Origin of the sequence: Pedobacter miscanthi, from assembly GCF_003315595.1 — a bacterium.
In the GTDB taxonomy this organism is placed as follows: Bacteria; Bacteroidota; Bacteroidia; order Sphingobacteriales; family Sphingobacteriaceae; genus Pedobacter; species Pedobacter miscanthi.
In genome coordinates, this window is record NZ_QNQU01000005.1 from 1 (window position 1) to 55,901 (window position 55,901).

General features: G+C 43.8%; 61 protein-coding genes (1 of these 61 running past the window's edge). 39 read left to right on the forward strand and 22 right to left on the reverse strand.

Going from position 1 to position 55,901, the window contains the following annotated elements; translation table 11 throughout:
- A partial coding sequence (locus DRW42_RS06795; RefSeq protein WP_113948086.1) for a RagB/SusD family nutrient uptake outer membrane protein occupies positions 1-345 on the forward strand: 345 nt, incomplete at its 5' end.
- Between the two features lie 70 nt (positions 346-415).
- Here the strand turns inward: DRW42_RS06795 and DRW42_RS06800 are convergent.
- The 3 genes from DRW42_RS06800 to DRW42_RS06810 all read right to left on the reverse strand — a co-directional run bounded on the left by DRW42_RS06800 (position 416) and on the right by DRW42_RS06810 (position 2,010).
- Positions 416-736: a hypothetical protein gene (locus tag DRW42_RS06800; protein WP_113948087.1), complete on the reverse strand. Its 321-nt coding sequence runs from the start codon at positions 734-736 to the stop codon at positions 416-418.
- 100 nt (positions 737-836) lie between these two features.
- Positions 837-1,292, reverse strand: a complete 456-nt coding sequence (locus tag DRW42_RS06805; RefSeq protein WP_113948088.1) for a MauE/DoxX family redox-associated membrane protein — start codon at positions 1,290-1,292, stop codon at positions 837-839.
- Between the two features lie 142 nt (positions 1,293-1,434).
- Positions 1,435-2,010, reverse strand: coding sequence for a Crp/Fnr family transcriptional regulator (locus tag DRW42_RS06810; protein WP_113948089.1), 576 nt, complete (start codon positions 2,008-2,010; stop codon positions 1,435-1,437).
- Between the two features lie 322 nt (positions 2,011-2,332).
- Here DRW42_RS06810 and DRW42_RS06815 point away from each other — a divergent pair, with 322 nt between their 5' ends.
- Positions 2,333-2,563, forward strand: coding sequence for a hypothetical protein (locus DRW42_RS06815; protein WP_113948090.1), 231 nt, complete (start codon positions 2,333-2,335; stop codon positions 2,561-2,563).
- Here the strand turns inward: DRW42_RS06815 and DRW42_RS06820 are convergent.
- Complete coding sequence (locus DRW42_RS06820; RefSeq protein ID WP_113948091.1) at positions 2,560-3,705, reverse strand: hypothetical protein; 1,146 nt, start codon at positions 3,703-3,705, stop codon at positions 2,560-2,562. The two genes, DRW42_RS06815 and DRW42_RS06820, sit on opposite strands and share 4 nt — an antisense overlap.
- Positions 3,706-4,214: 509 nt before the next feature.
- On the opposite strand from DRW42_RS06820, the gene DRW42_RS06825 reads away from it, so the two are divergent.
- Positions 4,215-4,493, forward strand: coding sequence for a MerR family transcriptional regulator (locus tag DRW42_RS06825; protein ID WP_113948092.1), 279 nt, complete (start codon positions 4,215-4,217; stop codon positions 4,491-4,493).
- Between the two features lie 31 nt (positions 4,494-4,524).
- On the opposite strand, the gene DRW42_RS06830 is transcribed toward DRW42_RS06825, so the two are convergent.
- The 3 genes from DRW42_RS06830 to DRW42_RS29215 all read right to left on the reverse strand — a co-directional run bounded on the left by DRW42_RS06830 (position 4,525) and on the right by DRW42_RS29215 (position 8,306).
- Complete coding sequence (locus DRW42_RS06830; protein ID WP_113948093.1) at positions 4,525-6,258, reverse strand: UvrD-helicase domain-containing protein; 1,734 nt, start codon at positions 6,256-6,258, stop codon at positions 4,525-4,527.
- A gap of 199 nt (positions 6,259-6,457) precedes the next feature.
- Entirely contained in the window at positions 6,458-7,198 is a 741-nt protein-coding gene (locus tag DRW42_RS06835; RefSeq protein WP_113948094.1) for a LytR/AlgR family response regulator transcription factor, read from the reverse strand.
- Complete coding sequence (locus tag DRW42_RS29215) at positions 7,173-8,306, reverse strand: sensor histidine kinase (protein ID WP_244215218.1); 1,134 nt, start codon at positions 8,304-8,306, stop codon at positions 7,173-7,175. Before DRW42_RS29215 ends, DRW42_RS06835 begins: the two co-directional genes overlap by 26 nt.
- A gap of 222 nt (positions 8,307-8,528) precedes the next feature.
- Between DRW42_RS29215 and DRW42_RS06845 the strand changes: the two genes are divergently transcribed.
- The gene (locus DRW42_RS06845; RefSeq protein WP_147243685.1) at positions 8,529-8,996 is read left to right on the forward strand and encodes a nuclear transport factor 2 family protein; all 468 of its coding nucleotides are present in this window, start codon (positions 8,529-8,531) and stop codon (positions 8,994-8,996) included.
- Between the two features lie 171 nt (positions 8,997-9,167).
- On the opposite strand, the gene DRW42_RS06850 is transcribed toward DRW42_RS06845, so the two are convergent.
- Together DRW42_RS06850 and DRW42_RS06855 are read right to left on the reverse strand one after the other, a co-directional pair.
- A complete protein-coding gene (locus tag DRW42_RS06850; protein ID WP_113948096.1) occupies positions 9,168-9,515 on the reverse strand; it encodes a hypothetical protein in 348 nt (115 codons plus the stop codon).
- Between the two features lie 56 nt (positions 9,516-9,571).
- Positions 9,572-9,871 carry a hypothetical protein gene (locus DRW42_RS06855; RefSeq protein ID WP_113948097.1) on the reverse strand — a complete coding sequence of 100 codons (300 nt, stop codon included), beginning with the start codon at positions 9,869-9,871 and terminating at the stop codon, positions 9,572-9,574.
- 242 nt (positions 9,872-10,113) lie between these two features.
- Here DRW42_RS06855 and DRW42_RS06860 point away from each other — a divergent pair, with 242 nt between their 5' ends.
- The 4 genes from DRW42_RS06860 (at position 10,114) to DRW42_RS06875 (ending at position 12,782) form a co-directional block, all read left to right on the forward strand.
- Positions 10,114-10,485, forward strand: coding sequence for a response regulator (locus DRW42_RS06860; protein WP_113948098.1), 372 nt, complete (start codon positions 10,114-10,116; stop codon positions 10,483-10,485).
- Positions 10,486-10,981: 496 nt separating this feature from the next.
- Entirely contained in the window at positions 10,982-11,815 is an 834-nt protein-coding gene (locus DRW42_RS06865) for a PAS domain S-box protein (RefSeq protein WP_113948099.1), read from the forward strand.
- A gap of 59 nt (positions 11,816-11,874) precedes the next feature.
- The gene (locus tag DRW42_RS06870) at positions 11,875-12,237 is read left to right on the forward strand and encodes a response regulator (RefSeq protein WP_113948100.1); all 363 of its coding nucleotides are present in this window, start codon (positions 11,875-11,877) and stop codon (positions 12,235-12,237) included.
- Between the two features lie 17 nt (positions 12,238-12,254).
- The gene (locus DRW42_RS06875; RefSeq protein ID WP_113948101.1) at positions 12,255-12,782 is read left to right on the forward strand and encodes a DUF892 family protein; all 528 of its coding nucleotides are present in this window, start codon (positions 12,255-12,257) and stop codon (positions 12,780-12,782) included.
- A 134-nt stretch (positions 12,783-12,916) separates the two neighbouring features.
- On the opposite strand, the gene DRW42_RS06880 is transcribed toward DRW42_RS06875, so the two are convergent.
- Together DRW42_RS06880 and DRW42_RS06885 are read right to left on the reverse strand one after the other, a co-directional pair.
- A complete protein-coding gene (locus tag DRW42_RS06880) occupies positions 12,917-13,180 on the reverse strand; it encodes a hypothetical protein (RefSeq protein WP_113948102.1) in 264 nt (87 codons plus the stop codon).
- Between the two features lie 163 nt (positions 13,181-13,343).
- Complete coding sequence (locus DRW42_RS06885; RefSeq protein WP_113948103.1) at positions 13,344-13,562, reverse strand: hypothetical protein; 219 nt, start codon at positions 13,560-13,562, stop codon at positions 13,344-13,346.
- A gap of 394 nt (positions 13,563-13,956) precedes the next feature.
- Here DRW42_RS06885 and nhaA point away from each other — a divergent pair, with 394 nt between their 5' ends.
- The gene (gene nhaA / locus DRW42_RS06890; RefSeq protein WP_113948104.1) at positions 13,957-15,291 is read left to right on the forward strand and encodes a Na+/H+ antiporter NhaA; all 1,335 of its coding nucleotides are present in this window, start codon (positions 13,957-13,959) and stop codon (positions 15,289-15,291) included.
- Between the two features lie 4 nt (positions 15,292-15,295).
- Complete coding sequence (locus DRW42_RS06895; RefSeq protein WP_113948105.1) at positions 15,296-16,627, forward strand: TIGR00341 family protein; 1,332 nt, start codon at positions 15,296-15,298, stop codon at positions 16,625-16,627.
- 158 nt (positions 16,628-16,785) lie between these two features.
- On the opposite strand, the gene DRW42_RS06900 is transcribed toward DRW42_RS06895, so the two are convergent.
- Complete coding sequence (locus DRW42_RS06900; protein ID WP_113948106.1) at positions 16,786-17,382, reverse strand: RNA polymerase sigma factor; 597 nt, start codon at positions 17,380-17,382, stop codon at positions 16,786-16,788.
- Positions 17,383-17,650: 268 nt separating this feature from the next.
- Between DRW42_RS06900 and DRW42_RS06905 the strand changes: the two genes are divergently transcribed.
- Positions 17,651-19,858 carry a TonB-dependent receptor gene (locus tag DRW42_RS06905; protein WP_113948107.1) on the forward strand — a complete coding sequence of 736 codons (2,208 nt, stop codon included), beginning with the start codon at positions 17,651-17,653 and terminating at the stop codon, positions 19,856-19,858.
- 142 nt (positions 19,859-20,000) lie between these two features.
- Here the strand turns inward: DRW42_RS06905 and DRW42_RS06910 are convergent, their stop codons facing one another.
- From DRW42_RS06910 to DRW42_RS06920, 3 genes are all read right to left on the reverse strand, one after another.
- Positions 20,001-20,201: a LytTR family transcriptional regulator DNA-binding domain-containing protein gene (locus DRW42_RS06910; RefSeq protein WP_279634103.1), complete on the reverse strand. Its 201-nt coding sequence runs from the start codon at positions 20,199-20,201 to the stop codon at positions 20,001-20,003.
- Between the two features lie 207 nt (positions 20,202-20,408).
- Positions 20,409-20,987 (reverse strand): Crp/Fnr family transcriptional regulator, encoded by a 579-nt coding sequence (locus tag DRW42_RS06915; RefSeq protein WP_113948109.1) that lies wholly within the window; start codon positions 20,985-20,987, stop codon positions 20,409-20,411.
- Between the two features lies 1 nt (position 20,988).
- Entirely contained in the window at positions 20,989-21,336 is a 348-nt protein-coding gene (locus DRW42_RS06920) for a hypothetical protein (RefSeq protein ID WP_147243686.1), read from the reverse strand.
- A 285-nt stretch (positions 21,337-21,621) separates the two neighbouring features.
- On the opposite strand from DRW42_RS06920, the gene DRW42_RS06925 reads away from it, so the two are divergent.
- Positions 21,622-22,485: a helix-turn-helix domain-containing protein gene (locus DRW42_RS06925; protein WP_113948111.1), complete on the forward strand. Its 864-nt coding sequence runs from the start codon at positions 21,622-21,624 to the stop codon at positions 22,483-22,485.
- 388 nt (positions 22,486-22,873) lie between these two features.
- Positions 22,874-23,410, forward strand: coding sequence for a carboxymuconolactone decarboxylase family protein (locus DRW42_RS06930; protein ID WP_113948112.1), 537 nt, complete (start codon positions 22,874-22,876; stop codon positions 23,408-23,410).
- A 154-nt stretch (positions 23,411-23,564) separates the two neighbouring features.
- Here the strand turns inward: DRW42_RS06930 and infC are convergent, their stop codons facing one another.
- Positions 23,565-24,134, reverse strand: a complete 570-nt coding sequence (gene infC, locus DRW42_RS06935; RefSeq protein ID WP_113948113.1) for a translation initiation factor IF-3 — start codon at positions 24,132-24,134, stop codon at positions 23,565-23,567.
- Between the two features lie 183 nt (positions 24,135-24,317).
- Complete coding sequence (locus tag DRW42_RS06940; protein WP_113948114.1) at positions 24,318-24,611, reverse strand: hypothetical protein; 294 nt, start codon at positions 24,609-24,611, stop codon at positions 24,318-24,320.
- Between the two features lie 309 nt (positions 24,612-24,920).
- On the opposite strand from DRW42_RS06940, the gene DRW42_RS28570 reads away from it, so the two are divergent.
- From DRW42_RS28570 to DRW42_RS06965, 5 genes are all read left to right on the forward strand, one after another.
- Positions 24,921-25,298, forward strand: coding sequence for a hypothetical protein (locus tag DRW42_RS28570; RefSeq protein WP_147243687.1), 378 nt, complete (start codon positions 24,921-24,923; stop codon positions 25,296-25,298).
- A gap of 123 nt (positions 25,299-25,421) precedes the next feature.
- Positions 25,422-26,813 (forward strand): TolC family protein, encoded by a 1,392-nt coding sequence (locus tag DRW42_RS06950; RefSeq protein ID WP_113948116.1) that lies wholly within the window; start codon positions 25,422-25,424, stop codon positions 26,811-26,813.
- Between the two features lie 7 nt (positions 26,814-26,820).
- On the forward strand, positions 26,821-30,042 hold the full coding sequence (locus tag DRW42_RS06955; protein WP_113948117.1) for an efflux RND transporter permease subunit: 3,222 nt from the start codon (positions 26,821-26,823) through the stop codon (positions 30,040-30,042).
- 12 nt (positions 30,043-30,054) lie between these two features.
- Positions 30,055-31,134: an efflux RND transporter periplasmic adaptor subunit gene (locus tag DRW42_RS06960; RefSeq protein WP_113948118.1), complete on the forward strand. Its 1,080-nt coding sequence runs from the start codon at positions 30,055-30,057 to the stop codon at positions 31,132-31,134.
- Between the two features lie 299 nt (positions 31,135-31,433).
- Entirely contained in the window at positions 31,434-33,302 is a 1,869-nt protein-coding gene (locus tag DRW42_RS06965) for a glycoside hydrolase family 97 protein (RefSeq protein ID WP_113948119.1), read from the forward strand.
- An 800-nt stretch (positions 33,303-34,102) separates the two neighbouring features.
- On the opposite strand, the gene DRW42_RS06975 is transcribed toward DRW42_RS06965, so the two are convergent.
- The gene (locus DRW42_RS06975; protein ID WP_113948121.1) at positions 34,103-34,594 is read right to left on the reverse strand and encodes a DUF6985 domain-containing protein; all 492 of its coding nucleotides are present in this window, start codon (positions 34,592-34,594) and stop codon (positions 34,103-34,105) included.
- Positions 34,595-35,202: 608 nt separating this feature from the next.
- Here DRW42_RS06975 and DRW42_RS06985 point away from each other — a divergent pair.
- A complete protein-coding gene (locus tag DRW42_RS06985; RefSeq protein ID WP_147243688.1) occupies positions 35,203-35,712 on the forward strand; it encodes a hypothetical protein in 510 nt (169 codons plus the stop codon).
- A 555-nt stretch (positions 35,713-36,267) separates the two neighbouring features.
- On the opposite strand, the gene DRW42_RS06995 is transcribed toward DRW42_RS06985, so the two are convergent.
- The 3 genes from DRW42_RS06995 to DRW42_RS28710 form a co-directional block, all read right to left on the reverse strand.
- Positions 36,268-36,423 (reverse strand): DUF2256 domain-containing protein, encoded by a 156-nt coding sequence (locus DRW42_RS06995; RefSeq protein WP_113948125.1) that lies wholly within the window; start codon positions 36,421-36,423, stop codon positions 36,268-36,270.
- 88 nt (positions 36,424-36,511) lie between these two features.
- Positions 36,512-36,646, reverse strand: a complete 135-nt coding sequence (locus DRW42_RS29370; protein WP_279634094.1) for a hypothetical protein — start codon at positions 36,644-36,646, stop codon at positions 36,512-36,514.
- A 246-nt stretch (positions 36,647-36,892) separates the two neighbouring features.
- Entirely contained in the window at positions 36,893-37,099 is a 207-nt protein-coding gene (locus tag DRW42_RS28710; protein WP_158544291.1) for a hypothetical protein, read from the reverse strand.
- A 304-nt stretch (positions 37,100-37,403) separates the two neighbouring features.
- Here DRW42_RS28710 and DRW42_RS07010 point away from each other — a divergent pair, with 304 nt between their 5' ends.
- Positions 37,404-38,390 carry an SDR family NAD(P)-dependent oxidoreductase gene (locus tag DRW42_RS07010; RefSeq protein WP_113948127.1) on the forward strand — a complete coding sequence of 329 codons (987 nt, stop codon included), beginning with the start codon at positions 37,404-37,406 and terminating at the stop codon, positions 38,388-38,390.
- A 78-nt stretch (positions 38,391-38,468) separates the two neighbouring features.
- Here DRW42_RS07010 and DRW42_RS07015 read toward each other — a convergent pair whose 3' ends face one another.
- Positions 38,469-38,861: an immunity 22 family protein gene (locus DRW42_RS07015; protein ID WP_113948128.1), complete on the reverse strand. Its 393-nt coding sequence runs from the start codon at positions 38,859-38,861 to the stop codon at positions 38,469-38,471.
- Positions 38,862-40,461: 1,600 nt separating this feature from the next.
- Here DRW42_RS07015 and DRW42_RS07025 point away from each other — a divergent pair.
- The 19 genes from DRW42_RS07025 to DRW42_RS07115 all read left to right on the forward strand — a co-directional run.
- On the forward strand, positions 40,462-40,866 hold the full coding sequence (locus tag DRW42_RS07025; RefSeq protein ID WP_113948313.1) for a plasmid mobilization protein: 405 nt from the start codon (positions 40,462-40,464) through the stop codon (positions 40,864-40,866).
- A 305-nt stretch (positions 40,867-41,171) separates the two neighbouring features.
- Positions 41,172-42,314 (forward strand): relaxase/mobilization nuclease domain-containing protein, encoded by a 1,143-nt coding sequence (locus tag DRW42_RS07030; protein WP_113948129.1) that lies wholly within the window; start codon positions 41,172-41,174, stop codon positions 42,312-42,314.
- Positions 42,315-42,330: 16 nt separating this feature from the next.
- The gene (locus tag DRW42_RS07035) at positions 42,331-42,963 is read left to right on the forward strand and encodes a ParA family protein (RefSeq protein WP_113948130.1); all 633 of its coding nucleotides are present in this window, start codon (positions 42,331-42,333) and stop codon (positions 42,961-42,963) included.
- A 23-nt stretch (positions 42,964-42,986) separates the two neighbouring features.
- Positions 42,987-43,358: a hypothetical protein gene (locus DRW42_RS07040; RefSeq protein WP_113948131.1), complete on the forward strand. Its 372-nt coding sequence runs from the start codon at positions 42,987-42,989 to the stop codon at positions 43,356-43,358.
- Positions 43,355-43,687 (forward strand): hypothetical protein, encoded by a 333-nt coding sequence (locus DRW42_RS07045; protein WP_113948132.1) that lies wholly within the window; start codon positions 43,355-43,357, stop codon positions 43,685-43,687. Before DRW42_RS07040 ends, DRW42_RS07045 begins: the two co-directional genes overlap by 4 nt.
- Positions 43,688-43,689: 2 nt before the next feature.
- The gene (locus DRW42_RS07050; protein WP_113948133.1) at positions 43,690-43,998 is read left to right on the forward strand and encodes a DUF4134 family protein; all 309 of its coding nucleotides are present in this window, start codon (positions 43,690-43,692) and stop codon (positions 43,996-43,998) included.
- 80 nt (positions 43,999-44,078) lie between these two features.
- Positions 44,079-44,387: a DUF4134 domain-containing protein gene (locus DRW42_RS07055; protein WP_113948134.1), complete on the forward strand. Its 309-nt coding sequence runs from the start codon at positions 44,079-44,081 to the stop codon at positions 44,385-44,387.
- A gap of 3 nt (positions 44,388-44,390) precedes the next feature.
- Complete coding sequence (locus tag DRW42_RS07060) at positions 44,391-44,702, forward strand: plasmid transfer protein (protein WP_113948135.1); 312 nt, start codon at positions 44,391-44,393, stop codon at positions 44,700-44,702.
- Positions 44,680-47,142, forward strand: coding sequence for a TraG family conjugative transposon ATPase (locus DRW42_RS07065; protein WP_113948136.1), 2,463 nt, complete (start codon positions 44,680-44,682; stop codon positions 47,140-47,142). The genes DRW42_RS07060 and DRW42_RS07065 overlap by 23 nt, the downstream gene beginning before the upstream one ends.
- Before the next feature lie 23 nt (positions 47,143-47,165).
- Positions 47,166-47,828, forward strand: coding sequence for a hypothetical protein (locus DRW42_RS07070; RefSeq protein WP_113948137.1), 663 nt, complete (start codon positions 47,166-47,168; stop codon positions 47,826-47,828).
- A complete protein-coding gene (locus DRW42_RS07075) occupies positions 47,825-48,493 on the forward strand; it encodes a hypothetical protein (protein WP_113948138.1) in 669 nt (222 codons plus the stop codon). Before DRW42_RS07070 ends, DRW42_RS07075 begins: the two co-directional genes overlap by 4 nt.
- Complete coding sequence (locus DRW42_RS07080; protein WP_113948139.1) at positions 48,490-49,179, forward strand: hypothetical protein; 690 nt, start codon at positions 48,490-48,492, stop codon at positions 49,177-49,179. The genes DRW42_RS07075 and DRW42_RS07080 overlap by 4 nt, the downstream gene beginning before the upstream one ends.
- Positions 49,176-49,979 (forward strand): hypothetical protein, encoded by an 804-nt coding sequence (locus DRW42_RS07085; protein WP_113948140.1) that lies wholly within the window; start codon positions 49,176-49,178, stop codon positions 49,977-49,979. Before DRW42_RS07080 ends, DRW42_RS07085 begins: the two co-directional genes overlap by 4 nt.
- A gap of 21 nt (positions 49,980-50,000) precedes the next feature.
- Positions 50,001-51,152: a TraJ family protein gene (locus tag DRW42_RS07090; RefSeq protein WP_113948141.1), complete on the forward strand. Its 1,152-nt coding sequence runs from the start codon at positions 50,001-50,003 to the stop codon at positions 51,150-51,152.
- A 25-nt stretch (positions 51,153-51,177) separates the two neighbouring features.
- The gene (traK, locus tag DRW42_RS07095; protein WP_113948142.1) at positions 51,178-51,792 is read left to right on the forward strand and encodes a conjugative transposon protein TraK; all 615 of its coding nucleotides are present in this window, start codon (positions 51,178-51,180) and stop codon (positions 51,790-51,792) included.
- 121 nt (positions 51,793-51,913) lie between these two features.
- Positions 51,914-52,198: a hypothetical protein gene (locus DRW42_RS07100; RefSeq protein WP_147243689.1), complete on the forward strand. Its 285-nt coding sequence runs from the start codon at positions 51,914-51,916 to the stop codon at positions 52,196-52,198.
- On the forward strand, positions 52,195-53,394 hold the full coding sequence (gene traM, locus DRW42_RS07105; RefSeq protein ID WP_113948144.1) for a conjugative transposon protein TraM: 1,200 nt from the start codon (positions 52,195-52,197) through the stop codon (positions 53,392-53,394). Before DRW42_RS07100 ends, traM begins: the two co-directional genes overlap by 4 nt.
- A gap of 5 nt (positions 53,395-53,399) precedes the next feature.
- The gene (gene traN / locus DRW42_RS07110; RefSeq protein WP_113948145.1) at positions 53,400-54,224 is read left to right on the forward strand and encodes a conjugative transposon protein TraN; all 825 of its coding nucleotides are present in this window, start codon (positions 53,400-53,402) and stop codon (positions 54,222-54,224) included.
- Between the two features lie 12 nt (positions 54,225-54,236).
- On the forward strand, positions 54,237-55,901 hold the 5' portion of the coding sequence (locus DRW42_RS07115) for a type IV secretion system DNA-binding domain-containing protein (protein ID WP_113948146.1). The gene runs 294 nt beyond the window's last position; the window shows 1,665 of its 1,959 coding nt (coding positions 1-1,665); the start codon lies at positions 54,237-54,239; its stop codon lies beyond the right edge, outside the window.

Genomic DNA, 55,901 nt, shown 5'->3' on the forward strand with positions numbered 1-55,901 from the left:
CTGATCAGGGCGGAATCGCTGATCAGGCTGGGAAGGGTGAGCGAAGGGCTTTCGGACCTGAACACTTTGCTCGTGAACCGGTTTAAGACGGGGCTGTTTGTGCCTTATTCGGTTGGGACGGCCATTGATCCTTTGCGGCTTGTACTGGAAGAACGGAGAAAGGAAATGCCTTTCAGGGGGCAGCGGCTTGCTGATCTCCGGCGTTTGAACCAGGAGGAGGGCTTCAGGGTTACCTTAAGCAGATCGGTTGGTGGAACGGCTTATGCGCTGCCGCCGGGTGATGCCCGTTATGTCTTTCCCATCCCGCAGGAAGAAGTGCTCAGGTCAGGGATGGAGCAGAATTAGTTTTGGTAAATACAAACGAAGCGTTGGATGCCAACGCTTCGTCTGTTAACTGGTGATGATCCGGCTTTTTTTATTGGACCGGATTGGCGTAGAATATTCCATAGTCAATTGGTTCGGTGGTCAACGGGGTATCCGATGGGGAAGGGCTCGGGTTTACCGTTGTATCGAAATATCCTTTACAGATCGGCGGGTTTGCCACTGCGTTACAGCCAGTCTCGTACTGTTCCGGATCTAAGCTGGACAGCTTTACCCAGGCTCCTGACAGCCTGCCGAACTGTTCATGGGCACGGTTTGTTTTTGCGGGTTTGAACGCGCTTTGCGTCATCACTAAAGTTGCTCCCAACAGTACTGCTACAGCACCGAAGTGGATACGGTTAAAAAATTTTTTCATTTTTGATATTAGTTTATGTTTTCGGCCTTAACCCGGCCCGGTGGCTTGATGCTTTTCCTGTAACCTGCATGCTGCCCTGGTTATTTTGCTGCGGGAAGGGTTACGCTTTCCCATTGATCATATCATTGTCCGGGTATCCCTTTTTTGACTTGTAAACGCCAAATAAAGAGATCGCCAGAAAGACTGTATTGAATATCAGGTGGGAATTCCATCCCATATTTTTAAGTACCCCGCCACAGGAGCAGGGGACCCTGTTGAAAATGTTCATGCTCACCAGGACGATATAGCCTGTAAAAAGGGCCATCAGGATTGCCGAAAGGATCAGGCCGGCCCTCAGTGTTTTTTTAAAGAGCAGCATCGCTGCCGCAGTAATCTCGATTCCGGGTATTGCCCAAAGCAGGACGGGGGTGAATTTCCTTGAAAAGACCTGGTTATTTAGCTGTCTTTTAAAATCTTCAATTTCTGAAAGCTTTGAAAGGGAGGTATAAACCCAGAGCAGGATCAGTATACCGGAAACCAGTGATAGGATCAGCGTGCTGTTTTTGGAGATTTTCATCGGCTTTATTTTTTGGTAAATCTCAGCTTGTATGCCATTTGCCTGGTAATACGGGGATTAGAAAATGCGCACTTTTGGTTTAACCAGTTTCTAACCTGGAGGGGATCTTTATTGGGATAGGGCTGATAAGTGCTTGGGATTATTACGGGTTGCCCTTTAGTTTACTTAAAGTATTGGGGTGCATACCCAGGTAGGAAGCAAGGTCCTTAACGGATGCAACATTGAACAGGTGAGGCCTGCTGGTGCTGAGTTGCATAAGACGTTCGTCTGCGCTGCTGTTTTCCCTGGCAATCATACGGCTGATCTGTGAGAGCAGGTGGCTGCTGTACATTTTATGGTAGAGCAGTGTACATTCTGAAAAGAGTTTGGGCAGGTAGCGGAAATGTTTTTCGCTGAGGGCAAGTACTGTGCTTTCCTCCAGGAATTCGATATACAGATCAGCCTGAAAGCTGTGGCCGGCCGGGGCCGGTAGTGGAAGGAAATTGCCCGGCAGGTAGAAATCAACGGTATGTTGCTCGTGGGTTTCCCGGTCTACTGCGTAAAGCCTTGCGCTACCATGCTGCAGGTAGGCAAGGAATATGGCCTGCGGATCTGCCGCCTGGATCTTTCCCTGTCTTTTGAATCTGTATTCCTTTAGCGAATGCATCAGGTAAGCGCTCATCCCCACGGGTATTTTATCGATATGGGAGAGGGCCTGAAAGTAATTTTTTGTTTCCATTTTTAATTGTTTTAGCGCAAAGAAATGCGCTTTTGCTGCCTTGTCAAGTTGCCGGGGGAGCAACCATGAGCAACCCTATTATTTTTTTGTTTTCCGCGGAGAAATGTTAGGAATGAGCTATATTTGGGCATGAAATAAAAATTTTAACATATTTGATATTGTAGCAATAGCTATTTTACTGTTTTAGAAAACCGCGAACTTTCGAAAGACACAGGAAAAAATAGATGGTTGCCTACGCTATAGCGTAGGTGCCTGTTTATCTTGTGTCTGGGCTCTTCGCGGTGCCTCTAAAGCGGATATCGGGTTAACCTGCGCTTTTTTTATGGACCAATTTCAGGGAAATAACTTATCTCTTTTGAACCTTCCGATCAACGAATTGCCATTATCGGAGTCTTTTATCTTAAGGAGCAAACTCATGGGTTTCTTTACCCTTCAGGACATTCTTCATGAAAACCAGAGGCTGCTGCATGAAAGGGATGACTATTCGGAGCACTGGTATTTTGAGTTTGTTGATTTTTTAAAGCGCAAGGACCTGCTTTATCTGCTCAGCTAATATTTTTCTTTTCCGATGGCCAGCATGCCGGCTATTTTTTCGAGTACTTTTTCAAGATCACTTTCTGTGTTCCCGTAGTAGGCATTCTTAAAGCTTTTGGCAGAGATGGTGGTTTGTTCAGTTGTGCTGTAATGTTTTGCGGCGTAATGGTGGAGCGCCTTTGGGCTCTGGGCGATAATGATCCCTGCTTCTACCTGAAGGTGGATGAATAGGGCAAGCTGCCTGACGGTGAAGGTTACCTTGAAGGTTTTCTCAAGCAGGCCACCCGAACTGAGGTCCTCGGCGGTCAGCTCGATGGATTTAAGGTAGTCTATTTCTGCATCGAGGTATCGTTGAAGGGAATCGGCTATCTGTGGCTGGTTTTCGTTGTATGGCATCCGGGAAACATTTAAGACCTGTCTGATCCGTTTTTTCAGGAAATGCAGTGTCTGGTACTGAGCAGTGATGTTCTCACATTTCTCAGTTTCCCTGTTGATATATACGCAGGCGAAGTGGTAGAAAGCCGGATGGTTAAAGTTAAGTGAGATCAGGGTCAGGATAATATCCAATGTCTCCAGTGCCCCGTCAGGATTGTTTAAGCTGGCAATAAGCACTTTGAAAAAATCTTCGAGGTAGGTGATGCTTTGATAGGAGGGATTAGGCTCATGATCCTGTATCGATGATAGCAACTGGCTGAATGTTTTAAGGGTGTCTGGTTGAAGATTTCGTTTTGCCAGTAATGACAGGACTTCATCTGACTTTTCTTTGAATTTTAGCTGGTAGCTGTTGACTCTGCTTTGATGTGCCGTGGTAGCGTAATCAAAGTAATAAGGGAAATGTCGCTCCAGAGCGGATAGTAGTAGCTCAGTATTGTCCATGCAAATCGTTAACAGATCGTTTTTCTGCTTTTCGGTCGGTGGGGACTTTCTGGTGGCTTTTTCCAAATCCCCTAAGATCAGTTTTAGCGCGTGCTGATGGTGCCTGAGGTAAAGCCTGCCTTTAGCAGGTTTCATTTCCGATACCTGTTGCTGGAGGGAAGCAATAGCAGCGGCTGACTTTTCCTGCAGAGCGGCATTAACTTTAGCGGGATCAATTTTTCCCTTACCGGTTTCACCAAGTCTTGCGTCTATTTCGCGCCTGAAATTGATTAACTCATCATTCATTTCTTGCGGTTTTGGTTATTGTTAACTTATATATTTCCATTTCTTTTATTGCATAACCTTGGTGAAACGCAGGTTTGTCGTGGTGAAATGATTTTTTACTTCATATTTTAAGTTGGAGGAAATGGATGGTTTTAAACGTCCTCGCGAATGTTTCAGATCAATGGACTGAGGATCTGGCGCCATTTGTAATCGCTGGTAGGCGTGAATTGTGATGAAATCAAATGGTTAGTGTGCTGTATGATAAGTATTGGCTGCAAAGCCAGCGGGCTATCGGCTGATGTTTCCGGGTTTGCACAGTCAGTTCCCGGTATTTGAAAGTTGGGTGGTTGCTGTTTTCAGCAACCCTATAGCAACTTGACAAGTGTTGGTAAATTGTTTTTATTTGCCGCAATAGATGCTTTTTTTGGTGTTCCGGATAGTAACGTTTTGTTTTTGAATAGGTTGTGGATCCGGTGGCATGTGTTCCGCTTTAGGGATTAAGCTTCGGTGTTGACATTAAACCTATCAGGATGAATAAGATTGATGCGCTTTTGGATGTGCTGTCCAAGATTTACCAGATACTGGTTCTGGTTTATAACAGTAAATACCATGGTAACCTTGCTTTTGAGGAGGATCCGCAAATGAACAGGCAGGAGGTGAAGGATTATCTGGGGATCAGTGAGAGTACTTATAAACGGAAGGTTAAAGAAGGGGCGCTAAAGCCGCTGAAACTGCCCGGAGGGGATAAGTATTATAAAAGCCAGCTATTGAGTGAATTTAAGGAGAGTAAGCGAAGGGGCAGGGTTTGATGAGGGGTGAAGGAGTCTTATTTCGCTTCAATCAGTAATACAGATCTTCGAGCCCTAGTTTTTTGATTCTCATGCTGATGGCGGTTTTCGAGCGGCCAAAATGCTGGGAGAGGTCGCTGAGGCTGTAACCATCTGCAAACATAATGGTGAGTTCATTGTCGAGCGCTACTGTCCAGGACTGGTTTGCTAAAGGGGTATGGTTTTCACGCAGGTTGGTTTTTGTGTTGCTGTCCTTTTTCTGCGGCGGCTTTGGGGCTGCAATGAGGTATATTTTGGCAGAGGCTGGAAAGTGTTTAGGGACCAGTGACTCGGGCAGGTAAAGGCCTTGTTTGGCCCTGGTGATGGCAACGTATAAGAGGTTGATTTCTTCATTCATGCGCTCGAACTCTGCGGGCCGGGCATTTTTGTCTTCCCTGAGCCTTCTGATTTTTTCTTCGGTCACGAAATCATCGGCAAGGAGCACCGCGTCATATTCCATTCCCTTGCAGCGGTGGACGGTGGAAAAAATGATTTCTGCCTTTGCTTTTTCTTCTTGTCTGACGTGTTTTTCTTTGATGGCTTTGATCATGCCGGGAATGCGGTTGCCGTACAGGCGGACCAGTTCGCTCATCATCGATAGGCCTGAGTCGGCAGTCTGCTGGATATAGGTTTCCAAATCCTCCATATCGCGCATCGATCTGATCACCGGGTCGCGGATCTCATCATGGTTTGCATTGTATAGGTTTAGGATATCGTATAGCGATGCGCCTTCATCGGCATAGGTGTAGGAGTTGATATTGCCCTCAAAATAGATATGTTTGATGTTTTTCCGCTCGGTGACATATTCTATGGCTTTGGTGAGCAGGCCAAGGTTTGTTCGGGCGATTACGGCGTTGGTTTTGATTTTTGTTTCCCTGCCTTTGCCCAGTATGGTCATGGGGGGATGGGGTTCGAGCAGGTTTTTCAGCCTGAGGGTTTCCATGGCAAGGTTAGCGATGTCCTGTCCGAAGCGGAAACTTGTGGAGAGGTGGTAGGTTTTGAAGTTTACTTTTTCCAGGGAATTGACCGCGTAGCGCCAGCGGTAAATCTGTTGATGGGTATCACCGACCATGACTTTGGTTGCCTTTTGGGTTAAAAAGATGTCGAGCATGGCAGGGGAGGCATCCTGCGCCTCGTCAAAGAGGATGTAGTCAAAGCCGAGCTGTGGCTGCCGGAGCTGGAACTTTTTTAAATAAAAGTCATGGGTGATTTCAATTTCGCCTTTATCCATTTTTCCAAGCAAGGTCCTGGTCTTGGTATTGATGTAGTCGTAATTGCTGCTGACAAATTGTTTTGCCTCATCATCCCTCAGGAGAGATATGTAGTCTAAATTCTGGACTTTGGGCTGATCGCTATTACAGAAATAGGAGGTGAGTTTAAGGATGTGGCCGGCAATCAGGAGCTGGCTGTGCTGCACTCCTGTGCCTTGCAGCTGGAGGATACTGATGATTTCATCGATTGTGTAATCCCTGGTTTTCACCTGGTATTTACTTCTCATCACCACCTGCGCAAAAGCCAGCGAGTGTGCAGTTTCTACAGTTACGTTTGGTAATCCCCTGCTGCGGAATTTTTCTGCGGCTTCGGTTTTTACCGCTTTGTTAAAAGCAAGGTACAAAATCCGGCTGCCTTTTGGCCTGTTGGCGGCGTATTCAATGATGGTGCTGGTCTTGCCTGAACCTGCTACTGCGTTTATTTTTATATTACCACTGGAGTTGATGATATCTTTCTGCTGCCTGGTCAGTTCCATTGCTCAAAGGGTAATTTTCTTTAACGGTATTATGCTGCAAGGATACGCATTTTAGGGGATTTATTGGCAAAATATCCGGCATTTAGGGGTATTGCAATGCCTGGGTTAGCCTTATCGGGATGCTTTGAAAATGTGAAATGGTGCTGTCGGTGCTGTTTATCAGGCCTGTTTTAGTAACCGGGTTTAAAGAGGGAATATGTTAGGGGTAATCAGTATTGGTATTTGATAAGGAGTCGATTACTTTCATTTGATATTTTTTACCAATAGGTATTACCTTACTGGCGATATAAATATCCTCTGGTGTGTAGGAATCGATCCTGCTGATTGCCACAAGGTAGGACCGGTGCACTCGGATGAAAGTAGTCGTGGAAAGCATGGCTTCGAGTGAAGCCATTGCATATTTTGTGATCACTGTACCCTTTGTGGTGTGTATCTTAACATAATCTTTAAGGCTCTCTATGTATTCGATTTCATCCAGCTGGACTTTGACCATTTTGCGCTCAGCGCGAAAATATAGGAATGGTGTATTAAGACCGACACTGGAAAGGGGATTGGACTGTGGCTTTGGATGCTGTTCAGGTAAAACTTTCATGACTGCTTTTAAAAACCGCTCAAACTGGATTGGTTTTAAAAGATAGTCGGAGACACCTAATTCAAATGCTTTTATGGCATATTGTTCGAAGGCTGTGGTCAGGATGATTTTTGGCGGGTTCAGCAGGGTACCTATGAGCTCCAGTCCACTCAGCTGTGGCATTTGGATGTCCAGAAAGAGAATATCTATATCTTGCTGCTTGAGTATCATAGCCGCCTGTATGGCATTACCGCATGCTGCTTCCATATGCAGCATCGGAACCCGGCTGATATAGCGCTGCAGGACTTCCCTTGCCGGGGGTTCGTCATCAACAATCAAACAATTATATTTTTTGTTGGTCCCGGTCATGGCTAAGTTTAATTTTGAGGTTAACAATGTATATTTCCTGCAAGTCGCTGATCTCCAGTGTATGCTGCTCTGGATAGATAAGCGCTAGTCTTTTGCGGACGTTTTCTATCCCGATACCCCAGGTTGTGGTTTCAGCCTCTTGTGGTTTCCCGTTAATCAGCTTCATGGAAAACAGACCACTTTCCATCGTTATGCCCAGGCTTATCCACGGTTGTTCTGTCATCTGGCTTGCCCCGTGCTTAAATGCATTTTCAATAAAGGGCAACAGCATCAAAGGGGCAATCAGGTATCCGCTTACATTTGGGAACTGGAGGGATATATCCAGTTTTTCATCATAACGCATCGCTTCCAGCCTGAGGTAATCGCCGGCCATTTTGAGCTCTTTCTCCAAGGGGACCAGGGGCCTGTTGCACTCATACAAAATATAACGGAGCAACTGAGATAGGCCCATGACCATTGCTGAGGCTTTTCCAGGGACATCCTGGGTGAGGGAATAAATATTATTCAGTGTATTGAATAGGAAGTGGGGATGCAACTGTGCTTTCAACATTTGAAGTTCTGCGTTGAGTTTCTCTTTTGCGAGCAGCAGTGCCGTTTCCTGCTTCTGATAAACGCATTTCATTAGTTTAATGGCAGCAGCTGTACCTCCGACTGTGATACTACCGCGCAGGCCGGCAAGCATCGCAATGCCCAGCTGTATATAAAGAGCGGGATGTTCTTCAGCAGCAATTCTCGGGGAGAATCCTGAAGCATTTCTATGCCGAAGGTAATCAACAGCTGTCATTGATAAGCCAGCTGATAATCCCGCTGTGAGCAGCAGGAGAAAAAGCGAGCTAATGGCTGCCAAAAGATAATGACCCGGTAGCACTAGTCCCGGAATGACCAGGTACATCAAGCTGTATGCTAAAAATATACTCGGAACCATATAAATCACGGCCTCTGGCAGGGTGATGAGGATGCGATGAAGGAAAGGTTGGTTTTGCAGTACTGGCGAAGGCGAAAAGGAGTATAGCAACAATTGGAAAATAAACCAGAGTGACCAAAAGGCAAAGTGCCGGCTAAGACGCCATGCCCTTTCGCTGGAGTAAATGAATGGTAACTTTTGCATTCGGTGCTTTTGATGTTGAGCTAAGATACAAATCAATTTTTGCTGAACACTACCGGCCCTTACTTATTCGACTAAACCTAAAATGTGATCTACCAAATCGTTTCATCGTCGATGAATCGATTTGGTAGTACTGGGGCTATTGTCTGTTTTCGGCAGGGCCTGTCTGGTCTATTTTGCGGCGCACATTTGTTCAGTGCCTTTATATTTGGCAAAAACAAAGCTATGAAAACACCTCTGTTACTTATTCTTTTATCATTAATCTCGCTTGGTGTATCTGCTCAGATTGATACCACCAGTTACCCTAAAGAGCGGGCGGAAATCAGGGCACTGTTGCGAAACCAGCGGCCAGGGGTTTTGGTGGACTGTAACGATATGATAGCGGTAGGCCCCAAGGGGGATATTTCTTTTTCCCGGCAGCAGTGGTTAGCAGCACAGCAAAAAGAGAAACTGGTATTTAAGTCGGTCAGGCCGGTAGCGGGGCAGGAGTTTATCCGTATTTATGAAGGGAGCTTAGCGGTAGTTAACCTGCTGATTGAAGTTAATATCCTTGTTGATGGCCGCGATATGAATATCAGGGTTCGCCGCCTTGAGGTGTATCACAAACGCTCAGGCAACTGGTGCCGTGTTGCCGGTCAGGGAACCCAGGTAGATGAGCTGATCTTTCCCATTGGCGCGATCAGCAAACCTTAAAGCCAAGAAAGGAAATAAGCCATGTTTCCTTTAAATCCGCTGTTTATCCGGGAATTTGAGCTTAATTTGCTTTACACGGCCTGGATTTAAGGTAGCTATCGATCACGGCAAAACACCTCGTATGAGTATAGAGGGGTGAGCCTACGCTGGATTTTAGTGGGGGGCGAGCGTTTATATGATATAGAGCAGCGTTTTGCCGTGCTGAAGTCTGAAATAATAATGCTTTTCGGAGTTCTTCTTCTTCACTTCGATATCCGCTATAACTCCTTTAGTTCCATCTGCGGTGAGGATATGGTCGCCAATCCTGATCTTATCCAGCTCCTCAGCTGTACAGCGTTTTGGAAGCTGTTTTTCGGCTGAAGTTTTCCGGCTTCGGTTGGAGGGATTTTTTCTCTCCAAAGTACCGTTTTCCGGGTAGCGGGCAGTAATGGTATTGGATAAATTCTTTTCATCGTTATCAAATGGATGGTCATCTTGCTGGTTTTTCGCTTCTGTTATATTCTTTTGGGGATACTGCATTGGGATTCGCTTTTCTTTGGCTATATTTTTCTAAGTAGGATAGCTAATAATGTGGTTTAGTCAAGGGATGTCACTGAAATGCCGGATATACGATACCCATTAAACTCTTTTTGGAATTGATCCCAACTGATCTTACCGATAAACCCGGCCATGCTATCGAGTAGGAATGGTGATGGATCAGCGGATTGGGGGATCAGGCCGAAAAATTTTTGCAAGGTCTTCTGGGAAAGGTAATTTTTATCCTTATTGAAAATCTGAATGGAAATATCCCTGCAATTTTCCAAGCTGATTGATTCAATCCCGGATGCAGTTAGTACCTGCGTGCGCAAGGCTTGGTGAAAAACATTTTGTCTCATAACTTTTATTGGTTAAATCTTTACACAGATTGTATGGATATACTTCAATGATGTATATCAAAATTGTGGTTTTATTTTCGGCTTAATTGCCTTTGCATGTGACAAGTTTGTTATATATTCCTGCTAGTGTTGAACTTTATTCAGGAGAAGGATCGTTTTATCGAACTAACGGATTTTTGGAGTGCCCGGAAAAGATTTGTAGATTTGAGTATCGCCATACTTGTTTGGTGAGGCTGTTGATCATGGAAAAAAAAATACTGGTAGTTGAGGATGATGTGCTTTTGCGCGCTGCGTTGGATAATTTTTTGACCCATGAACATTTTCAAACATTGGCGGTTGGCAAGGCGCAGGAGGTTGGGCCTGCTGTTGAGGAATTTAGGCCTGACCTGATTCTGATGGATATCCGCCTGGATGGTGATGACGGAAGGATCATTTGTGACCAGCTGAAAGCTCAAGACGCGGCCTCGCATATTCCTATTATACTCCTGACGGGTTTGAGTTATGATGAGATCGCCCTTATCGATTGCCAGGCAGATGCCATTATTGGAAAGCCTTATGACAATAGCGCCCTGCTGCACACGATCAATCAGTGCCTGAAGGCAGGGGGCGTTTAGATTGTTGCTTTAAGTATTCTGTTTTCGATCTGTTTTTAGAAATGCCTTTGAAGCAAAATGATATACCGGGTTCCAATGTGCTAAGGTATAGCCTGCTGGCAGCGACACAGAAAGTGCAGTTTATAAATCAAATCACAATAGTCCCATATACTCCTGCGGTCGCTAACTTCCTTAAGTATGTAGGCTTGGGTCAAATCCTTATGAGGGCACAATAGATGTTGGGGGATTTCAGGTCTCAGGAATTACGTGATCGCTCGGTTTAATGGTTGATTAATATATCCTCAGCGTAGTGTCAATGGAGAAAATGTGATGGCGTGGCATTGGGTTTTCAATTAATCCCGGGGTAAATAGTCACAGAATTGCCGAATGTGTGCCCAAAACTGACATAATCAATGCGTTAGTATGAAAGTCAAAACAATTTGGGCAAGATTTGTATTTCAATGATGTCAGCAATCAACAATAATTTTACGCACAGGGATATGAATCAGGATGGGAAATGGTCAAGTTGAAATCTCAGCAGGTTTTTGACCTGGAGTATTTTTTTGAGGTTGTGCCGGACCTGTTGTGCATCGCTGGCTTTGATGGATATTTCCAGAAGGTCAATCCCGCTGTATGCAGGGTGCTTGGTTATTCCCAAGCGGAGTTGTTTGCATCCCCGATCAGTGATTTTATCCATCCCGATAACCGGGACAGGACTGCTGAAAAAAGGACGGCGTTGTTACAGGGCCGCTCGTTATTTAATTTTGAGAACAGGTATTTGACAAAGAGTGGTGCGGTGGTTTGGCTGAGCTGGACTTCGGTGCCGATCCAGAAGGATAGTCTGGTCTTTGCTATTGCAAAGGATATTACCTACCGCAAGCAGCTTGAAGAGTATGAACGGATATCTTCAATTCTGGGGATGATCAATGATGACCATCAATCCAGGTTCAGACAGGAAAAGTCGGGTGTGGACAGGACTTTTGCTGCATTAAAGTCGGATGACGACCAGAGAAAAGCTGATGAGCCTTCCCAGTCGGACCAGCTCTGGCTGGACAGTTTTGAAAAGATCGTCCGTGAGCATGCCGGTAAAGCAGACCTTAACCTGGAATTGATCAGCGATGGACTTGCGATCAGCCAGCGGCAATTATTCCGCAGGGTGCACGGAATACTGGGGATTACCCCAAATAAGCTGGTCAGGGTAATTCGTCTGCAGTTGGCCTGGGAAGCGATCGGTTCGGGCAAGTACCGCACTGTAAAAGAGATTTCAAACATTGCTGGCTATAGTTCCAGGGGGCATTTCAACCGCCTCTTTTATGAGGTGTATGGGATACATGTAGCCGAGCTGCTGTAGCGGCTGGTAATACTCTTCACAAAATTTAACAGTATTTCATATTTTTATAAACAGGATAAATGGCTAAGCGTATATTGGTAATCGATGATGATCAGGACATCCTTAATATTCTGGATATCATCTTTGGGGAGGAAGGGTATGAGGTTACTTTGAAGAATACAGGCACTACTGCAGACCAGGTTAAGCTGATCAGCCCGGATTTGATCCTGCTTGATGTCAGGATTAACGGGTTTTCCAAGACCGGGGATGAAATCTGTGCGGAGATTAAACAGGAGCTGGAACTCTCGGCTATTCCGGTACTGCTGTTTTCTGCCGAGGCCGATGTGCGTCAGCGGGCTGGTTTATGCGGGGCGAACGGGTACCTCAACAAACCCTTTGACATCAATAAACTTCTTGAAAAAGTGAAACATTTTATACCTTAGCGGCATAATGTTCCACGATGTCCGAAAAGCCTGAAAAATCCCGTTCCTGGAAAAAGATAAACCTGGGGTCCGAAAGATTAAAAGTTTTTTTTATTAAGCATCTTGACCGTATTTATGGTGCCAAGCTGCACCTGGTTTCCAGGCTACCCGGTCTTGCGGGCGAAGCAGGGTTTGCAGACCTAAGGAACGCTATTGCGGAGACTGTTGCTGATGTTGAAAAACAGATCGCGAGAATGGAGCTTATGTATTCCCTGCTGGACGCTGAAGTATCCGGGGGAAGTATCCACGGGTTAACGGGTCTTATCCAGGATGCTTTTGAAGCGATAAATGAGCAGATCGGTGAGCCTGAACTTCGTGACCTTTCTATCATTTTTTACCTGCAGAATATCGAGAGCGTTGAAATGGCTTCTTTCCAGGTCTTGCAGATGGCAGCGGTCAAGCTGAAGAATAAACATATCAGCCAGTTGCTGAAGGAAAACTATGAGGAGGCTAAAGCAGACCGGATCCTGCTGCTGCTGGTTTCTTCTAAGTATATGACCAACTAGTGTAATGTGATATTGAAGATTTTTAGCTGGCGGATGGTGAAAATTAAAATCAATGTTTTTTCAATGATCGGGGCGGGAAGGTTTTTTTACATTTCAGCGCGTGATTTCTATGATCGTAGCCTGCCGGATGATGATTAAAGGCCGGGATGATTAACTTTTTCCCTGATGATTTCTTCCATCACCAATAGCTGATTGGCAATTTTACTATAGATAACCGTATCTAGTCCCTGCGTGCCCCTTCGTACGATCAATCGGTCCAGGTCATTGATGTCCTTATTGATTTTCTCTAGCGCTTTCATCAGGTTTTTATCCAGCATTACGTCCGCCCAAAGGTCTGCATATTCCTGGATAATCCTGCTCAGGGTTTTTCCATCGTTGCTATCATCGGCAATTTCCATTTTGGTTTTTAACTAAGGCCTGACACTTAACTGCCGACCTGTTTTGGTTTTTGGTGTTTGAGTTGTTACTCCTGTATCGATCATTCTGTTTGCTGGCAGCTAATTTTTTTAGCTTGGATGATATGAGCCGCCCGGGCCTATTTGTTTTTTAATCTGCGGCTCTTTACCGTTTTTTTTTGCCCGAATAAAAGGCATATCCCACGATTACTACAATTAGGGAAAGTAAAGCGGATATTACGGTCAGCGCATCGACTTGTAATAAGCGGATGGGGATACCAAGCAGTACAATAGTAGCATAGAAGAGCACTAAAAGATGGAACGGTTTAATTTTAGCGCTACCAGTGGTCACCTTTTTCTTTTCAAAACTATAAGATCGTTTCATGTTATTTTTTTTATGTACGAAGCCAAAATCATTCCGATAAGATTGATTGTGTTTATCTGTCTAAATATCAGGTGTTTATTTTTTTTAGCTGGATGCTCGCCCGGCTTAAGGTCTTCCATTATGGGGTGCTAATTTTCAATATGAACGGTTATAAGAAGCTTATGTGTGCTTGGCATTTATAATTCCTATATTACAGGTTCGCAAAACCCCGAGCGGGGATGTTGATGCAGATCAACCCATTAACGACCGATATTGATACTTTAAAAGGAATATTTAGTTAAATTTTACGGCTGTCTGCTTGCATCTAACGAGACGATTTATGGATTTTTCAATAGGGTTAATCAGGCTAAAAAGCTATTTTAGCAGCTTGCGAAAATTTAAATAAAGTTAATTGATGAATGCCCTGCCAAAAAGCCCGATAGAAAAGATAATTGCACCGGTTAGTCGTTTTGTTCACCTGGAATATACCAGCGGGATCGTTTTGCTCATCAGTGTTGTCTTTGCGATCATTTGGGCAAATTCAGCTTGGGGCGAATCCTATCATCATTTATGGGAAACCCATTTTATGGTCGGTCTGGGGGAGCACCTTTTAGATAAGCCGCTGCATATATGGATAAATGATGGCCTGATGGCACTTTTCTTTTTTGTTATTGGCCTTGAACTCAAGCGTGAATTTATGGAGGGAGAACTCTCCACTTTTTCCAAGGCGATGTTGCCCATGACCGCTGCGCTGGGCGGAATGATCGTGCCCGCTGCCATCTACTACATATTGAACCGCAATACCGGTGCATCACATGGCTGGGGGATTCCGATGGCCACTGATATTGCCTTTGCACTGGCGCTGCTGTCTATGGCCGGAAAACACATTCCGGGCAGCATCAAGGTTTTTTTATCGGCTCTGGCAGTAGCAGATGACCTTGGTGCGGTGCTGGTGATCGCTTTTTTTTATACCGGGCAGGTCAACTTTATGGCGCTTGGCATTGCAGGGATTTTTTTGCTGGTGCTGGTGATCGGTAATGCGATGGGCATCAGAAGCAGTGCGTTTTACCTCATTTTAGGTATTGCGGTATGGATCGGTTTCTTACTCTCAGGTGTTCACGCCACCCTGGCCGGGGTGTTGGTCGCCTTTACCATTCCGGCAAGGACTAAAATTGATGAAGAGGTTTATTCTAACAGCCTGCGTAAACTCACTGATGATTTTGACCGGGAGATTCCCAGCAACAGCACTTTAACCACGCCAGATCAGCACCGTACCATACAACAGGTGAAACACCTCAGCTTGGCTGCGGAAACGCCGCTCCAGAAGATTGAGCATGCGCTGCATCCCTATGTGGCTTTTCTGGTTATGCCGCTTTTTGCACTGGCCAATTCGGGGATCATCATTGGTGCGGATTTTTTTTCAGCGGTACTCAACCCGGTCTCGATTGGGGTGACGGCAGGCCTGGTAGTGGGCAAGTTTTCAGGCATACTGCTGTTTTGTTTTGTGATGGTTAAGCTGGGTATTGCCAGATTGCCTGAGGGGGGACGCTGGAAACACATGATCGGGGTTGCGCTGCTTGCCGGAATTGGCTTTACCATGTCCCTTTTTATCAGCGGCCTGGCCTTTTCAGACCCGCAATACGTGGAGCAGGCCAAGTATGGGATACTGATTGCCTCTGTTTTGGCAGGCTTATTGGGCACGGTGGTATTAAAAGGAACTGCATCAGATCCAACTAAATCAAAAAAATAGTGGTATGACAGAACATCAATCAGGACTGGGTGGGTATATCAGGCTGTTTTTCCAGCGCAGGTTTAACCTGCACTTGGATAAGGCCAATGAAGAAGAGGTGGTGAGGGCGATAAAGGCCAATACGGTTTTTGTCGGGTCGAGCCTTTGGACACTTATTTTTGCAATATTCATTGCCTCGATAGGTCTGAACGTAAATTCGACGGCGGTGATCATCGGGGCAATGCTCATCTCGCCGCTCATGGGGCCGATTATTGGTATCGGACTGGGCATAGGGATCAATGACCTTGCGCTGGTACGGCAGGGCGGAAGGAACCTGCTCATCGCGGCCCTGATTAGTATCGCCACCTCAACACTCTACTTTTATATCACGCCGCTGCATGATGCGCAGAGTGAACTACTGGCCAGGACAACCCCGTCGATATGGGATGTATTCATCGCCTTTGTTGGTGGCCTGGCCGGGGCAATAGCGGTGACGAGAAAGGAAAAAAGCAACGTGATTCCCGGGGTGGCTATCGCAACTGCATTGATGCCGCCGCTGTGTACTGCGGGGTTTGGATTAGCCTCGGGCAACCTGCTTTTTTTTGCCGGGGCAATTTACCTGTTTTTCATCAACAGTTTATTCATCTGCATTTCTACCTACCTGATTGTCCGTTTTCTGAAATTTAATAAAAAGTATTTTGAGGATAGAAATACGGAAAAAAAAGTGTCAAGGTATATCCTGATCACTGTTCTGGTAACCATTATTCCAAGCATTTACCTCGCTTATGGCATTGTGCAGAAAAGTATTTTTGAAAACAGTGCCCAGAAATTTATTCGCGAGGAGTTTAGCTTTAGCAATACCCAGGTGGTCAATAAGAGTTTTAAGTATTCCAGGAATTCAAGCGAAATTGATTTACTTTTAATTGGGGCGGAACTTTCCAAGCCTGCCATCGACAGCATCCGATCAAAACTGGCGTCATATAAACTCAAAGGCACTCAGCTCATTATCCGCCAGGGTCTTGATGCCAGGGCAAATGTGGATTTTTCGCAGATTAAGGCCAGTATTATGGAGGATGTATTCAGCCGTGATTCCCTTGCAAAAAAAAATGTATCTGAAAACAAAAAGGAAGTTAAAATCCCGGAAATCCGAGAAGAGATCAAAAGTTTGTTTCCGGTAATTAAAAGCTACAGTGTGGCCAGTACGGTATTCATCAATACCGATACCCTTAAAACCGATACGGTCCTTCAGTTTACCGCAACCCTCTCCGGGAAAATGCCGGATGCGGAAAAAAACAGGGTGGAGAAATGGCTCAAGGCGAGGCTTCGGTCAGATAAGCTTAAAGTCGTTCTGGAATAAAGGAAAGTTTCTTAAGTTCTGATGGTCGGATATTTGTCCTGGTTTAAGCTGGAGGTTTTGCTTAGCCAGCAAATATTATCAATAGGCTAATAACTGGCCATATCATGGGGGAAAGATTTTGTGGAGTGGCGGATAAAGACAAATAAGTTAGAGGTTTGCTATGCTGCGGATTCCCTAGGCATGCAAAAAAATCTTCGAAGGGTAAGCATTGCGTAGCGGAGGGATGTTTTTATGCTGCCTAAGGGCATATCAAGCGCTTCGGCGGCTTCACTATGGGTATATCCCTGGAAGTAAACCATGTCAACGATGAGCCTGTGTTTTGGGGAAAGGGTTGCAACAAGGTTTTTCATTCCAATGGTATCGGTGTTGGGGTAATGGGTAAACCGGTTTTCAATTTCATTGCCAATACTTTCAAGCCCAAAGGTATATTTTTCGTTCTGTGATGAGCGCCTTCGGATGTGATCGATTGCACTATTTCTGGCGATGTTGAGCATCCAGGTAAAAAGCCTGGATTTATCGGGGTCATAACTTTGAATATTCCGGCTGATCTTAATAAAACACTCCTGGAGAAGGTCTTCCGCGGTTTCCTGCTGTTTTACAACCTGCATGATAAATCCCAACAGGCTGGAAGCGTACATTTTGTAAAGCTTGTTAAAAGAACCGGCCTCAGCTGACTTTAACCCATATATCAGCTCCCGTTCAAACTGGGGAACGGATTCCTTAAAAAAAATAACGGTAGGAGCTGAGGTGGTCATGAAATGTTAATTTATTTCTTAACAGCTTTTGGTAGACAAAGTTTGGCATATTCCGGTAAGCTATGCTTTCTTAGAAAGGGCCTTTCAGGAAGCACTAGCTGTAGTGCAAATCTTAACGAAAATGTTGTTATTCCTGTTTGGTAACTTGTATAAGGCTTTTTCATAGGCTGTGGATTTTTAGCTTATAAAAAGACCAGGATCCGCATTTTTCTAACGTTGGCGCCAAATGTTATGAATTATTTTTGTGCCATTTTGTTAGTTTCGCGCCATGAAGATATTTTACGCGATTCTGCTCAGCCTTTTCACTACAGCCCTTTGTGCCCAAACTTTAAAAGGGAAAATCTTTTCAGCAGCTAATCTCCCCCTGGAAGATGTTTATTTGCAGAATCAGCGTACCGGAAAGCATGCACATACCAATGAAGCTGGTTTTTTCCTGATGAGAGAGGTCAAACACGGAGACTCAGTCCGCATAAGTTTATTAGGCTATCGGCCGCTCGTGGTAGTGGTAAAGGGAGCAGAGATGAACATTAGTTTGTCGAGCTCAAATATCCGGCTTGATGAGGTGGTCGTATCCGAAGGGGTTAACCATCTTTCTTCGGTAGCTGCTGTAGATATCGCCACCACGCCGGTAAATTCTGCCCAGGAATTGCTAAGGAAAGTTCCGGGGCTGTTTATTGGCCAGCATGCCGGAGGAGGGAAGGCGGAGCAACTGTTTCTTCGCGGCTTTGACCTTGACCATGGAACGGATATCAATATCTCCGTTGATGGTATGCCGGTAAACATGGTCAGCCATGCGCATGGCCAGGGTTATGCCGACCTCCACTTTCTGATTCCTGAACTTGTAGAGAAAATTGATTTTGACAAGGGACCATATCATGCGGATAAGGGAAACCTGGCCACCGCTGGTTATGTTGCCTTTCAGACCAGGGACAGGCTGGAAAACAGTTCGCTGAACCTGGAAGGTGGGAGGTTTAATACCTTTAAGGGACTTGGAATGATCAACCTTGTCAATGATAGCCGGCAGTCTGCTTATCTGGCAGGAAGTTACATTAAAACCGATGGTCCATTTGAGGCAAGCCAGGATTTCAAAAGGCTGAACCTGATGGGTAAGTATACACGCAGTTTTGCTAACCTTGACCGATTATCGCTTTCGGCCATGCACTTCAGTAGTTCTTGGCTGGCTTCGGGTCAGATCCCGCAGAGGGCAGTAGATGAGGGGCTGATCGGCCGCTTTGGCGCTATTGATCCAAATGAGGGTGGTAAGACCAGCCGGACGAATGTCAATCTGCAGTATGACCACGCGGTCAACGAAACTACAAACCTTAAGAGCAGCGCATTTTATAGCCGTTACGACTTTGAGCTTTATAGCAATTTTACCTTTTTCCTGAATGATCCGGTGAACGGCGACCAGATCCGCCAGAAAGAGGGGCGTAATATTTTTGGCTTTCAGTCTGTACTGGATAAAAAATATAGTAGCGGTGGTGCAGACCTTGGCCTGCAGTTTGGGGCAGGGGTAGGGGGCGATGTAGTCAATGATATTGAACTAAGCCATACCCTTGGCAGGAGTGCTACATTGGAGCAGATCCAGTTTGGAAACGTGAGTGAATGGAACCCTTATGCTTTTATCAATAGTGAGATTGAACTCGGCAAGTTGCTGATCAACCCGGCAATACGGCTGGATTATTTCAGCTTCGCCTATACGGATCATTTAAAGGGTAACCTTCGCAGATCAACTGCTAAGGCCACATTGAGCCCGAAGCTTAATTTTCTTTACAACCAGAACAAAAACCTTCAGTTTTTCCTGAAGCTGGGGAAAGGTTTTCATAGTAACGATTCGAGGGTGGTTATCGCGCAAACAACCAGCGACATTCTACCGGCTGCCTATGGCGCGGATTTGGATGTAAGCTGGAAACCTGCGCCAAGGCTGATCCTGAACGCTGCATTATGGTACCTGTACCTGCAGCAGGAATTTGTTTACGTGGGCGACGAAGGCGTGATTGAGCCCAGTGGCAGGACCTCCAGAAAGGGGGTTGACTTTGGTGTTCGCTATCAGCTCAATAACTGGCTTTTTTTGAACGGCGATATAACCTATAACCACGGCAGGGCGCTTGATGAGCCCGGTGGTGCTAACTATATTCCGTTGGCCCCTCCTTTTACTTTTACTGGCGGCCTGAGCATAAAGGACCTTGGCCGCTTTTCGGGCAGCATCAAATCCCGCTATTTAGCTTCTCGTCCGGCAAACGAAGATAATTCGATCATTGCCAAAGGTTATTTTATTACCGATGCCAATATCCATTATACCTGGAAACGCTTCACTTTGGGTATCATCACCGAAAATATATTTAACAGGGCATGGAACGAAACTCAGTTTGCCACCGAGTCCAGGTTGTCCGGAGAAAGCCAGCCCACAGAGGAAATACATTTTACCCCGGGTACGCCTTTTAACATCAGGGGAGTTTTAACAGTCAGGTTTTAATAAAAAAGAGGTGTATTCCATGGAGAGTATTTCCTGCTGGGATAATCAAATTTTTAAAGGGTAATTTTTTAGGTGCCAAGCCTTTCCATCAGCTGTATCTCATAGGAATTCCCGATGGGTAAGAATTGCTGGCCGGTCGAAATCAAGTTTCCCTAAAAGATGCGCGCAATAACAGCCTGTTTACCACATAAGACCAATGGCTTTGTATGAAATATCCGGTATTAAGTTTTGCCGGTATGGCTTTTAAGGTATGGTAAAGCAAATACTTTTCCGCTGGCGGTAATGATCTGATGTCATCTTTATTATCTTCAATAAACATGATATCCTGCCGGTTAAGGTTCAGCCATCGGTTTAATTCTCTTAGGGCTTATGAAAAGGTTAAAAACTCCTGTTCAAATCTATTGTCATTCATCTGGGGATCTACGATTTGCTCTCAAATCAAATTTTCCTTCTTCGATCCGGGGGGATTTTTCTTACCTATTTCAGTATATTGATTTGAATGGATATGAGCACTTATGATGTTGGGGAAACAAAAATTTTCAACTACCTATTATGCATTCCGTCTACGGATCATGCTTAGAAACACGGGTGTAATTCCAAGATAAGAGGCAATGTGTTTTTGTGCGATACGATTTTCCAGTTCCGCATAGAGGTGCTGAAATTTCAGATAGCGTTCCTCTGCAGACCTGGAGATAATTGAGTTAATTCGCCGCTGATATAAACTGAACCCGTTCTGGGCCAGAATCCGGAAAAACCGCTCCATTTTTGGCACATCGATATACAATTGCTGCAGCGCGTGGTGAGTAAAATAAAATAATTCCGTGCTTTCCAGAGTGGCAATATTATAGTATGCGGGTTGCTGATCTGCAAAACTACTGATGTCTGTTGCCCACCAATTTTCCGGGCAAAACAGGACATTATGTTCCGCGCCCTCTTTATCCCTGTTAAAAACACGCAGGCAGCCTTTGTCAATAAAATAAAAATTCCGGCAAATCTCACCGGCCTCCAGCAGCATTTTGTTTCTCTCTAACTTTTGATGTTGCAGAACAGACTTGATGTGCGTCTGTTCTGCTGCATTAAGATCAACATGCATGGCAAAGTTTTCAAATAGGCGATCAAATACAGGCATGCTACAAGGTAGGGACAAATCCGATAATCTTGGTCATTTTGTTTTCATCATCATACTCAACATAGTCCTTTCCTGTAAACTGGCCCTTACCGGGTATGTTGATGCTCCAGATATAATAGCAATGGTGATCAAAGTATTCCGGCTCTGCCAATAGCGAAAATGAACGGCCAGGCACTTTTTCATGCGAGGACATTACCAGTTCAACAAAGGCATCGAGTCCTCTTACCAAAGGTGTTTGTCTGTCCTGGTAAGTGATTTCGCTGGATAAAATTGAGGAAAAGGCAGCCTTAACTTCTGCTGATGTTTTTTCGTTCCAGGCGCTGGTGTAGCGCTCAACTGTTTCTGTCATATTTTTCATGCCCAAAATTATCGATCAGCCCCGGGTTTAAAATTAAAGTAGTTTAATAAATCAAAAAAGTTTTAAAGCGCAAATGGTTTTCCAAGATATGATTTGCATAAACAGGCCAGCGTCCAGATCGGTCCGGGAATTTGCTCAGTAAAATGAAAAGTGTGTTGGAATGGATTGGTATGTTACCTCCAAAGTGATGCGCAAACAGTGGAGGATAGCAGCTCCGATAAATAAATCAATTCATGGTTAGGATAGTTATATTTGCGCAGGACTTAAAATCTTTCTATGAAGCTAAGTTATATTGATTCTGTTACAACGGGCGAACTCCACCTCACAATAAACGAAGCTAACTTTGACCGTTTATTTTTTCAACGGGACCGAAAGGACATGTTTTTGACCATAGCCCTAAATAATGGCCCCTCGCAATACGTGAGCATCGACGGGATAGAATATGAATTTCCTGCAAATACAGTACTGCCTTTGATGGTTAACCAGAGCTTTACTTTTACAAAACCTCAACAGATTATTGCCTGGCAGTACAACCGGAATTTTTACTGTATTGTAGACCACGACAGGGAGGTTAGCTGTGTTGGGTTTTTGTTTTACGGTTCGGCTGAGACCATGTTTATTGCTTTGGATGATCAGCAGCAGAAAAAAATAAAGCTGTTGATAGAGGTGTTTATTGATGAGTTTGGCGATAAGGATGTAATACAGCGGGACATGCTGCAGATTATGCTCAAGCGGCTCATCATAATCGTTACCCGTTTGGCAAAACAACAGTATCTCAAAGAGCCGCAATTGACTGAAGATAAGCTGGACTTGCTGCGCAAATTTAACCTTCTGGTTGAAAATAATTATAGAAAGAATCATACCGTCCAGTTCTACGCCGGGCAGCTCAATAAATCACCAAAGACCCTGGCAAACGCTTTTGCCCTTTACAACCATAAATCCCCGCTTATGGTTATTCAGGACAGGATCATTCTTGAGGCAAAAAGACTGCTGATGTATACTGAGAATTCTTCCAAAGAAATCGCTTATGTCCTCGGATATGATGATGCAGCGTATTTTAGTAATTTTTTTAAAAAGCAGGTTGGTGTTTCTCCATCTTCCTTTCGCAGTTCAGGTTCAAATCACCTTTCTCAAAGGTAAGCAACTAATGGATGGGGGCGTGGTTTTTCTTTCCCAGTTTCAGTTGCACATGAAGGTGAAATAAATGGTATTTCCTTTAAAATTGCCTTATTGAAAACCTGCTTGGATAATTTTCTCCTGCAAGATAATTATTCGCTACTTACTTTTGGTGTTTAAAAATTGTCTCAGCCACAAAAAGTTGGCTTCGCGCTTTTCCGCTCCTTTCAGTACTTTGGGGAGTCATATATTTTCGCTACGTTGTTGTGCGGGTTCTGGTCTTCGACATCCTCCATTATTTTGCTTAAACTGTCAATCTTACATGCAATCGGGAACTCTCTCTATTCGCCACTTCATGTGTTTGCTGCAAATTTGTACTGTTAAAATAAAACAGACATTTAAAAAATAAAACATGAAAAGTTTCCCGATTCCAACAATAGAGCAGGTGTCTTTAGCTAACCAGTCAGTTTTTGAAACCCTGAATGGAATGGTAGGCTTTGTGCCAAACCTATATGCAATTTTTGCACATTCTGAAACTGCATTGAATGACTACCTGGCACTTCAGAACAGAAAATCCTCACTCAGGGCGAAAGAGCGTGAGGTGATCAATTTGGTGGTTAGCCAGGTAAACAGCTGTTTATATTGCCTTAGTGCGCATACCCAGTTTGCCAAAATGAATGGCTTTACAGATGAGCAGGTTCTTGAAATCCGCAGGGCTACTATCAGCTTTGATGCTAAACTTGATGCTCTGGCTAAGTTTGTTAAGGCTGCTACTGAAAACCGCGGGCGGGTAGCGGCTGAAGTTTTGGAAAATTTCTACGCTGCGGGTTATTCTGAAGCAAGCTTAATTGATGTGACAATGGTGATTGGTGATAAAATAATCACTAACTATTTACATGCGATGACAGAAGTTCCGGTTGACTGGCCCTTAGCGCCGGTGCTGGACTAGTCCCAAAGGGGACTGAACAGAACAGTGGGTTTACCCGCTGGCCATTTTAAACCCGGGTGGGCAAATGCCCCTGATGTTAGCCAAATTGTTAAACAAAGCTCCCTGCTGAGAAAACTGGGAGCTTTTTTTTGGTTTAAAAGTTTAAGCTTTAAGTTTATTTTTTTGCGACTTTCGGTGCCAGGGTCAGAAACATTCTCTTCCCCTCCAGTTTGGGCAATAATTCTACCTTGCCAACTTCTTCCAGGCGCTGTGCGAATTTTAAGAGCAGGATTTCCCCCTGATCTTTATATACGATTGAGCGCCCCTTGAAGTGCACAAAAGCACGGACCTTTTCTCCGTTCTCCAGAAAAGAAACTGCGTGTTTAACTTTAAACTGGAAATCATGGTCATCGGTATTTGGTCCGAAACGGATGTCTTTGATGATGGTTTGTTTTGCCCTGCTTTTAATTTCCTTTTGCTTTTTCTTCTGTTCATAAAGGAATTTGCTGTAGTCTATGATGCGGCAGACCGGTGGAGATGCGTTCGGGGAAATTTCAACCAGGTCCAAATCCAGTTCGCCGGCTTTTTTTAGGGCTTCTTGGAGGGGGTAGATATTGGTTTCAACATTATCTCCTGTCAGGCGAACCTCAGGCGAGGTGATAAATTCATTTATCTTGTGTTCTGCTTCTTTCTTTCTGAAGGGCAAGCGTGGCCCTCTGTAAAATCCTGCTTTTTTTAATGCCAAATTTGAAAAGTTTTAATGAAAAATTCTGTTTGCTGGAGCGCTGAATCAAGATGGTCTTGATAATATCGCTTTTTAACCGGAAAAATCCAAACCTGGTACGGAATGATGACGCTATGGCAACATTTTATCGGGTTTTTTCCCCAAGGCTTCAAAAATATCCCGCCCAGTGATCGGCTGGATTTTTTAGCTTACCGTGACTTCATCTCTCGCGCTACCTTCAGTTCTTAGTGCTTCGAAGGTGACAAGTATAAATCCGGATAGGAGAAGTATAATGGCCAGAAAACGCAGTATCTTTTCTGTACCTTTGGTATTGACCATCCTGTCTGGACAAGAGAATTCATTGATTCCAACCAGTTTGCGACGGTTATTTCTACGCCAGCGTGCGAATATGAAAATAAAGGTGCCGAAAATCAAAAGCAAAATGCCGCTGATCAGGGGCATGGTGGTAAAATTAAGGGTTTCCTGTGTTTCTTTCATACAAAATAGACGATCGGGAAGCTTAAAAGTTTAAAAATATTTTTTTAGCACTTCTAGCATGGTATAATTTTGGAATGGGCCGCAAATAAAAAAAAATTCTGATGCTGTCTGAGTGCACAGCTAGATGGCTTTTTAGGTTTGATACATTAATGGGTGTTGCCGAAAATTGGTCTGCCTATCTGTTGTATAATCACCATAAGCTCAGATTTTCTTGATGTTTTGTAACGGTTTTGTTGCCGCTTATTCTCTCATCTTTTTAAATTATTATTGATTTTAGCATCATTATTTAGGTTGTTAAATTTGATGGATGTGAAAGTTAAGCAGGTGCCCAATTGCTCTATAATCGGAGTTGTATTGCTGTATCTGATGATCTCTTTAGGCAATATCTTTCTTTTATCCAACCTCTCCCTTTTAGAACCCGTCCAGGGAATAAAATCAGCCACCCAGAACAACGGCAGCTTTTCACCGCTTGGAAAAGATTCTAAAATTACCAGGCAGTTTAAGTGCATCCTTGATGAACGAAAGAAAAACATGCTTCCTGTTCAGGAAGCTGTTATTATCGGGGTGATCTTACTTTTTTGCCTTTCATTTCTAGCTCCTAAGCTGAACAGGTATTCTCTTGAGCGCAAATCCCTGACTTTAGGATCAGTCCCAATTTATATTTCCAACCAGGTCTTCCGGATCTGAGATTTATTTCCAACTTTCTTTTATTGGCAGGTACTTCATATGAGGTGACCACGGACGCTTAATCACCGTGTTACCTGTCGCGAAATCCGTCAAATCTTTTTCCTTAAATTTTAATTTAAAGACATGATCCGTATTAAACAGATTTTCTGTTTGTTCCCTTTTTTATATATGGGGCTGGAAAGCCATGCCCAATCTTCCCCAAAACCCATCGGGATCGTCGATCTGATTGATCACGTGACCGCCTTTTCACCCTCTCTGGCCGCTGATTCGGCAGCAGTAGATATCCGTGCGGCCCAGTTAAAAGAGACCGGGGCAAATGCGCTTCCAAACCTGAAGCTTAATTATCAGGCAGATCTGGGCTCAAACAATAACGTGGCAGGGCCTTATATGGCCTTTGGTATCGTTCCTTCTAATTCCAGGGGCGTTAGGACTGAAAGCAATACCCAGGCTGCACTGACCAATCTTGGCATTGTTTCCCTTGATTGGGAGGTGTATAATTTTGGTGCTTACAAGGCCCAGAATGCGGTAGCCAAATCAGAACTTGTAGCTGAGCGTTCCAGTTTTGCTCAGCGCCGCTACCAGACCAGGGCCATTGCCATTGATGATTACCTGAGCCTTTTAAAGCTTCAGGACATGCTATCTATTCAGGCAAGCAACATCAGGCGCAATGAGCAGATTAGCCGCTCCATACTCTCACTTGCCAGAAGCGGGGTGCGCCCGGGCGTAGATACCAGTATCGCGGGTGCAGAACTCTCCAAATCAAGGCTGAATTATATCGAAATGGACAATACTTATAAACAGGTTCAGCTCGATATTGCAGCAATCAGCGGGCTACATCCGGAAAGTATTGTGGCTGACAGTACAATCCTTGACAGACTGAAATCGCTTGAGGTAAACCTATCTGTAAACCTGACCGACAGTTCAAGCCATCCGCTGCTTGATTTTTATAAAAGTAGTTACCTCAGCAGCATTGAGAAGGAAAATTTGGTTAAAAAAGCCTATAACCCTAAGGTGAGCCTGCAGGCTGCGGCCTGGTCAAGGGGTTCAAGCATTGATGCCAATGACAATTTCAATAGCCTATCCAATGGTCTGCAATGGCAGCGGGAAAATTACCTTGTGGGCGTTGGGATCAGCTATAACCTCTTTGATCTGCGCAGGCGTCAGTTGAAGCTGAGGACCCAGAAGGCCAGCAGTAACTTTTATTTAAAGGAGCTTCAGCAGGAGCGGCTAATGTTATCAAATGCCTCACTTCAGGCGGGTCTTGAAATCAGTACCGCGCATAAAAGACTCGAAGAAATACCCAATCAGCTAAAGGCCGCCGCCGCAGGGTACCGGCAAAAGCTCTCCCTTTATAAAAACGGGCTGACCGATATCATTGAGCTCAATGCAGCCCTGAATATCCTCTACCGCGCAGAAACTGATTTTGTTAACGCAAAATACCTGTACGTCCGGGCACTTTTTCAAAAGGCTATTGCCACCAACCAAGTAGATTCACTGTTAAACGCATTAAAATAATAAAGATATGTCAATGGTTACCTCGGCCCTGAAAAAGCCGATTACAACAGTGGTGATCACCGCGAGTTTACTGCTCTTTGCAGTGCTCAGTGCGCTGAAGATCCCAATAGATATTTTTCCCCAGCTTAATTCTCCTACTATATATGTTATCGAATCCTATGGTGGCATGTCCCCTCAGCAGATGGAGGGTTTTTTCTCTACCCGCCTGCAGGATCAGTTCCTTTACGTTAACGGTGTAAAGAATATTACCGCCAAGAACATTCAGGGTTTGACGATGCTCAAGCTTAGTTTTTATGAAAGTACCAATATGGCCGAAGCCTCAGCCCAGGTTGCCCTGCAGGTTAACCGTGCCATGAAGTTCTTCCCACCAGGAGCGTTGCCTCCACAGGTAGTCCGCTTTGATGCCTCTTCACTGCCCGTTGGCCAGCTTGTACTTTCGGCCAAGTCGAGGAGCCTTAAAGAAATCTATGATATGGCGGCAACACGTATCCGGCCCATGTTTTCTTCGGTTGCCGGACTTTCAGCACCACCGCCATTTGGGGCCAATTCACGCTCGATTACCATTAGCGTAGATCCGAGCAAGCTAAGGAGCTACAATCTGACTCCGGACGAGGTAGTAGGGGCTTTATCCAAATTCAATGTAATGTCGCCTTCAGGAAACCTGAGGTTGGACAATACCATGATGGTGACCTCCATGAACTCACTGGTAAAAACCGTGGATGAATTCAACAACATTCCCATTGCCACAAAAAACGGCGTTTCCATATTGGTAAGGGATGTGGCAAGGGTTGCAGATGCAGCAGATGTTACCGTAGATTATGCGCTGATCAACGGAAAAAGGTCGGTTTATATCCCAGTAGTAAAAACCGCAGACGCATCAACCTGGTCGGTGGTAAAATCGTTAAAGGCCAAAATTCCTGAAATGCAGAGTCTTTTGCCTGACGATGTCCACATTTCGTATGAATTTGACCAGTCTGTAGCGGTTATCAACTCGGTAAAAAGCCTGATCACTGAAGGTGGCTTGGGTGCATTATTAACAGGTCTTATGGTATTGTTATTCCTGCGTGACCTTCGGAGCAGTCTTATCGTGGTGATTACCATTCCGGTATCGATCCTAATTGGCGTGCTATTGCTGGGCATGTTTGGCCAGACCATTAACATCATGACCCTGAGCGGTCTGGCACTTGCGATTGGGATCCTGGTCGATCAGGCGACGGTAACGATAGAAAATATCCACCAGCACCTGGAAATGGGCAAGCCCAAACGCGAAGCCATTTACGATGCCTGCGAGGAAATCGCATTCCCGCTACTGCTCATCCTATTGTGTATACTCGCCGTTTTTGCGCCATCTTTTATGATGAACGGGATACCAAAGGCGATGTTCCTGCCACTATCCCTTTCGATTGGTTTTACCATGATTGTATCTTTCATTGTGGCCCAGACCCTGGTTCCGATTTTATCCAACTGGATGATCAGGGAAGAACGCTACCAACATTATGACCACGGTAAGATCCATGCCCATGCAGGGGAAGCCCTGGACTCGCGGGAGGCGGAACAGGTTGAAACGCACCTGGAAAACGAAAAGGATGAACCGGAAAAAAACGATTTCTTTGAACGGGTGAAGGTGAGATTCATGGCGATCATCCAGCGGTGGATGCCGATGAAAAAAGGAATTGTCGGAATTTATTTAGTTCTGGTAGTTGGTTTGGCAGGCCTCGGCTTTGTCTTTATTGGAAAGGATATGATGCCCAAGCTCAATAACGGACAATTTCAGATCCGCATCAAAGCTCCTGATGGGACCAGGTTAGAGCGAACCGAAGAAAAATTTAAGCAGGTACTCTCCATTATCAACCAAACAGTGGATAACCATGTTGCGGTTAGTTCTGGCTACGTTGGACTCATCCCAAGCAGTTACGGAACAAGTAACCTGTATATCTTTAATACCGGTACTCATGAGGCTGTACTGCAGGTGAACCTGGATGAAGATTACAAAGTGAATATGGACGAGCTCAAAGATGCCCTCAGGAAGAACATTGCTTATAAACTTCCTGATCTTCGAATCACTTTCGAGCCGATTGACATGACGGAAAAGATTATGAGCCAGGGTGCCGCTACACCGATCGAGATCAGGGTAGCCGGAAAAGATATGGATCAGATAGAATCTTACGCTAATAAGGTAATCACAAAACTCAAAAAAATAGAATATCTCCGTGATATTCAGATTTCCCAGCCGTTGCACATTCCAGTGGTATCCATTACCCTCGACAGGTTAAAGGCGGCGCAGTTTGGCCTTAATGTTGTCGATATTGCAAGGTCAGTTACTGCAAGTACCTCATCCAGCCGATTTACCGAAAAAAACCAGTGGCTTGATGAGAGAACTGCCTATACCTACCAGGTACAGGTGCAGGTGCCAGAATATGTAATGAACACGATGGATGAGCTGAAGGAAATCCCTTTGGTTAAAGGACAGAGCAGTCCGGTATTGGGCGATATCGCTACTTTCAATACCAGTTATCATCCCGGGGAATATGATCGCTCGGGGCCAAGACGCTTTCTGACCGTGAGCGCAAACATCCATAAAAAGGACCTTGGAAAGGCAACGGCTGATGTAGAAAAGGCATTAAAGTCTGTAGGTACACCCCCAAAGGGGCTTACTGCAGAAGTTAAAGGTATGTCAAGTTTGTTAACCGAAACCCTATCTTCACTTCAGGGCGGACTTGGCTTTGCGATACTTGTTATATTCTTACTGCTTGCAGCCAATTACCAGTCTTTCAAGCTTTCGCTGACCGTACTTTCGACTGTTCCGGCAGTAATCCTGGGTTCACTGACTGCGCTATTCCTTACAGGCTCTACACTTAACCTGCAGAGTTATATGGGGATGATTATGTCTACAGGGGTTTCGGTTGCCAATGCGATACTGATCGTTACCAACGCCGAAAAACTCAGGCTGGATTATAAGGATTCTACCCGGGCGGCAGTGGTGAGTGCCGGGATCCGTTTAAGGCCGATTCTGATGACCAGTTTTGCCATGATAGCAGGTATGATCCCAATGGCTTCAGGAATGGGCGAATCCGGTGAACAGACCGCACCGCTCGGTAGAGCTGTTATCGGCGGATTATTATTTTCAACCCTCGCTGCACTGTTCATCCTTCCGCAGGTCTTTGCATGGGTACAGAAAAAAAGTAGCTTAAAAGAACCCAACCTAATGCCCAGAAAAACAAACATTTAATAGATAAACAACATGAAAATAAAATTCATCCCCATTATAATAATGATAAGTTCTTTGGCAGCTTGTGGCGGAAACCAAAAGCCCGTGGACATCAGTCCGGAAAAAAACGGCAAGGAAGCCAAATATGAAACCGCAAAGGTTGAAGAAGAAGCTCTTTCGACTTTTACGCGTATTCCCGGGGTACTCAAGCCCTTTAACCAGGTAAACATTTTTCCAAAAGCCAATGGCTTTGTAAAAGCGATACTGGTCGACTTAGGGTCGAAAGTTAACAAGGGCCAGTTGCTCATGATACTTGAAGCACCAGAACTCGAATCGCAGTTGCAGTCGGCAAACTCCCGATATCTGCAGGCGCAAGAGACGGCATCGGCAAGCAGTGAAAAATACAGACGCCTTAAAGAGGCCGCAAAAGAAGAAGGTTCGGTATCTCCTCTAGAACTGGACAATGCCCTTTCCAGGATGAAAGGAGATAAGGCCATTGCAGAAGCCGAGCGATCAAATGTTTCCTCTGTACGTACCATGCAGGACTACTTGAAAGTATATGCACCTTTTGATGGGGTGATTGTAGACAGAAATGTATCACCGGGAGCTTTGGTATCAGCAGGGAAATCTTCGGACCTGCCAATGCTTGTATTGCAAGACCTGACCCACATGAGGCTTGAGGTGTCTATCCCCGAAGATTATGTGGACAAGGTGGACCTAAGCCAGATGGTCAAGTTCCACTTTAATGCATTGCCGGGGGAACAGCACCAGGCAAAGATCAGCCGTTCTGCAAACTCATTGGGAAATATGCGCCAGGAAATTATAGAGGTTGATGTGGCCAATAAAGACAGCCGTTTAAAGGCTGGAATGTATGCTGAGGTTGAAATTCCCCTAAAATCTGGCGTTACCTCGCTTCTTGTGCCCAATTCAGCTATCGTCCGGTCTACGGAGCGGAAATATGTGGTCGAGGTGGAAAATGGTAAAGCGAAGCTCATTGATATCAAGGAAGGGATGAAGGGAACGGACATGACCGAGATTTTCGGCGCAATCAAAGCAGGAGCAAAGATCGTTTCGCCTGCAAACGATGAGATCAAAAACGGTCAGGCGCTTTAGTAATTTGCCAGGCGGTGAGCAATCCGCCTGGCGAATCTTTTTTTGTTTGGGTATTTCAGGGGAAATGGCCGGTCGTTCCGTTTCAAAGTGACACCGCATTTCGCTTCACATTGGCGCTAGGTTACTGACAAATGTGGCCATTTTAGTTGTTTTAGCCACTTTTCAGATTATAATTTCCGCTAATATTTTGTCGAAAATAAAATATAATAACTTTATCTTCGGCAGTTAAGAGAATAATAAACCAACTCAGATCGGATAAAGCTGTTTCCTGTTGATCTACAAACCCAAAAGTTTGATATATGAAAATCAAAATACTTATTATTTTCTTCTTAATTACCTCTGTTTCACTGCACGCTGTAGACAAAGTTCAATCAGCGACTGGTCCTGCAAGCACTGGCTTATTTCCACTAACCGTTGCTTCGCCAGATAACAAGCTATGTCTTGAATTAAACAAAAATGGAACTAATGAAATAATATATTCCTTTACTGCCAATTCGAAAAAGATCATTTCCAATTCCAAACTTGGCTTAGCTGGAGTGGATATTGTTATGCCGATCAGTTCTTCTCGCAATTCTAAAAAATCTGTCTGGAAACCGTTATGGGGCAAAAGGGCAATTGTTCCAGATATATACAATGAGTGTGTGATAGATTTTACTACCTATAAACTTATAATCAGGGCATACAATGATGGGATTGCTTTTCGATACCAAATACCTAAAAATAAGGCGACTAAAGATCTTACCGAATTTAATTTTAATGGAAACTATACAGCTTGGTATTATAATGGCGAAAATGCTAACATTGGGCCAGAAAAATTAACGGAGAGCGATGACAAGCGGTTACCTGTAATGACAATAAAGGTGGACGATGATAATTATCTGGCTATTCATGAAGCTAGTTTATCATGGGGTGAACCTCTTGTACTACAGTCTCGGAAAGGTCAAACCCTGTTTGCTATAGCATCAAAGCCCAGCGATGCCTGGAAAGTTATTATCTACGGTACTAAGCCCGGGATACTTGTGGACTCACATATTCTGGAATTATTGAATCCGCCTCCAGCAAAAACAATGGATTTTTCATGGGTGAAGCCTGGAGTCACGGTTTGGGACTGGCGGATTGCCGGAGCACAAGTAGATGGTTTTAAGTATGATATGTCGCTCGTCTCGTGGAAAAAAATGGTCGATTTTGCATCAAAAAACAACTTTCGTTATTTAACACTGGATGCAGACTGGTATGGTCCTGAATTCGGCCAAAATTCAGATCCACTCAAAGGCGGGAAAGTTGCTCAGGTACATGAAATTATACGATACGGGAAGGCAAAAGGTGTGGGGATTTGGCTTTATCTTAATGATGTAGGCGGACGCAAATTTCCTATAGCGCAAACATTAAAACAGTATGGCGACTGGGGGGCAGCCGGCATAAAATACGGCTTTATGTCTGGTAGTCCTGAGGAAAAAAATGAACGTACGCGGATGATAACCGAATTGTGTGCAAAAAACCGGCTATTGTGCAATTTTCATGACGGTCCTGTGCACCCCTATGGCCAGATGCGCACCTTTCCTAATGCGCTATCGCGTGAGTACTGTCAGGCTCAGCTGGACGCCGGTACTGCTTTACAGCCTAAAACATTTGTAACTTCAGTTTTTGTAAATATGGTCGCTGGGCCTCTGGATATGAATAACGGACTTGCTGATCTTATGCAATTTGGAAGAACGCATGGGGCCAATTACCCAGCCAATACTACATTGACAGGGGAGGCTGCCAGAACATTAATAGCCTTCTCTGGGGTAACTGTAATCCCTGATATTCCGGAAAATTATCAAAAGCATCCAGAAATTCTCCAGTTCATAGCCTCACAGAAGATGCCATGGAGAGAGAGCAAAACAATCCAAGGCGAAATTGGGGAATTTGTCGTCATGGCAAGACAAACTAGTGACGGGGCTTGGTTAATCGGGGCGGCTACCAATGAACAGTCTCGCGAACTTGATATACCCCTCAACTTTTTGAACAAAGGTGCCTATAGGGCGCTTGTAATCCAGGATGGTGATAATTCTGATTACAGAACTTCGAATGAAAGTTATAAAACAAACGAAAGAGATATAGCTGCTCAGGATACCTTGCATGTTAAGTTAGCGCCAGGGGGTGGTGCATGCATACTCATAAGGTAATTATTGTTATCAATAATTCGAAGCTTCACTTATTGTTTCAAAACTGCTCTTTTGAATTAGTACGACCCTAATCCGGCCTAGGTTTATTTCAACCGGCGAGGTTTATTATTCTGTGGTATAAGGTCACATTTAGCGAGAGGCCATTTCAATAGATCATCTTTGTGAATTTCTTGTTCCATGCACGGAAAACTGAAATAAACATTGACTTTACTCCATTTTCTTCAATTAAGAATTTAATTGAAAAGTGCCGTGTTTATAATAGATAATATCGATAAAAAATAAGTTGTGCGTGGTGTCGTCAATTATCAATTGCAGGGAGTTGCCGGTTTGAATGACCTGGCAAATATGTCGAGTTCGTCATGAGAATATTTTCCACTATACTGGAGCAAAGGATTTCCCCTGGAATATATTAATTGGGTGAAAAATAATTTCGAATTCTTTTTCAGGTTGAATGTGATTGGAGGAATTTTTAATTATCACCTTTCTTCCATCAATTGATTGCAGTTCGGATCCCTGGTAAGTGAACCTTAGCTTTTGTCTTGGGTTCTGAAACTAAATTTGAGGCTTGTCTGAAAAAAAAAAGCAACCGCTTTTTAATCTTTTGATTTTGTTCAGATTCAATATTAACTTTGATTTCGTCAATCTCTAGAAGTTCCGGGAGCGTCAACACGCCCAGGTTTGGTAAGAGCAACCCGGAACCCAATCCAAATCATGTTATAAGCTCATTTGGGTATGGTAGGCGCTATTTCCCCTTGAGCGCGGTCTTATCAATAAATTTAAATGATATTTATCAGTTAATGTTAAGTTTCGGCAATGCCACCGATCGCAATGATATTTCCGTCCTTAAACTTAAATTCAAGCCCCTGTTCAGTATCGAGGGCATAGCGTATGGATATTTTGAGGGTATTTTCATCCAGGACGCGGAGGTATAGGATTTCCCTGATATGGGGATTGTGGCGTAACGTGCTGTCTATTTTGAGGGCTGGCTGGCCCGATCGATGCGGGTCTTCATAGTATTTGGCGTATAGTTTCTGATAGCGGTCGAATCCGGCCTGTTGAATGGCAATCAGGTTATTTTCGATATTGTCCAAAAAGTTTTGGTAGGTACGGGCAAATGATGATAACATTTCTGCTGTGGGCGGCGATTCTATTTCCTCGCCGTCTTCATCAAATTCTTCTCCCAGGAAAATTTCCACGCCGCTGTTTTTAAAGAATGGATGATAGAAGGTGATTTCGGCAGAGTAACCTGCCCAGTCCTGTTCAACCTTTCCCCAGAATGAATGTGTTGTCATTTTATCTTCTCTTGTAAGTTTATTTATTTAAAAGTATAAAAAATAGCGGTAAGTCGAGGTTTGTTGAAAACATCTTTGACAAGTGAAAAGCCGAAACTCATACCTCACACATTCCTGTTATGCTACTCACCGGTCTTAGCTATAATGAGATTGCTATCATAAAGTGCCAGCCGGATGCGGTCATTGAAAAACCATATGATGACAGCTCGCTGCTGCATACTATAAACAAGTGCTTTAAAGAGGGTTCGAGCTGAATATGATAACGGGGGCTGGGGGGCAGTCTGTTTTTTACATCTGGTTTTAGTTATCGGCCAGCTTCGTAATAACGTTGTTATGCTTTTGTAACAATTCGCCAAGCTTTCCATTCTTTTGAACCCAGTGATGGAGGGAGCAAACAAATTCTTCCTTGCAGCGTTTATTCCAATGAAATTGGGTTGTACGGAGAGCTTAAAGAGAGATTAACGGGGACAGTGTTTTCACCCTGCATCAGCTATGTACTCGTTGTATGTGTCTGGACTAAGTTTGCTCAGATCAATAAATGATAAAAAAAATCAATGGAGATTTTCAGGTCAATAGGTAAAAAGTTAAGGTCAATTATTTCGGGCCAAATGGAACAGTATTCAAATATATTTAAACAGAACAATGTCACTGCCAGCAGGACGCTCGAACTGGATTATCTTTTTGGTGAGGGAAGGGCCATGGATGCTTACCAGCTGGTGCGATTTGCCGACGGCAATTGCTGGAATGTGTTATATAACGGTTTTCTTTTGGGAAGCCTTAGTAAAGTGGATGGGATCTGGATAGCTGCAAATGGGGAAAACCTGGATGAAAAGCGCATAACGGCAATCGGAAAGTTTATAGACAGCCAGCATTTCAACCTTTTGCCTGATAAGATCAAAGCTCAATGGGCGGAAGAGGTGGAGGAAGTAGTCATGGAAAAGGACGGTAGTTATCTGGTCATCTGTAAGGATGGCGCTGACTTCGGTGCCTTCAGGTTTCTGTTCAGCATTTTTATTTCTAAACTGGTAGAAGAGGAATGGCCTGTTAATTTCAAAGTCTATAATGCTGCCTTCACTGAAGATTTCGAAGTGGAAGTTATTGGAGCTAATGATATTTAATTAACCTCGAGACAATTGAAGTTTTCGCCCCTCCCTTGAATCCCATTTGGTCTTTCGAGCAAGGCCATGCAAAATTAAGTAATACCTTTTGGAAAGGGTTGTTAAGTTTATTCCTGTAGTAAATGATAAACCATTATACCGACGGATTAGATGTTGTACAGTTTAGCGAAACCTGCCTTTAGGTAATTAAACAATCGCATAACAACGCCCAAGGGGGCAAAGAAGATCTTAAAAGTTTAAAACTTAATCAGCTATTGTTGAAACAATTGTACATGGACAATCCAATCTCCATGGTTACTTGCAGCATCAGTTCCTTTCTGTTTTAAGTGCTTAGGACCTGCAAGGCCTAAGGCCGCACATCACTATTCAAAACAAGGTTAACCCTGCGTACGCCAGGGAAAGAATTGAAAACTTTGCAAGCAGATTTTGAGCCTTTTCAAGTTGTATTAAATGGACTTGAGCTCTCGTATTATCTGGATGGCCCATGGAAACACCATCAGTTTTTTCCTTTTGAACCTTTGGTTCTAGATAATGAATAACTAACAAATAAAATATTTATGGAACCAGAGGCTTCATCTTATTTCTTCTGCATTTATCCGAGCAGTATTTAACTTCATCCCATACCTTTTCCCATTTTTTCCGCCAGCTAAAGCGGCGCCCACAGGTGATGCAGGTTTTTTCAGGAAGGTGCTGCTTTTTAACCCCTTTCATTTTTCCATTGCTTTTTTAAGCTTGCATACTTTGCATTTGCTTCATCGAGTCTCCACTTATGATAGAATACGGAAGCAGAGAGTGCTTTTTATTCTTCACCCGTACCGCTTTCCAGCTGGTGGTAATTCTGCCAGTCGTAGTATATTTTATTGTCCTTAAAATTAACATAGCGCCTGGACTGGTCAAAGCCCATTTGCGTATTTTCTCCCCATGTCTGCGTCAAAGAAATCCTTTTCCTTCAAATAGGCAAGAACACAAGTCGTCGATTTGATCACTGATTTTTATAGCTATTTCCTGCGTTTTAAAATGCCGGTTTTGACCAATCTCGCTTTTATAAAGCTCACATCATAGCGCCCAGATCACCTTTGCCCACGGTATGACAGGGAATTTTTCCGGTAGTCAATTTCCCGTTTCCAGGCATATTTTAAGTAGTCAAATTTAATACCTGGATTTGTCCATAACCGGTCAGTTAGCCCTCGTTGATGTGTTCGTTTAAGTAATTTTCGGCATTTGAAACATCATTCTCAACCTGTTCTTTTGCATTTACTGATTCATAGTGCAGGGAATCTTCGGCAAATTCGCTCAACAGGGTAAACCTGGTTTCCGCGTCTTCTTGTCTAGCTGGCGCGGCTTTTCCGATCACAGTAAAAATACCCTCGATACTTATCGTGCACATAACTATATTTGACCTGAAAATCATCCTGATCTTCGGTGGGGATTTCTGCGATTTCGGTATAGGCGCGGTCCTGAATGGTCTCCAGTCCCAGCCTTAATAACCTGATCGCCTGCTGTTTTTTATCTGCTGTCATTTTCTGATGGCTTTGATTTCCTTTTCTAACAGTCAGCCGCTGCTAAAGTTTTAGTTCTTTCTCTGTATATCTACGGATACTTGCACTTTAGTTAAATCACGATATAGCTGTTGCTCCGCAAACATTTTAACGAATCTGCTGTTGCATGAAATATGATATTTAGCAATTACCATGATGGAGAAAAGCACATTAATACCCAGCCTGATCAATAAAACAGTTGTCATCACCGGAGCATCCAGCGGGGTAGGACTGGCCACTGCCGAAGCTTTTGCCATGGCTGGAAGTCATGTTGTGCTAGCTTCCAGGGGAATGGAAGCTTTAAACCGGGCGGTTGATTACTGCAAAAGCCTTGGGGCAGTTGCTATCGGTATGGAGACAGATGTTTCGGAAGAGGCGCAGGTCAGGGCACTTTCAGAACGCGCGCTTTCGATCACCGGTCAGATCGATTTCTGGGTGAACAATGCCGGGGTGATGGCGAGTGGTAAATTTGAGGAGATCCCCATAGAGGTGAGCCATCAGGTCGTGAAAACCAATCTGTTGGGTTATCTCAATAGTGCGCATACCGTTATTCCTATATTCAAGGGGCAGGGATATGGTGTGCTGATCAATAATGTTTCCATTGGCGGATTTATGCCAGCTCCGTACAGTGCAGTCTATTCGGCTACCAAATTCGGCATCAAGGGGATGATGGAATGCCTGCAGGGTGAACTTTCAGGCCAGCCCGATATCCACATCTGCAACCTATATCCACAGATCCAGCGTTCGACCGGAAATATGCACTCTGCTAAATATTCAGGGTTGGATTTCAAGATCCCGCCATTTGCTGCCGATCCCAGGGATACTGCAAAACAGTTGCTTAAACTTGCCATCCGGCCTCAAAAAGATAAATTCCCTGATTTCACTTCCTGGGCATTGAAGACTATGCACAGCGTATTTCCAAAGCTATTGGTCAATACGGCCTCATCCGGCATGCGCCTGCTCATGGAAATCAAAGATGGCGAACCGACCAGTGGAAATGTGCTCAACCCTTCAGGTCCGCCGCACCAGATTTACGGGGAGACGCTTATCCCTGTACCATCGGGGAAAACAAAACTTGCACTCGGCATTGGTATTGCTGTAGGTATCGGTTTGCTTCTGTTCTCCGGTAAAAAAGGTTGAAGGCGGGAAATTCTAAATTATCTTTAAGTTGGCAATCTCAATTATGTGAATATTTAGCATAGTGTGTGTATTTTTCCTCTATAGCGCACTCTTAAAAGCACCAATGTAGCTGAGTCCGTTATAATCTGCTTGATGGGGTTCTTTAACCGTTATTGATGAATCTGTTATATAGAATACGGCATTAACCGTATTGATGCCTGCCTGTCCTGCAGCTTTTATTGCCGCTGAGATACTGCTGATATCAATGGGTACCTTCTTTTGCAATACTTCCTGTACCGTGACTGGTTTTTCAAATATGGGCAAGATCCCGATCATATCTTCATCATACTCCTCATCAAGTCCGATATTCCTTCCAAAATGACTGATTTTTTCCTCCTGCTCAAAATATTCATAATATGTCTTTTCGTCCAATGCAGTATTTCCCATCCATAGATGGATTACTTTCATTCTTTCAGTTGGGCTTATGTACATGGTTTTTCCTAATTTATTTTCAAACTTCAAAATTTGCAGGGAAATACGCAACTTAAAAAAACAAAATTGAATTAAGGGGGGCAGGCTCTATTGATTGACGTACAGCTGGTAGGCCCTCAGTATTTTATTGGGAGAACTTATTTGAACAAGTTTTATAGGTTTTTCCAGAAACAAAAAAACTCACCAATTGATGTGGCAAGGTTTAATTAGTGTTCCCGAAGAGATTCGAACTCATATCAACTGGACCGTACTGAGCAATTCTATCCATTGAATTATGGGATTGCTTAGGCCTGCAACTATAGGATTTAAAAACTTATTTTTCTGCATGTTGAATAAAAAAATGCACTTGTCTTCTATTTGCTGCTATCTCACGCAGTTTCCCGCATTTTTTAATTTCAGATCATAATGTACGCTAGTCGTTCTCTAGTATGATGCTGGGTTAAGGATTTGGAGATATAGTCTAGACAGCGCCGCACGAACTAGTTTAGCGCATTCGTGATCCTATTGGTTCATTTATAGCTCATTCCTGGCCCAATTTGGCCCATTTCAGTCGGAAAATTCCATTTTTTTTGATTCATAGATACGTTTGTACGAGCAATCCAATATAACTGGTTTTAAAGCTATTATGGTTTCTACAAAAGAGCTGTTCACCCTATTTCGATCTGCCGTTAGGACTGGATCGGAAATATGTTTCCGCGATAGAGTGCTTTTGAAACCATGGCTTTCCTCATCAGCATCTGATGCTTTCTATGTGAGGACACATCAAGAAATATGGATCACCGAAAGGTTTATTGTCGCCAGTATTGGTGACAATTGAATTTCCCGGAATCTATTTTTAGAGCTCAGCTTGAGGCTGTTGCCTTAAAGAGCATTAATCAGTTATCTGCCAATGGCAGAACGTTAGGGTGCTTTTAGGCATCTGTTCTTTGACATACTGGAATGAAGCATTATTCCGCGAGGAGCGGAAAATCCTGCGAAGTTGAGATCATATCAATATAACGAAAGCGCAGGGGCAGGCGGGGGCCCGGTCCGTATGGACTGACGCGAGTAATTCCGATCCACCGAAGACTTGTTTTTGTGTTTGAGTTTAGGTAATTAAGGGGCCAATTGGCCCCTTTTTTTTGTTAGGGAAATACAGATGGACATTAATGGAAAAGTTGCTTTTGCAGGAGGATAGAAGAAAGCGTCAAGGACGCACTATCCAGAATCGGCAAATTAGGGCCATATCTTAAAAAGGCGGAAGCTTTCAGGTTATATGGAAGACGAAATGTTGAGCACTGGATCTCGCAGGGATTGGTCACGGAACGTAAGGGATGGAGACCATTCCGCATCCTGGCACATAGCGTGGTTGGAAATCGAAGCAGTCCATAAGGCAAAAAATCTTATCCGATATTTATAGGGTCAGTGAAGATATCCTCGGGTGGCTTCTGCTTTTTATACACGCAAGATGTCTTTTTGTCCGACGAAAACCCCTGCGGCATTTTCTCTTGGTCAAAAAGTCTCTTGCCCTGAAGACTGGCCTACCGCTGAGCTTCGTCCACCTTCAGGGTTGGGAAAACTCGCGGCTCGTTTTCTTTTTTTTAGTTACCTGAAGTATTTTATGAATAAAAGGCAGCTTGGAAGACCTCAAATGGTTCAGGGTAAACGGGATAGAAAGGTAGATGTCCGCTTTACGAGTGAGGAGTTTGATCTGATTTTAAAATTGGAGACGGCTTTGGGAATGAGTAAAGCAGACCTGATCAGAAGTAAAGTATTAACAGGTTCAGATCGGGTGATCGTGAATGCAGAACGACTGATACTGGCGCTCGATCTTCTGGGAACTGAAATGGGCAGGGCCGGAAACAATATTAACCAGCTGGCCAGATATGCGAATGCCCTTAAGAGGCAAGGAATCCTATCAGTGGTTGTTGCCGAGCGGTATAATATTTTACTGGCCAATTATCAGGACAACCAGAAACGTCTTGAAGTGCTGCTCCGCAAAGTGATCAGGCTCGCGGGTAAGTAACCGCAATATCTTTAGGTTAGCAGATCAAAGAAAAAATCTTTGGTTGTTTGTATCTATGTTGCTAAGCATATAACTGGTTATAGGAATATCCAGTTTCATTGTTAACCCTTTAGCTTGATTCATAGTTCATGGGTTCCATCGCTCTTTAGCTTCCTGCGTTACTTAGTGAACAGTTATATGGTTATAAGGCTATGAAGTTAACATGGAAACTAGTTACTCAGGTTGCACAATAGCTAGTTATACTGTGGGGTAGATAACAGTGAAACCGGATAGCTGATGAACTGGATAACTAAATAACAAGTAATATGATTGTAAAGATACTTTCTTCATCGGCCAGCTTTTCCGGGGTGAACTATAATACAGACAAGATTGAACAGGGAAAGGGTGAACTGGTAAATGTTTCCAACTTCGGAGTGCTCCAGTTTCTTTCGGAGCTCCGGCCTTCAGATTATATTAATTATTTTAAAGCGGTTTCCGCAATGAACAAAAGGGTAGCTAAACCGCAGTTCCACGCGGTTATTTCTGCTAAAGGAAAATCAACATTCAAGGAGGATCTGACAAGGATCGCGCAGCTTTGGCTGACTAAAATGGGCTATGGAAAAAATCCTTACCTGCTTGTTTTTCATAATGACACAAAAAATAATCACGTACATGCGGTATCCACAAGGATTGATAAAGCCGGGAAAAAAATATCTTCTGCTTTCGAAAAGTTAAGGTCAATCAGGATGCTTTCGCAGGTTCTAGACCAGGAAAATAAAACTGATATTAACCTAGAACGTAATAGAATTCTTAAATACCATTTTTCTACACTGGCCCAGCTAAAACTTTTATTTGAGCTGAGAGGACTGAAGGTTTCTTTAGGTGATGGGGATTTAAAAATTGACGGATTCAATGGCCAGCAGTCACGGTTTAGGGTTTCAGAAATCGAAAATTGGATTTCGATAAATAAAAATGACCTCAGAAGAGCGGCGCAGATTTCCAAAATCATTGAAAAATATAAAAACCGATACAGCCCGGTACTAATAGACTACGGAAGGCTCCATGAAATGGAGCGCGCAGATGTATTGCGTTACCGTTCTGAACTGGGTGACTTTCTTCACTCAAAATTTGGTATACAATTGATCTTCCATTATTCAGGCGACCGGATTCCTTATGGATATACCATCATAGATCATGCAGAACAAAATGTATTTAAAGGATCAAATGTAATGAAAATGGCAATATTGGTCGGTGGGACGGCAGATAGCCAGGTTATTAATGATATGAGGCCATTAAGTGAGCACAAAAATCAAAATTTCCAGGATACATCTTTGGAATGTTGGACAGGAGCCTCAGATCTGGATATCCCTGCCCCAAGCCTGCCTAACCTAGCAGAAGATATTGATGATGAGGCCATTCTCGGCCGAAACCGGCAACGAAAGGGTAAGGCCCGTACAAATACACGTTAAACTTAAATCATTTATCATGCTAATTATTATAGGAAACCAAAAAGGGGGTGCTGGAAAAAGTACGCTCACATTATTGTTGGCAAATTTTCTCACGCTAGTGAAAAAAAGAAAGGTTACTGTCATTGATATGGACTATCAACAGTCCCTTGCCCAGAAATATGAGAAGGCCAAAATATTGGACAATACAGAACTTTATGAGGTAATTGCCGCGGGCCTTGAACATTTCCCATCTATGTTCGCTGTACTCAGTCAGAGCCCTGAGCATATTGTAATTATTGATCTTCCCGGAAAACTTGATGATGATGGACTGATGCCGGTATTTGCATCTGCGGATTTAGTATTCTGCCCTTTTTCTTACGATGAGCTTAGTTTTGATTCTACTATACTTTTTTCGGTGGTGCTAAAAAAAATCAACAAGGATGTTCCGGTATTCTTTGTGCCCAATAGGGTGAAGGGAAATGTGAAGTATGAAACCCAAACCGAGGTAGAACAGCAATTGATCCGCTTTGGATCTTTGACCGCACCGATTTCTGACCGGGTAGATTTTCAGCGTACGAGTACTTTTCAGACTCCTTTGGCACTTTACCCTATCATTCTTCCTGTATTTGAAACAATCTATGAAAGCCATATTGGCCTTTCGGGTACCTAATTCCTTGGCCTATTTAATGTATTATGGAAAAGAAAATTATTTCGATCGCAGATGAACTGCGAAGATCAATCTCAATGCCCTCCGATGGAAAGCCGAACAACAAGAGCGTTAATGGAAATTCTGTTATGCCAGCAGGTAAACAGGCCAGGGATAAGAAAACAATTCCTACTGCAGGGGCAATACTGGAGGCGATGAGCGGCTTTGACTGTACAGGCAATACCCATATGCTCCATCCGAGGCTGGATATACGGACGGTAAAACTTCTGAATAGTTTTAAGCTGGCCTCCGGTATTGATATGAACCGTTTCATCGCTTTTTCTATCCATTACCTGTTTCAGCAGCATCCTGAATTAAAAACTTATATCAAACAATCTCTAGAAAATTTCGAGCTATGACATGGACGCAATTTATTATCTACCTCATTGGCGCTTACAGCTTTTATTATGGTGCCAATCTATTTTTTGATTATTACAGGACTGCCGGCACGGGAGATTCCATTGATACGGGTTTGATTTCCGTCGGACTTTCTTCTGCTGACCTGCCCAGAAAAATAGCAATGGAGGATCTGGACCCGGGGTTTTCAGAAATTGATTACTTTGTTGGGGATACCGATAGTGATCCGGTGGATTCGCCGATTGTATCATCTGGTGGGATTTCGATCCGGGAACTTTTCGAGCTTGCCCGTGATGAATCTATTGAATTTACAAGAGCGGTCAGTTTTTAATCATGGGAAGGTTAACGGTTATGCTATTGCTGGTACAAATAATTGTACTGGTTGCCGGTCCGCTGGCTGCATTGGCGCAGCCCGGCCTTGCTGAAATGCAGCAGGCACGTTCATTCATCAGGGAATCATTTTTTTCGATGAGGGACTTTTCATATATCGTCTCTGCACTTGTTGCCATTGTTGGTGCAGTGACCGTCTACCATAAATGGCAGATGGGAAAAGATGTAAGCATGGATATCCCAGCCTGGTTTTTCTCATCCATGTTTTTGCTTTTGACCTGGACCTTTCTTTTACACCTCTTTGGTATCTAAAGTTGTTTTCTACTATTATTTATATAGCCCTGTCAGGGCTTTTTTTATTTCCATCCATTTTTTCCCTAATCAAAATCATTATGAAAAAAATCAAGAACATCAGGTTTGTAATCTTTCTTTATCTGACAACAATCTTTGGCTACGTCTCGGCACAAAGTGGCGTAAACGGGCTGAACACAGCTACTTCTACATTAAAGACCTATGTGGATCCGGCAACCAATATTGCATTGGTCATCGGCGGTATTGTTGGTATTGTCGGTGGGATTAGGGTGTATTCGAAATGGAATAGCGGGGACCAGGACATTAATAAGGAGCTAATGGGATGGGGTGGTTCGTGCCTGTTTCTGGTACTTTCCTCTCTGATCGTTAAAGCATTCTTTGGACTCTAATATATGGAAGCCAAAAGATTCAAAGTATATAAGGGCCTTCAGCGCCCATTGACCTATAAAGGATTCAAGGGCAGGTTTATCTACTGGGGCTTGGGCATATTGCTTTTTTCATTGATTACCGGCGCTTTATTGATGGCTACAGTGAGTATGTATGTTGGAGCACTTATCATGATCGGTATGATCATTTCCGGTTTCTTATGGCTTGGGTCCCGCCAGAAAAAAGGGCTCCATGATAAAAACAAGTTACTAGGAATTTATCTGCATCCTTCTAACCTTCAAAAAATCTATAAATATGTCAGGAAAGAACGAATTTAAGCTGCCCTATCTGGGGGTGGATACCGGGATAAGTGAGGATCTCCTTTATGGGTTGAATGGGGAGTTTTCAGTGGTCATCAGAATGGAAAACCCGGTCAGCCAATATGCAGCCGACGCGGAGGCATTTGAAAATTTCCATTCCGTTTTTATGAACCTGGTGGGGATTATCGGGGAAGGGCATATCGTCCAAAAAATAGATGTGGTTTCAAAGGTTGTTTACGATCCTGTCCCGGCAAAAGAATACCTGCAGCAGTGCTATAATAATCACTTTTCAGGCCGTATCTTAAATAAGCTGCAAACTTATGTAGTGATCACCAGGCAGGCCACTATTTCGCGTTTCTATAAGTATGATAAAACGGCTTTGCGGGATTTCAGGCAGATGATACCTAAAGTCATGGATATTATGCTTGCCGGTGGCATGACGCCCGTTGTTTTACGGGAAAGGGAAATCAATATGCACATCCTGCGCACAATGGCAATGGGTTTTTCTGATGGCCCTATAGCTCTGGAAAATTATAAATCCGGAGACACCGGGATCGAGCTGGGTGAAAAGACTATACGGTGCATCCCGTTAATTGATATCGATCAGATCGAGCTTCCGCAGGAATTCCCCATTTTTGGAAATCTTACAGAAGGCGGCAGAATCAGGGATTTTCCCGTCGATATGCTTTCTTTTCTTTTCCGGGTTCCAGATTTTGACTGTCTGATTTATAACCAGGTCATTGAAATCCCTTCCCAGCCAAAGGTACTTTCCGGACTGGAACTTAAAAGGAAACGTCATTCTGGGATTCCCGACCCGGTCAACAGCATTTGCGTAGAGGATATTTCGATGCTACTTGATGATGTGGCCAGGAATAACCAGATGCTTGTGAATGCACATTTCAACATTGTGGTCTGTGCCAGTAGCGAACATACTTCAAAGTGCTGCAACTTTATCGAAAGCGCGCTTTTTCAGTTGGGTATAGTGCCTTCAAAAAATGCCTATAACCAAATGGAACTTTTTCGGACCAGTTTACCCGGGAATTCCGTTGAGCTTAAAAAGTATGATCTCTTTTTGACAACTGCTGAAGCGGCTCTTTGCCTGTTTTTAGCCGAAGCGCCCGGGAAAGATGAGAAGTCTAACTTTTTGGTTCGTTTTACAGATAGAAATGGAGTACCGGTTGCAATAGACCCGGAAGACCTGCCCATGACAACAGGAAGGTTCACCAACCGTAACAAATTTGTGCTGGGACCTTCGGGTACAGGTAAATCGTTTCTGATGAATTCCCTTCTGGAGCAATATCAGCTTTACAACATGGATGTAGTGATCATTGATACCGGACATTCCTACTCGGGGCTTTGCAGTTACTATAGGGGTAAATACATTACGTATTCCGAAGAAAAGCCCATCACGATGAATCCATTTGCGATAAGCGAGCAGGAATATAATATCGAGAAAAAAGATTTCCTCTCCACCCTGGTTATCCTTTGCGTTAAAGGTCAGGACGGCACGGCCACACAGCTGGAAAGGGATGTCTGGTCAAATGTGATCGGCGCCTATTATGCAAACTGGTTTAGCCCGGTAGAGGGCGTCCCGGCAATCCCTGCGCTTTGCTTTGATTCCTTTTATGAGTTTGCGCTTTATAAGATCCCGCTCATCATGAAAGAAGAATCGATTCCTTTTGATTTTGATGAGGCGAGGTTTATTTTAAAGAAATTTTATGCTGGTGGGGAATTTGGTACGATACTCAACAAGCCCGGTGATGCTTCGCTTTTGAATGAGCGGTTTATTGTTTTCGAGATCGATAATGTAAAGGAACATAAAATATTGTTCCCCCTTGTTACGCTGATTATTATGGACCTTTATATCCAAAAGCTAAGGCATAGAAACGGATTTAGGAAGTTATTGGCAATCGAAGAAGCATGGAAATCTATTTCTTCTCCTTTAATGGCAGGATTTCTGGTTTTTGTTTATAAAACAGCCCGTAAATTCTGGGGGGAGAATATCACTATTACCCAGGACCTGGAAGATATCATCGGAAATGAGATTGTGAAAAATACAATTATCAGTTCTTCCGATACGGTTATACTTTTGGACCAGACCAAATTTAAAGATAGCTACAAGGAGATTGCAGCACTGCTTTCGATCAATGAAACCGAAAAGAAGAAGATATTTAGTGTCAACCAGCTCGATAACCGGTCCGGTAGGGGGCGTTTTAAAGAAGTATATTTCAGGCGTGGTGCGGTCGGTGAGGTCTATGGGGTAGAGGTATCCCTTGAACAATATTTATGCTATACCACAGAAAAACCGGAAAAACTGGCTGTGGAAAGTTATGTTTCGCGGTTTGGGTCTTACCCCGAGGCACTGGATGCATTTGTTTCAGATCTAAAGTCCAGTGGACTATCCCTTGGGGAGTTCGTGACTTCGGTAAATGTTAGTGCGCAAAAATCAATCAGTTAAACTTTATTATCAATCAATACGATATGAAAACAATAATTATGTTTTTAATGGCTTTGCCATGCCTTTATTCTTCAGCCCAGACGCTCTATGTCGATCCATTGACTTCTAGCGCTATAGCAGGCCATGCTTCTGTGATCAATGGGCAATTAAGCCGTACAAACGACAATTTGAGCCTGATCTCCAAAGGTCAGCTTGCGGTAACCGGTCAGCTGCTTATTGTGAACGATCTGCAGGACCGGATCTACCAGGGGCTTAGTCAGGTCGCTTCGGTAATGAACAATCTGGTATCGGTAAAGGAGATTGGGGATATCGGGCTTGACATCGTTGGTGATATAGAAAAAACGGTAGAGCTGGCCAGGGCTAATCCAGTCCTGTTGTTGTTCGCGGAACAGGGCGCAAGGGAGTTTAAGCTTAGGGCGGTCTCACTTGGGACTGAAGTAGGAGCCTTTGTACTCAAAGGCGGCAAAGCAAACCTGATGGATGCCGGTGAGCGCTCCAAACTGCTCAATGGTATCGCAACTCAGATGCGGATCCTCCGCGGAACTGCCTACGGGATGCACCGTGCGATGTATTGGGCAAAAATGAAAGGATTGTTCGCTGCGCTTAATCCCTGGGCAGGTTGGATCAATATGGACGTGCAAATCGCCAACCAGGTTGTCGCGGATGCAAAATACTTAAAAAAATGAGAGGTTTTATCTTATTAATCCATTTGGTATTTGGATGCTATTTTGGTATCCAGGCCCAGCAGAAAGCGCTTAATATTCCCGGTATCCACCAGCTTGTGAGTGATTCAAAGACAGAAAATGAAAAACAACGGGAGGCAAGGGAAAGACAAGGCGTAAACCTGCTTAATGAACAGGCGAACCGGACCATGCTTGCCAAGCTGAAAAATAGCTATAGGGAAATTCAGGGCCGTTTTAATGTGATCGGCACGGCAATGGTTGCTTTTGATGTCGACTTGAAAGCAGTTCCAATCGTGCAGGGCATTACAGGTGATCAGGTGAAATTCTATGAACTGGCCAGAGCTAACCCCGCTTTGCTTTTACTGGTGTATGAAACCGAGGCTGAGTTCCTTTTGAGATCCAAGGATTTGCTCTCTTTTCTGATAGGCCTGACGGTAAGTATAGGGGCGGTCAACCAGATGAAGGTTTCGGACAGGAAAATACTTTTTGATTTTTTCCTTGCTGAGCTTTCCAGGTTGCGGGCACTGTCCTCCGGGCTGCTGAACATGATTTCTTATGGGAACATGCAAGCGCTGTTGATGCGGCTAAACCCATTTTCAGATTATATCAACACCGACCGTTCGCTGATAGAAGACATTATACGAAACGCCAAATATTTAAAGAGATGAAAAAGCAATTGTTTAAGATGATTTCTGTATGGATTACTTTGCTTGTACTGGGAAGTTCCGCTTTGGGAGTATACGCACAGCGGCTAGTCTTTGATTCCAGGCACTTTGGTATCGTAAATGAGAACTTTGCTGTTAGAAGTTCCGCGGAAATGACCCATAATGAATTTCTGGACAGGATAAATACCAGCCTGAAACAGATCAATCTGAACTGCGCCACCGTCGTTGCCGCACAGTCAATTATCTATGAGGGCCTTTCCAATGTTAATTCAGCATTGAAAGAAGGACTGATGGTCAAAAATATGACCGCGGTCTGCGCGGATATCTTGAATTACTCTACCCAGATAGCCGAACTGGCCAAATCGCAACCATACCTGCTTCTTTTTGCAGAAGACATGTACCGCGAGATGAATTCGCGCGCGCTGAGGCTATTTAGCGAGGTTTCCGGGTTTGTACTTAAGAGTGGCAGTGATTTATTGATGGACCATGCGGCAAGGGATTCCCTTCTAAGGAAGATCAGTACTGAACTTCACATTCTTTCCGGACTTACCTATGGGGCTTGGAAGGTAATGTATTATGCGAAAATAAAAGGTGTGTTTTCTTCCCGCAATCCTTTCTCTTCCTTTATCAACCAGGACCGTTCAATGGTCGAAGATATTATCAGAAATGCTAAATACCTAAAAAGATGAAAAAAATAAATTTCAATATAAAGATGGTGGTTATGCCCTTTGTAGTGTTGTTGGTGCTTCCAGCATTATTTTGTGTTGCCCAAAAATCCATCCGTGACGAGAGTATGGTCAATCAGCAGGAGCGCATGGTTTTCAAACAATGGGACCGCTCTAAATTTACCCCGACCTCGGGATGGCTGGGCATCAATCCCTACTATTGGCTTACATGGGGTCTGCACCCCAACTATCCTAAAACGGATCTGCGTCCACTGGGTGGTGCCGGGCCACAGTTGCAACGGCTAGCTCTAACCGGGCTTCAAAGAGATGCCGACCGGTCTTATGAACTTCATTCCGATTCGTTGGGCAATGTAGCAACAGAGGAAATCCTTGGGCATTCTGGATTATTATCCTCAGCTGATCCACTATGGATCCTTTATTACGGCCGTCAGTTAAGGCCTGTCACCGATTTTGATCCGATGCTGGCCCTCAATGGTTTACCAGCCGGTACCAAAGCCAAGCTGATCAGTGAAGGAAGTTATGACTGGTATAAAGGTGAAATGGATATACTTGCTGAAAGGCTCGATCTGACAAGAAAAAGTAATCAGGACCGAGGCGCAAGGATTCTTTCCTACCATGGGATGCTAATGGATTACCGTAAGCTGATGGGAATCTGGTCCACAAGGATCTCCACTGCAGGACGCTTTATTTCCCAGGAGCGTATCCGCAATAAACTTAAAGCCCAGCAAACCCGCATTGAAAAGTGGAATGAGAACAGTGATGTCGAAATAGCCCGGGAGGTACTTCGCAATCGTAAATATTAATGTTATGCTAAACCGATTATTATGAAAAAATATATAGGGGTTATTTTTTTTCTTGTGTTGGCCTTAGCCACAGGGGCATCTGCCCAGACCACAGACTATCGGCATTCATTTGAGTTCTTGCAGGGCAACGGGGTTTATGAGGAAGGGGTGATGGCCTTTTTAAAAGGAATGAAAAATTCTCTTTGGGAACATTTCGATCTGTTTATTACCGATGCAAAAGCGTTGTCTGCCATATTTATGATCATATTATTTGCTATCAAGTCTTATGAGATGATTTCCGGCGATAAAAAACTGGAGATTATGCCGCTGCTACGCCCGTTCGGGCTGGTGATGATCATTTTATGGTGGGGCGCTTTTACCAAGGTGATTGCTTTTCCCACGGATCTGATATCGATGAAAACTGAAGAGATGTACATGAGCGAGCAGGCTAATGTCAATAACCTGAGGTTGATCCGAGCCGATTATATGATCAAGGTGGCCAATTCGCTTTACAGCTTCCAGGCTGAGACAGAACTTGCTGAAAAGGAATCTGATACCTGGATCGGTCAGGCCTGGGATTCGGTCACCAGTTCGGTCAAGGAAGGAATGTCGACAGTAATCAGTCCGGTGATCGAGCTTAAAAACCGTCTTAAGATCGGTATGCAGTTGTTATTAACGCAGTTATTGGAGCTCTTGGGTATATGGATATTGCGCCTTTCGGTCTATGTCCTTTTTATTATCCAGATCATTTATTCTGCGATCCTGATTATCCTCGGGCCTTTTGCTGTGGCCGCGAGCATATTGCCTTCTTTTAGGGATTCTTTAAGTACATGGATTGCAAGGTTTGTTTCGGTGAATCTTTACCTGGGGATCGGTTATCTGGTGATGTACATCATTGCCCTTCTGCAAAAAACTGCCATGACCATGGAGATCAGCAGATATAAAGAACTTATTGGAGAAAACGGCGAAGCGCTGAACATGGAAAAAATGGCCTGGTTTGCCGGAAACGGAATCCTCTCTTTTGGAACGGTGATCCTTAGTTTTCTGATCGGGGCGATATGTATGTTTACCGTGCCGAGCATTTCAACCTGGATCATTTCCACTTCAGGCATCAGTTCTGCTGCATCCAATTTTGGCCGCGGTTCCCAGACGGTAATGGGAATGGCGAAAAAGGTAACAGGAAAATTCTTTTGATTATTTATCTATTTACTTTTTTGTTATGATCATCAAAAATATCGAATCTAAAATCCGTCTGGCTACATTTGTATCTATTGGTAGTCTGCTGTTTGCGTTTTTTGTATGCACTGTGGTCTCGGTTTTTGCCTATAAGCAGGTGCTTTCGGCCCGAAAGAGTATTTATATACTAGATAATGATGTGCCCATCCTTGCTAAACAGACCGATGTGCAGATGAACCGGCCAGCGGAGTATAAGGCCCATATCGACCTGTTCCATTCAATTTTCTTCTCACTCACGCCGGATGACCGGTTTATTGAATACCAGATGAAACGGGCAATGTACCTGATTGATGAATCCGGTGCCCGGCAATACAATGATTTGAAGGAAAAAGGCTATTTCAGTTCAGTTCTTTCCAGCAGTTCTGTACTGACCCTGCAGACTGATTCTATCATTCTTGATCTGCCTCATCTGTATTTCAGGTATTATGGAAAACAAAAAATCGACCGCCGTAGCGTGACGGTTTTCCGCTCTCTTATTACAGAGGGTTATCTGAAAGATATCCCAAGAAGTGAAAATAATCCCCATGGGGTACTGATTACCGGTTGGAAAACCATTGAAAATAAAGACATCGAAAATGTTCAGAAAAATTCACTCTAACAGGCCACCTGAAAAAACGGTATGGGCAGATCTCATGGATGAGTTCGCACCTTATATCAAAAAAATATACCATTCTTCATCCAATGTTTCCTCCAGGTTTCCAAAAACGATATTCACCTGCATGATCATTGCGCTAATGTTCTCGGTGTTATGGCCATTCATTTCTAAACAAGATCCAGCACAGACAGGCATTGCTGTTGAAAGTAAAAAGGATTATAGTATTCAAAATCCTCCGGCAGTTGCTAAGGGCTTAAATTCCATTTCCAGAGCGGCAGGCGATCTGAAGCGAATAATAACTATAAGGGAAAGGGTAGATTCTGTTTTAAATAAAAAAATGCTATCGCAGGCTGATTCTGTTTTTCTGGAAAATGCACTGCTGGAACTTAAACTAATCCAACAACCATGAAAATTAACCTTAAACAGCCCAGATATGTGGTGCCTTTGCTCGCACTACCGTTTTTATGTCTTTTCTTTTATGTCTACCAAAGCTCGGCCGGACAAAAGGAACCGGTTGAGATCCAGGGTGGGATAAACAGTAACGTTGCAGATATTTCAGACCAGGTCAGAAAACGCGCCCTTACCGATAAACTGGATGCCTACCGCGACCGTTACAAAGATTCTCAAGGGTCAACCGCGATAAATAATATTGAGGGGGATGAAAAAACCGCAGATGTAATTAAATCTGAAAATCAGAAAAATGAACTTGATTCTATAGACCGGATACTTAAAAGGAGGGGAACAGTGGTGAAGGCTCCGGATACTGGACCACCTCCGAACGTTAAACCCGGTAAGAGGTTCAAACCTTCACTTTCGGCAGAAGAGAGGGCAATGGCGGAGGCACTTTCAGCATTGGCCGAGAGGGGGAAACCTATGCGGCAGCCGGTTATGGATAGAATAGCTAAAGAGCCTGATCGGGATCCGATGGATATTTTCAAAAAGCAGATGTCCTATATGGACAGTATGGGGAAAGCAAATGATCCGGAATATCAGGCGGAACTTAGAAGGAAAGAAAAATTAAAACCGGCTCTGGCTGCTCCAGCTGTAGATGTTCAGCCAGTCATAAGACGGTCCTCTATAGGAGGAATTTTCAATACGGTTATGGCACAAAAGCAAAAATCTTTGATATCTGCAGTGATCGACGAAAGTGTAACAGGTTATGCCGGTTCAAGGATCAGGATCCGTATTCTGGAAGATCTTTTTGTTGGGGCCATGCCACTTAAAACAGGGAGCTATCTCTATGCCCAGATCACCGGGTTTTCGGAGCAGCGTGTGAAACTCAGTATTACTTCCATTGCAAGGGAAGATAAAATTATTCCTGTCAGGCTTGAAATATATGATCTTGACGGTCTTGAGGGCTTATATGTTCCTTCATCAAACTTTAGGGAATTTTCGCGTAACCTTGGCACCGAATCAGTCCAGGGCTTTTCTACCCAAGGTAGCGCCAAGGATCAACAGGAATTCCTGATGAGTGCGGTTGATAAGATATTTACTTCAACATCTTCTGCAATTTCCGGGCTGATCAGAAAAAATAAAGCAAAGGTGAAGTACAATAGCCGCGTTTATATTGTTGATCCCCAATCCTTCCAGAAACAATTAAAATAAATATTATGAAAAAAATACTTCTATTGGCCATAAGCTTTTTGGCCATCTGGCATTCTTTTGCCCAGACTTTTCCTTCGGAAAGGCCGCTGTCGGTCGTATATCTTAAAAAAGATATGACGGTACATATCCTCTCACCGGAAAACATCCGTTATGTTGATATTTCAACGCACAAAGTTCATGGTGATATCCCTGTGGCAAACCTGTTGAGATTAAAAATGTCGGATTCCTGTGCATCTGCTTTTTCAGCGGTACTTACGATAGTAGGAGAAAAAAACATCTCTCAGTTCAGCTTGGTTTATGATATGGGGAGGTCAGACAGTCTTTTTAAGTCCAGTCTCGATGTTGGCGCTTCGGATATGCGGCCCATCTCTTTGCCCGATGTCGCGCTATCTGAATCAGAAGCGAAGGGTTATGCGCTAACTATGTTCAGAAAACCTTCTTCAGGTGGGTCGGTCAGGGCAAAAGGATATGGAATGAAAGCAGTAATGAACAACATTGCAAGTCTGGGGGATTATGTGTTTCTCGATATCAGTTACCTGAACAAAACTAACCTTAAAATAGACATAGATGAGATCAGGTTTAGCATCGATGATAAAAAGCTCATCCGGGCTTCGAATAGCCAATCAATTGAACTCATACCGGAATACATCTTCTCCCGGGTATCATCTTTTAGAAAGTATTATCGCAATGTTTTCGTTTTTAGAAAATTCACCTTTCCGGGAAACAAGGTGCTTAATATAACACTATCCGAAAAGCAGGTCTCCGGACGGACAATTTCCTTTGCCATACGGTATGGTGACCTGCTCGATGCCGATACCCTTGAAGAATAATCCAATGCGATTATGGAAGAGTCAAAAGAGATTCAAAAGCTGCACGGCTTTCTCCAATGCCTGATCTATTTCTGTCTTTTTTTAGAGTTTGTTATATTCGTATACATCGATGCACCTTTTTGGGGACTTTTTTCGGCCGGACTTTGGAAAATAAAAATGCTTCCTATCTATGGTGAGCTCATTTATAGTAAGCTGGCTATACTGCTGTTGATCTGTCTGGTCAGTATCGGTACCTTATCCAAAAAGCAGCCGGATTTAGATGTGAAAAGTAAAATTATTTATCCGCTCTGTCTCGGGCTGGTATCATATTTTGGAAGTATCTATTTCTTTGGAAAACCGTCTGCCCTGGTATTCGCTTACACTTCCTGGTACAATCTGGGATATATAATCTGTTCGCTATTCGGTGCGGTAATGATCAGCGTATCTATGGACAATGTTTCCAAGATCATCCGTTCGGGTTTAGGTAGAGATAAATGGAATGTGGAGGCTGAAAGTTTCATGCAGCCTACAGTCAAGGTAGAGACGCCGTACTCGATAAATATACCGATGCTTTTCTATCATGGGAAAAAGGTACGAAAGGGCTGGATCAATCTGGTAAACCCTTTTCGGGCAACTATGGTGATCGGTACGCCGGGGTCCGGGAAATCCTTTTCGATCATCAACCCTTTTATCAGACAATTGATAGCCAAATCTTTTGCGGTATGCCTGTATGATTTTAAGTTTCCTGACCTTGGAAAAATCGCGTACTTCCACTTTTTGGCCGCAAAGAAAAATGGGCTACTGGAAGGATTTGATTTTCATGTGATCAATCTGAACCAGGTAGAAAAAAGCCGCCGGATAAATCCACTTCGGGCGGATTATATTACAACGCTGGCAGATGCATCCGAAACCGCAGAAGCGACAGTGGAAGCACTGAAAAAAGGAGATAAGGCCAGTGGGAGTGATGCTTTTTTTACGCAGTCTGCAATAAATTTTCTCGCCTCCATTATTTATTTTTTGAGCAGATATGAAAATGGGAAACATTCAAGCCTCCCACATGTGATGGCTTTTTTGAACAGATCTTATGCGGAGATATTCGCGGTACTGTTTACCGATCCCGAACTGGTTTCCCTGCTTTCTCCATTTAAATCTGCATTCGTAGCCAAAGCGTTTGATCAATTGGAAGGTCAGATCGGAACACTAAAGATATTTATGAGCCGGATGGCTACCAAGGAAACTTTCTGGGTGTTCTCAGCCGATGACTTCAACCTGAAAATTTCCAGCAAGGAATCTCCCGGGATATTGGTACTGGCGAATGATCCAAATACACAGAATATAAATTCAGCATGTTATTCCGTGGTGCTGAACAGGCTTACCAGATTGATTAATTCAAAAGGAAATCTTCCTTCGGCAGTCCTTGTAGATGAAGTGCCCACTCTTTTTGTTCATAAGATAGAAAACCTGATTGCTACTGCACGGTCAAATATGGTCGCTGTGCTTATTGGGCTTCAGGAACTGCCCCAGTTTAAACAACAATACGGGAAAGATACTGCTTCTACGATTATTTCGGTGGTCGGAAACGTACTTTCCGGCTCTGCGCGTAATAAGGAAACCCTTGACTGGCTGGAAAGGATCCTTGGAAAATCCAGACAGCTGGGCGAAAGCCTGTCGATTGACCGAAGTAAGGTTTCAGTTTCC

Excerpts from the sequence above, each read along its gene's own strand:
- DRW42_RS06800 (WP_113948087.1), bottom strand. The coding sequence starts at position 736 with ATGAAAAAATTTTTTAACCGTATCCACTTCGGTGCTGTAGCAGTACTG.
- DRW42_RS06805 (WP_113948088.1), bottom strand. The coding sequence starts at position 1,292 with ATGAAAATCTCCAAAAACAGCACGCTGATCCTATCACTGGTTTCCGGT.
- DRW42_RS06810 (WP_113948089.1), bottom strand. The coding sequence starts at position 2,010 with ATGGAAACAAAAAATTACTTTCAGGCCCTCTCCCATATCGATAAAATA.
- DRW42_RS06815 (WP_113948090.1), top strand. The coding sequence starts at position 2,333 with ATGGACCAATTTCAGGGAAATAACTTATCTCTTTTGAACCTTCCGATC.
- DRW42_RS06820 (WP_113948091.1), bottom strand. The coding sequence starts at position 3,705 with ATGAATGATGAGTTAATCAATTTCAGGCGCGAAATAGACGCAAGACTT.
- DRW42_RS06825 (WP_113948092.1), top strand. The coding sequence starts at position 4,215 with ATGAATAAGATTGATGCGCTTTTGGATGTGCTGTCCAAGATTTACCAG.
- DRW42_RS06830 (WP_113948093.1), bottom strand. The coding sequence starts at position 6,258 with ATGGAACTGACCAGGCAGCAGAAAGATATCATCAACTCCAGTGGTAAT.
- DRW42_RS06835 (WP_113948094.1), bottom strand. The coding sequence starts at position 7,198 with ATGACCGGGACCAACAAAAAATATAATTGTTTGATTGTTGATGACGAA.
- DRW42_RS29215 (WP_244215218.1), bottom strand. The coding sequence starts at position 8,306 with ATGCAAAAGTTACCATTCATTTACTCCAGCGAAAGGGCATGGCGTCTT.
- DRW42_RS06845 (WP_147243685.1), top strand. The coding sequence starts at position 8,529 with ATGAAAACACCTCTGTTACTTATTCTTTTATCATTAATCTCGCTTGGT.
- DRW42_RS06850 (WP_113948096.1), bottom strand. The coding sequence starts at position 9,515 with ATGCAGTATCCCCAAAAGAATATAACAGAAGCGAAAAACCAGCAAGAT.
- DRW42_RS06855 (WP_113948097.1), bottom strand. The coding sequence starts at position 9,871 with ATGAGACAAAATGTTTTTCACCAAGCCTTGCGCACGCAGGTACTAACT.
- DRW42_RS06860 (WP_113948098.1), top strand. The coding sequence starts at position 10,114 with ATGGAAAAAAAAATACTGGTAGTTGAGGATGATGTGCTTTTGCGCGCT.
- DRW42_RS06865 (WP_113948099.1), top strand. The coding sequence starts at position 10,982 with ATGGTCAAGTTGAAATCTCAGCAGGTTTTTGACCTGGAGTATTTTTTT.
- DRW42_RS06870 (WP_113948100.1), top strand. The coding sequence starts at position 11,875 with ATGGCTAAGCGTATATTGGTAATCGATGATGATCAGGACATCCTTAAT.
- DRW42_RS06875 (WP_113948101.1), top strand. The coding sequence starts at position 12,255 with ATGTCCGAAAAGCCTGAAAAATCCCGTTCCTGGAAAAAGATAAACCTG.
- DRW42_RS06880 (WP_113948102.1), bottom strand. The coding sequence starts at position 13,180 with ATGGAAATTGCCGATGATAGCAACGATGGAAAAACCCTGAGCAGGATT.
- DRW42_RS06885 (WP_113948103.1), bottom strand. The coding sequence starts at position 13,562 with ATGAAACGATCTTATAGTTTTGAAAAGAAAAAGGTGACCACTGGTAGC.
- nhaA (WP_113948104.1), top strand. The coding sequence starts at position 13,957 with ATGAATGCCCTGCCAAAAAGCCCGATAGAAAAGATAATTGCACCGGTT.
- DRW42_RS06895 (WP_113948105.1), top strand. The coding sequence starts at position 15,296 with ATGACAGAACATCAATCAGGACTGGGTGGGTATATCAGGCTGTTTTTC.
- DRW42_RS06900 (WP_113948106.1), bottom strand. The coding sequence starts at position 17,382 with ATGACCACCTCAGCTCCTACCGTTATTTTTTTTAAGGAATCCGTTCCC.
- DRW42_RS06905 (WP_113948107.1), top strand. The coding sequence starts at position 17,651 with ATGAAGATATTTTACGCGATTCTGCTCAGCCTTTTCACTACAGCCCTT.
- DRW42_RS06915 (WP_113948109.1), bottom strand. The coding sequence starts at position 20,987 with ATGCCTGTATTTGATCGCCTATTTGAAAACTTTGCCATGCATGTTGAT.
- DRW42_RS06920 (WP_147243686.1), bottom strand. The coding sequence starts at position 21,336 with ATGACAGAAACAGTTGAGCGCTACACCAGCGCCTGGAACGAAAAAACA.
- DRW42_RS06925 (WP_113948111.1), top strand. The coding sequence starts at position 21,622 with ATGAAGCTAAGTTATATTGATTCTGTTACAACGGGCGAACTCCACCTC.
- DRW42_RS06930 (WP_113948112.1), top strand. The coding sequence starts at position 22,874 with ATGAAAAGTTTCCCGATTCCAACAATAGAGCAGGTGTCTTTAGCTAAC.
- DRW42_RS06940 (WP_113948114.1), bottom strand. The coding sequence starts at position 24,611 with ATGAAAGAAACACAGGAAACCCTTAATTTTACCACCATGCCCCTGATC.
- DRW42_RS06950 (WP_113948116.1), top strand. The coding sequence starts at position 25,422 with ATGATCCGTATTAAACAGATTTTCTGTTTGTTCCCTTTTTTATATATG.
- DRW42_RS06955 (WP_113948117.1), top strand. The coding sequence starts at position 26,821 with ATGTCAATGGTTACCTCGGCCCTGAAAAAGCCGATTACAACAGTGGTG.
- DRW42_RS06960 (WP_113948118.1), top strand. The coding sequence starts at position 30,055 with ATGAAAATAAAATTCATCCCCATTATAATAATGATAAGTTCTTTGGCA.
- DRW42_RS06965 (WP_113948119.1), top strand. The coding sequence starts at position 31,434 with ATGAAAATCAAAATACTTATTATTTTCTTCTTAATTACCTCTGTTTCA.
- DRW42_RS06975 (WP_113948121.1), bottom strand. The coding sequence starts at position 34,594 with ATGACAACACATTCATTCTGGGGAAAGGTTGAACAGGACTGGGCAGGT.
- DRW42_RS06985 (WP_147243688.1), top strand. The coding sequence starts at position 35,203 with ATGGAACAGTATTCAAATATATTTAAACAGAACAATGTCACTGCCAGC.
- DRW42_RS06995 (WP_113948125.1), bottom strand. The coding sequence starts at position 36,423 with ATGAAAGGGGTTAAAAAGCAGCACCTTCCTGAAAAAACCTGCATCACC.
- DRW42_RS28710 (WP_158544291.1), bottom strand. The coding sequence starts at position 37,099 with ATGTGCACGATAAGTATCGAGGGTATTTTTACTGTGATCGGAAAAGCC.
- DRW42_RS07010 (WP_113948127.1), top strand. The coding sequence starts at position 37,404 with ATGATGGAGAAAAGCACATTAATACCCAGCCTGATCAATAAAACAGTT.
- DRW42_RS07015 (WP_113948128.1), bottom strand. The coding sequence starts at position 38,861 with ATGTACATAAGCCCAACTGAAAGAATGAAAGTAATCCATCTATGGATG.
- DRW42_RS07025 (WP_113948313.1), top strand. The coding sequence starts at position 40,462 with ATGAATAAAAGGCAGCTTGGAAGACCTCAAATGGTTCAGGGTAAACGG.
- DRW42_RS07030 (WP_113948129.1), top strand. The coding sequence starts at position 41,172 with ATGATTGTAAAGATACTTTCTTCATCGGCCAGCTTTTCCGGGGTGAAC.
- DRW42_RS07035 (WP_113948130.1), top strand. The coding sequence starts at position 42,331 with ATGCTAATTATTATAGGAAACCAAAAAGGGGGTGCTGGAAAAAGTACG.
- DRW42_RS07040 (WP_113948131.1), top strand. The coding sequence starts at position 42,987 with ATGGAAAAGAAAATTATTTCGATCGCAGATGAACTGCGAAGATCAATC.
- DRW42_RS07045 (WP_113948132.1), top strand. The coding sequence starts at position 43,355 with ATGACATGGACGCAATTTATTATCTACCTCATTGGCGCTTACAGCTTT.
- DRW42_RS07050 (WP_113948133.1), top strand. The coding sequence starts at position 43,690 with ATGGGAAGGTTAACGGTTATGCTATTGCTGGTACAAATAATTGTACTG.
- DRW42_RS07055 (WP_113948134.1), top strand. The coding sequence starts at position 44,079 with ATGAAAAAAATCAAGAACATCAGGTTTGTAATCTTTCTTTATCTGACA.
- DRW42_RS07060 (WP_113948135.1), top strand. The coding sequence starts at position 44,391 with ATGGAAGCCAAAAGATTCAAAGTATATAAGGGCCTTCAGCGCCCATTG.
- DRW42_RS07065 (WP_113948136.1), top strand. The coding sequence starts at position 44,680 with ATGTCAGGAAAGAACGAATTTAAGCTGCCCTATCTGGGGGTGGATACC.
- DRW42_RS07070 (WP_113948137.1), top strand. The coding sequence starts at position 47,166 with ATGAAAACAATAATTATGTTTTTAATGGCTTTGCCATGCCTTTATTCT.
- DRW42_RS07075 (WP_113948138.1), top strand. The coding sequence starts at position 47,825 with ATGAGAGGTTTTATCTTATTAATCCATTTGGTATTTGGATGCTATTTT.
- DRW42_RS07080 (WP_113948139.1), top strand. The coding sequence starts at position 48,490 with ATGAAAAAGCAATTGTTTAAGATGATTTCTGTATGGATTACTTTGCTT.
- DRW42_RS07085 (WP_113948140.1), top strand. The coding sequence starts at position 49,176 with ATGAAAAAAATAAATTTCAATATAAAGATGGTGGTTATGCCCTTTGTA.
- DRW42_RS07090 (WP_113948141.1), top strand. The coding sequence starts at position 50,001 with ATGAAAAAATATATAGGGGTTATTTTTTTTCTTGTGTTGGCCTTAGCC.
- traK (WP_113948142.1), top strand. The coding sequence starts at position 51,178 with ATGATCATCAAAAATATCGAATCTAAAATCCGTCTGGCTACATTTGTA.
- DRW42_RS07100 (WP_147243689.1), top strand. The coding sequence starts at position 51,914 with ATGATCATTGCGCTAATGTTCTCGGTGTTATGGCCATTCATTTCTAAA.
- traM (WP_113948144.1), top strand. The coding sequence starts at position 52,195 with ATGAAAATTAACCTTAAACAGCCCAGATATGTGGTGCCTTTGCTCGCA.
- traN (WP_113948145.1), top strand. The coding sequence starts at position 53,400 with ATGAAAAAAATACTTCTATTGGCCATAAGCTTTTTGGCCATCTGGCAT.